Source organism: Sulfolobus tengchongensis, assembly GCF_036967215.1.
In the GTDB taxonomy this organism is placed as follows: domain Archaea; phylum Thermoproteota; class Thermoprotei_A; order Sulfolobales; family Sulfolobaceae; genus Saccharolobus; species Saccharolobus tengchongensis_A.
In genome coordinates, this window is record NZ_CP146016.1 from 2630791 (window position 1) to 2685183 (window position 54393).

General features: G+C 34.9%; 83 protein-coding genes and 6 tRNA genes (1 of these 89 only partly in view). 12 read left to right on the top strand and 77 right to left on the bottom strand.

Annotation, left to right across the window (positions count from 1 at the left end; all coding sequences use genetic code 11):
- Window position 1: 1 nt before the first annotated feature.
- The 5 genes from V6M85_RS13125 to V6M85_RS13145 form a co-directional block, all read right to left on the bottom strand.
- Window positions 2–400, bottom strand: a complete 399-nt coding sequence (locus V6M85_RS13125) for an MFS transporter (protein ID WP_338601011.1) — start codon at window positions 398–400, stop codon at window positions 2–4.
- A 48-nt stretch (window positions 401–448) separates the two neighbouring features.
- Window positions 449–1744, bottom strand: coding sequence for a transposase (locus V6M85_RS13130; RefSeq protein ID WP_338601013.1), 1296 nt, complete (start codon window positions 1742–1744; stop codon window positions 449–451).
- On the bottom strand, window positions 1722–2306 hold the full coding sequence (locus V6M85_RS13135) for an IS607 family transposase (protein WP_240781100.1): 585 nt from the start codon (window positions 2304–2306) through the stop codon (window positions 1722–1724). Before V6M85_RS13135 ends, V6M85_RS13130 begins: the two co-directional genes overlap by 23 nt.
- Window positions 2307–2349: 43 nt before the next feature.
- Window positions 2350–2898 (bottom strand): hypothetical protein, encoded by a 549-nt coding sequence (locus tag V6M85_RS13140; protein ID WP_338601019.1) that lies wholly within the window; start codon window positions 2896–2898, stop codon window positions 2350–2352.
- 112 nt (window positions 2899–3010) lie between these two features.
- Window positions 3011–3262, bottom strand: coding sequence for a hypothetical protein (locus V6M85_RS13145; protein WP_338601021.1), 252 nt, complete (start codon window positions 3260–3262; stop codon window positions 3011–3013).
- 128 nt (window positions 3263–3390) lie between these two features.
- On the opposite strand from V6M85_RS13145, the gene V6M85_RS13150 reads away from it, so the two are divergent.
- Entirely contained in the window at window positions 3391–3696 is a 306-nt protein-coding gene (locus V6M85_RS13150; RefSeq protein WP_338601023.1) for a hypothetical protein, read from the top strand.
- Here V6M85_RS13150 and V6M85_RS13155 read toward each other — a convergent pair.
- Window positions 3693–3863 (bottom strand): hypothetical protein, encoded by a 171-nt coding sequence (locus tag V6M85_RS13155; protein WP_338601026.1) that lies wholly within the window; start codon window positions 3861–3863, stop codon window positions 3693–3695. The two genes, V6M85_RS13150 and V6M85_RS13155, sit on opposite strands and share 4 nt — an antisense overlap.
- A gap of 122 nt (window positions 3864–3985) precedes the next feature.
- On the opposite strand from V6M85_RS13155, the gene V6M85_RS13160 reads away from it, so the two are divergent.
- From V6M85_RS13160 to V6M85_RS13180, 5 genes are all read left to right on the top strand, one after another.
- Window positions 3986–4318 carry a hypothetical protein gene (locus tag V6M85_RS13160; RefSeq protein WP_338601028.1) on the top strand — a complete coding sequence of 111 codons (333 nt, stop codon included), beginning with the start codon at window positions 3986–3988 and terminating at the stop codon, window positions 4316–4318.
- Window positions 4315–4524 (top strand): protein D-63, encoded by a 210-nt coding sequence (locus tag V6M85_RS13165; RefSeq protein ID WP_338601031.1) that lies wholly within the window; start codon window positions 4315–4317, stop codon window positions 4522–4524. Before V6M85_RS13160 ends, V6M85_RS13165 begins: the two co-directional genes overlap by 4 nt.
- 61 nt (window positions 4525–4585) lie before the next feature.
- Entirely contained in the window at window positions 4586–4801 is a 216-nt protein-coding gene (locus tag V6M85_RS13170; RefSeq protein ID WP_338601033.1) for a ribbon-helix-helix protein, CopG family, read from the top strand.
- 10 nt (window positions 4802–4811) lie between these two features.
- Window positions 4812–5108 carry a hypothetical protein gene (locus tag V6M85_RS13175; protein ID WP_338601036.1) on the top strand — a complete coding sequence of 99 codons (297 nt, stop codon included), beginning with the start codon at window positions 4812–4814 and terminating at the stop codon, window positions 5106–5108.
- Window positions 5105–5410 carry a hypothetical protein gene (locus V6M85_RS13180; RefSeq protein WP_338601039.1) on the top strand — a complete coding sequence of 102 codons (306 nt, stop codon included), beginning with the start codon at window positions 5105–5107 and terminating at the stop codon, window positions 5408–5410. Before V6M85_RS13175 ends, V6M85_RS13180 begins: the two co-directional genes overlap by 4 nt.
- On the opposite strand, the gene V6M85_RS13185 is transcribed toward V6M85_RS13180, so the two are convergent.
- Complete coding sequence (locus V6M85_RS13185; RefSeq protein ID WP_338601041.1) at window positions 5402–6646, bottom strand: site-specific integrase; 1245 nt, start codon at window positions 6644–6646, stop codon at window positions 5402–5404. The genes V6M85_RS13180 and V6M85_RS13185 overlap by 9 nt on opposite strands.
- 132 nt (window positions 6647–6778) lie before the next feature.
- Window positions 6779–6852: transfer RNA gene (locus V6M85_RS13190), tRNA-Phe, on the bottom strand.
- 130 nt (window positions 6853–6982) lie between these two features.
- Between V6M85_RS13190 and V6M85_RS13195 the strand changes: the two genes are divergently transcribed.
- Window positions 6983–7537, top strand: a complete 555-nt coding sequence (locus V6M85_RS13195) for an archaemetzincin family Zn-dependent metalloprotease (RefSeq protein ID WP_338604818.1) — start codon at window positions 6983–6985, stop codon at window positions 7535–7537.
- Here the strand turns inward: V6M85_RS13195 and V6M85_RS13200 are convergent.
- The 36 genes from V6M85_RS13200 to V6M85_RS13375 form a co-directional block, all read right to left on the bottom strand.
- Entirely contained in the window at window positions 7515–7934 is a 420-nt protein-coding gene (locus V6M85_RS13200; RefSeq protein WP_338601044.1) for an archease, read from the bottom strand. The genes V6M85_RS13195 and V6M85_RS13200 overlap by 23 nt on opposite strands.
- A gap of 121 nt (window positions 7935–8055) precedes the next feature.
- The gene (locus tag V6M85_RS13205) at window positions 8056–8211 is read right to left on the bottom strand and encodes a hypothetical protein (RefSeq protein WP_338601046.1); all 156 of its coding nucleotides are present in this window, start codon (window positions 8209–8211) and stop codon (window positions 8056–8058) included.
- A 10-nt stretch (window positions 8212–8221) separates the two neighbouring features.
- A complete protein-coding gene (cedA, locus tag V6M85_RS13210; protein ID WP_338601049.1) occupies window positions 8222–9091 on the bottom strand; it encodes a DNA import protein CedA in 870 nt (289 codons plus the stop codon).
- Window positions 9025–9267 carry a DNA import protein CedA1 gene (cedA1, locus tag V6M85_RS13215; RefSeq protein WP_338601052.1) on the bottom strand — a complete coding sequence of 81 codons (243 nt, stop codon included), beginning with the start codon at window positions 9265–9267 and terminating at the stop codon, window positions 9025–9027. The genes cedA and cedA1 overlap by 67 nt, the downstream gene beginning before the upstream one ends.
- Window positions 9267–9836: a (d)CMP kinase gene (cmk, locus tag V6M85_RS13220; protein ID WP_338601055.1), complete on the bottom strand. Its 570-nt coding sequence runs from the start codon at window positions 9834–9836 to the stop codon at window positions 9267–9269. The genes cedA1 and cmk overlap by 1 nt, the downstream gene beginning before the upstream one ends.
- A gap of 26 nt (window positions 9837–9862) precedes the next feature.
- Window positions 9863–10123: a 50S ribosomal protein L34e gene (locus V6M85_RS13225; protein ID WP_338601056.1), complete on the bottom strand. Its 261-nt coding sequence runs from the start codon at window positions 10121–10123 to the stop codon at window positions 9863–9865.
- A gap of 14 nt (window positions 10124–10137) precedes the next feature.
- Window positions 10138–10584 carry a hypothetical protein gene (locus V6M85_RS13230; RefSeq protein WP_338601058.1) on the bottom strand — a complete coding sequence of 149 codons (447 nt, stop codon included), beginning with the start codon at window positions 10582–10584 and terminating at the stop codon, window positions 10138–10140.
- 4 nt (window positions 10585–10588) lie between these two features.
- Window positions 10589–11176 carry an adenylate kinase gene (locus tag V6M85_RS13235; protein ID WP_338601060.1) on the bottom strand — a complete coding sequence of 196 codons (588 nt, stop codon included), beginning with the start codon at window positions 11174–11176 and terminating at the stop codon, window positions 10589–10591.
- Window positions 11177–11178: 2 nt separating this feature from the next.
- Window positions 11179–12588 carry a preprotein translocase subunit SecY gene (gene secY / locus V6M85_RS13240; protein WP_338601062.1) on the bottom strand — a complete coding sequence of 470 codons (1410 nt, stop codon included), beginning with the start codon at window positions 12586–12588 and terminating at the stop codon, window positions 11179–11181.
- Between the two features lie 16 nt (window positions 12589–12604).
- Window positions 12605–13039, bottom strand: a complete 435-nt coding sequence (locus V6M85_RS13245; RefSeq protein ID WP_338601065.1) for an uL15 family ribosomal protein — start codon at window positions 13037–13039, stop codon at window positions 12605–12607.
- A gap of 1 nt (window position 13040) precedes the next feature.
- Window positions 13041–13517, bottom strand: coding sequence for a 50S ribosomal protein L30 (locus V6M85_RS13250; RefSeq protein ID WP_338601068.1), 477 nt, complete (start codon window positions 13515–13517; stop codon window positions 13041–13043).
- Between the two features lie 5 nt (window positions 13518–13522).
- Window positions 13523–14167 (bottom strand): 30S ribosomal protein S5, encoded by a 645-nt coding sequence (locus V6M85_RS13255; RefSeq protein ID WP_338601071.1) that lies wholly within the window; start codon window positions 14165–14167, stop codon window positions 13523–13525.
- A gap of 1 nt (window position 14168) precedes the next feature.
- A complete protein-coding gene (locus V6M85_RS13260; protein WP_338601073.1) occupies window positions 14169–14759 on the bottom strand; it encodes a 50S ribosomal protein L18 in 591 nt (196 codons plus the stop codon).
- Between the two features lies 1 nt (window position 14760).
- Window positions 14761–15219 carry a 50S ribosomal protein L19e gene (locus V6M85_RS13265; RefSeq protein ID WP_338601076.1) on the bottom strand — a complete coding sequence of 153 codons (459 nt, stop codon included), beginning with the start codon at window positions 15217–15219 and terminating at the stop codon, window positions 14761–14763.
- On the bottom strand, window positions 15216–15632 hold the full coding sequence (locus V6M85_RS13270; RefSeq protein WP_338601079.1) for a 50S ribosomal protein L32e: 417 nt from the start codon (window positions 15630–15632) through the stop codon (window positions 15216–15218). The genes V6M85_RS13265 and V6M85_RS13270 overlap by 4 nt, the downstream gene beginning before the upstream one ends.
- A complete protein-coding gene (locus V6M85_RS13275) occupies window positions 15629–16174 on the bottom strand; it encodes a 50S ribosomal protein L6 (RefSeq protein ID WP_338601082.1) in 546 nt (181 codons plus the stop codon). The genes V6M85_RS13270 and V6M85_RS13275 overlap by 4 nt, the downstream gene beginning before the upstream one ends.
- 10 nt (window positions 16175–16184) lie before the next feature.
- A complete protein-coding gene (locus V6M85_RS13280) occupies window positions 16185–16586 on the bottom strand; it encodes a 30S ribosomal protein S8 (protein WP_338601085.1) in 402 nt (133 codons plus the stop codon).
- A 6-nt stretch (window positions 16587–16592) separates the two neighbouring features.
- Window positions 16593–16757 (bottom strand): 30S ribosomal protein S14, encoded by a 165-nt coding sequence (locus tag V6M85_RS13285; RefSeq protein WP_338601088.1) that lies wholly within the window; start codon window positions 16755–16757, stop codon window positions 16593–16595.
- Between the two features lie 5 nt (window positions 16758–16762).
- The gene (locus V6M85_RS13290) at window positions 16763–17308 is read right to left on the bottom strand and encodes a 50S ribosomal protein L5 (protein ID WP_422398145.1); all 546 of its coding nucleotides are present in this window, start codon (window positions 17306–17308) and stop codon (window positions 16763–16765) included.
- Window positions 17304–18023: a 30S ribosomal protein S4e gene (locus tag V6M85_RS13295; RefSeq protein ID WP_338601094.1), complete on the bottom strand. Its 720-nt coding sequence runs from the start codon at window positions 18021–18023 to the stop codon at window positions 17304–17306. The genes V6M85_RS13290 and V6M85_RS13295 overlap by 5 nt, the downstream gene beginning before the upstream one ends.
- A gap of 2 nt (window positions 18024–18025) precedes the next feature.
- Window positions 18026–18400 carry a 50S ribosomal protein L24 gene (gene rplX, locus V6M85_RS13300; protein ID WP_338601096.1) on the bottom strand — a complete coding sequence of 125 codons (375 nt, stop codon included), beginning with the start codon at window positions 18398–18400 and terminating at the stop codon, window positions 18026–18028.
- 6 nt (window positions 18401–18406) lie between these two features.
- Window positions 18407–18823 (bottom strand): 50S ribosomal protein L14, encoded by a 417-nt coding sequence (locus V6M85_RS13305; protein ID WP_338601098.1) that lies wholly within the window; start codon window positions 18821–18823, stop codon window positions 18407–18409.
- A gap of 1 nt (window position 18824) precedes the next feature.
- Complete coding sequence (locus tag V6M85_RS13310) at window positions 18825–19169, bottom strand: 30S ribosomal protein S17 (RefSeq protein WP_338601101.1); 345 nt, start codon at window positions 19167–19169, stop codon at window positions 18825–18827.
- 9 nt (window positions 19170–19178) lie between these two features.
- The gene (locus V6M85_RS13315; RefSeq protein WP_338601103.1) at window positions 19179–19418 is read right to left on the bottom strand and encodes a ribonuclease P protein subunit; all 240 of its coding nucleotides are present in this window, start codon (window positions 19416–19418) and stop codon (window positions 19179–19181) included.
- Window positions 19419–19433: 15 nt separating this feature from the next.
- Window positions 19434–19640, bottom strand: a complete 207-nt coding sequence (gene rpmC, locus V6M85_RS13320; protein ID WP_338601106.1) for a 50S ribosomal protein L29 — start codon at window positions 19638–19640, stop codon at window positions 19434–19436.
- The gene (locus V6M85_RS13325; protein WP_338604821.1) at window positions 19637–20320 is read right to left on the bottom strand and encodes a 30S ribosomal protein S3; all 684 of its coding nucleotides are present in this window, start codon (window positions 20318–20320) and stop codon (window positions 19637–19639) included. Before V6M85_RS13325 ends, rpmC begins: the two co-directional genes overlap by 4 nt.
- A gap of 1 nt (window position 20321) precedes the next feature.
- Window positions 20322–20795: a 50S ribosomal protein L22 gene (locus tag V6M85_RS13330; RefSeq protein WP_338601108.1), complete on the bottom strand. Its 474-nt coding sequence runs from the start codon at window positions 20793–20795 to the stop codon at window positions 20322–20324.
- A gap of 3 nt (window positions 20796–20798) precedes the next feature.
- Window positions 20799–21221, bottom strand: a complete 423-nt coding sequence (locus V6M85_RS13335) for a 30S ribosomal protein S19 (protein WP_338601111.1) — start codon at window positions 21219–21221, stop codon at window positions 20799–20801.
- A gap of 34 nt (window positions 21222–21255) precedes the next feature.
- Complete coding sequence (locus V6M85_RS13340) at window positions 21256–21972, bottom strand: 50S ribosomal protein L2 (RefSeq protein WP_338601114.1); 717 nt, start codon at window positions 21970–21972, stop codon at window positions 21256–21258.
- A gap of 11 nt (window positions 21973–21983) precedes the next feature.
- Window positions 21984–22229, bottom strand: coding sequence for a 50S ribosomal protein L23 (locus V6M85_RS13345; RefSeq protein ID WP_338601116.1), 246 nt, complete (start codon window positions 22227–22229; stop codon window positions 21984–21986).
- Window position 22230: 1 nt separating this feature from the next.
- Window positions 22231–23034 (bottom strand): 50S ribosomal protein L4, encoded by an 804-nt coding sequence (rpl4p, locus tag V6M85_RS13350; protein ID WP_338601118.1) that lies wholly within the window; start codon window positions 23032–23034, stop codon window positions 22231–22233.
- 6 nt (window positions 23035–23040) lie between these two features.
- A complete protein-coding gene (locus V6M85_RS13355) occupies window positions 23041–24096 on the bottom strand; it encodes a 50S ribosomal protein L3 (RefSeq protein ID WP_338601120.1) in 1056 nt (351 codons plus the stop codon).
- A 50-nt stretch (window positions 24097–24146) separates the two neighbouring features.
- Window positions 24147–24896 (bottom strand): putative RNA uridine N3 methyltransferase, encoded by a 750-nt coding sequence (locus V6M85_RS13360; protein WP_338604823.1) that lies wholly within the window; start codon window positions 24894–24896, stop codon window positions 24147–24149.
- Entirely contained in the window at window positions 24893–28045 is a 3153-nt protein-coding gene (ileS, locus tag V6M85_RS13365) for an isoleucine--tRNA ligase (protein WP_338601123.1), read from the bottom strand. The genes V6M85_RS13360 and ileS overlap by 4 nt, the downstream gene beginning before the upstream one ends.
- Before the next feature lie 110 nt (window positions 28046–28155).
- A complete protein-coding gene (locus V6M85_RS13370) occupies window positions 28156–29169 on the bottom strand; it encodes an isocitrate/isopropylmalate family dehydrogenase (protein ID WP_338601125.1) in 1014 nt (337 codons plus the stop codon).
- Between the two features lie 12 nt (window positions 29170–29181).
- Window positions 29182–29772 carry a DUF447 domain-containing protein gene (locus V6M85_RS13375; protein WP_338601127.1) on the bottom strand — a complete coding sequence of 197 codons (591 nt, stop codon included), beginning with the start codon at window positions 29770–29772 and terminating at the stop codon, window positions 29182–29184.
- A gap of 9 nt (window positions 29773–29781) precedes the next feature.
- Between V6M85_RS13375 and V6M85_RS13380 the strand changes: the two genes are divergently transcribed.
- Complete coding sequence (locus V6M85_RS13380; RefSeq protein ID WP_338601129.1) at window positions 29782–31257, top strand: M28 family peptidase; 1476 nt, start codon at window positions 29782–29784, stop codon at window positions 31255–31257.
- Here the strand turns inward: V6M85_RS13380 and V6M85_RS13385 are convergent.
- From V6M85_RS13385 to V6M85_RS13460, 16 genes are all read right to left on the bottom strand, one after another.
- On the bottom strand, window positions 31240–31968 hold the full coding sequence (locus V6M85_RS13385) for an HAD family hydrolase (RefSeq protein ID WP_338604826.1): 729 nt from the start codon (window positions 31966–31968) through the stop codon (window positions 31240–31242). The two genes, V6M85_RS13380 and V6M85_RS13385, sit on opposite strands and share 18 nt — an antisense overlap.
- Before the next feature lie 5 nt (window positions 31969–31973).
- Complete coding sequence (locus V6M85_RS13390; RefSeq protein ID WP_338601131.1) at window positions 31974–34184, bottom strand: elongation factor EF-2; 2211 nt, start codon at window positions 34182–34184, stop codon at window positions 31974–31976.
- Window positions 34185–34261: 77 nt separating this feature from the next.
- Window positions 34262–34966 (bottom strand): 3'-flap repair endonuclease Xpf, encoded by a 705-nt coding sequence (gene xpf, locus V6M85_RS13395; RefSeq protein WP_338601133.1) that lies wholly within the window; start codon window positions 34964–34966, stop codon window positions 34262–34264.
- A gap of 21 nt (window positions 34967–34987) precedes the next feature.
- Window positions 34988–35368, bottom strand: a complete 381-nt coding sequence (locus V6M85_RS13400; protein ID WP_338601136.1) for a prefoldin subunit beta — start codon at window positions 35366–35368, stop codon at window positions 34988–34990.
- Entirely contained in the window at window positions 35361–35597 is a 237-nt protein-coding gene (locus V6M85_RS13405) for a KEOPS complex subunit Pcc1 (protein ID WP_338601138.1), read from the bottom strand. Before V6M85_RS13405 ends, V6M85_RS13400 begins: the two co-directional genes overlap by 8 nt.
- On the bottom strand, window positions 35566–36129 hold the full coding sequence (locus tag V6M85_RS13410; RefSeq protein ID WP_338601140.1) for a ribosomal biogenesis protein: 564 nt from the start codon (window positions 36127–36129) through the stop codon (window positions 35566–35568). Before V6M85_RS13410 ends, V6M85_RS13405 begins: the two co-directional genes overlap by 32 nt.
- Window positions 36110–36322, bottom strand: coding sequence for a 50S ribosomal protein L37ae (locus V6M85_RS13415; RefSeq protein WP_338601142.1), 213 nt, complete (start codon window positions 36320–36322; stop codon window positions 36110–36112). Before V6M85_RS13415 ends, V6M85_RS13410 begins: the two co-directional genes overlap by 20 nt.
- Before the next feature lie 23 nt (window positions 36323–36345).
- Entirely contained in the window at window positions 36346–37173 is an 828-nt protein-coding gene (rrp42, locus tag V6M85_RS13420; protein ID WP_338601144.1) for an exosome complex protein Rrp42, read from the bottom strand.
- Window positions 37174–37175: 2 nt separating this feature from the next.
- Entirely contained in the window at window positions 37176–37922 is a 747-nt protein-coding gene (gene rrp41 / locus V6M85_RS13425; protein WP_422398070.1) for an exosome complex exonuclease Rrp41, read from the bottom strand.
- Window positions 37879–38622: an exosome complex RNA-binding protein Rrp4 gene (rrp4, locus tag V6M85_RS13430; RefSeq protein WP_338601149.1), complete on the bottom strand. Its 744-nt coding sequence runs from the start codon at window positions 38620–38622 to the stop codon at window positions 37879–37881. Before rrp4 ends, rrp41 begins: the two co-directional genes overlap by 44 nt.
- Window position 38623: 1 nt before the next feature.
- Window positions 38624–39325: a ribosome assembly factor SBDS gene (locus V6M85_RS13435; protein WP_338601152.1), complete on the bottom strand. Its 702-nt coding sequence runs from the start codon at window positions 39323–39325 to the stop codon at window positions 38624–38626.
- A 17-nt stretch (window positions 39326–39342) separates the two neighbouring features.
- Window positions 39343–40068: an archaeal proteasome endopeptidase complex subunit alpha gene (gene psmA / locus V6M85_RS13440; RefSeq protein WP_338601154.1), complete on the bottom strand. Its 726-nt coding sequence runs from the start codon at window positions 40066–40068 to the stop codon at window positions 39343–39345.
- A 97-nt stretch (window positions 40069–40165) separates the two neighbouring features.
- Complete coding sequence (locus V6M85_RS13445; RefSeq protein WP_338601156.1) at window positions 40166–40597, bottom strand: Rpp14/Pop5 family protein; 432 nt, start codon at window positions 40595–40597, stop codon at window positions 40166–40168.
- Window positions 40572–41132, bottom strand: coding sequence for an RNase P subunit p30 (locus tag V6M85_RS13450; protein WP_338601159.1), 561 nt, complete (start codon window positions 41130–41132; stop codon window positions 40572–40574). The genes V6M85_RS13445 and V6M85_RS13450 overlap by 26 nt, the downstream gene beginning before the upstream one ends.
- Window positions 41098–41547, bottom strand: a complete 450-nt coding sequence (locus V6M85_RS13455) for an RNA-binding protein (protein WP_338601162.1) — start codon at window positions 41545–41547, stop codon at window positions 41098–41100. Before V6M85_RS13455 ends, V6M85_RS13450 begins: the two co-directional genes overlap by 35 nt.
- Window positions 41548–41549: 2 nt before the next feature.
- The gene (locus V6M85_RS13460; protein ID WP_338601164.1) at window positions 41550–42200 is read right to left on the bottom strand and encodes a 50S ribosomal protein L15e; all 651 of its coding nucleotides are present in this window, start codon (window positions 42198–42200) and stop codon (window positions 41550–41552) included.
- A gap of 61 nt (window positions 42201–42261) precedes the next feature.
- Here V6M85_RS13460 and V6M85_RS13465 point away from each other — a divergent pair, with 61 nt between their 5' ends.
- A complete protein-coding gene (locus V6M85_RS13465) occupies window positions 42262–43467 on the top strand; it encodes a redox-regulated ATPase YchF (RefSeq protein ID WP_338601167.1) in 1206 nt (401 codons plus the stop codon).
- On the opposite strand, the gene spn is transcribed toward V6M85_RS13465, so the two are convergent.
- The 8 genes from spn to V6M85_RS13505 are packed head-to-tail and all read right to left on the bottom strand — an operon-like array spanning window position 43444 to window position 48490.
- Window positions 43444–44667 (bottom strand): bifunctional sugar-1-phosphate nucleotidylyltransferase/acetyltransferase, encoded by a 1224-nt coding sequence (gene spn, locus V6M85_RS13470; RefSeq protein WP_338601170.1) that lies wholly within the window; start codon window positions 44665–44667, stop codon window positions 43444–43446. The genes V6M85_RS13465 and spn overlap by 24 nt on opposite strands.
- Window positions 44639–45265: a 30S ribosomal protein S3ae gene (locus V6M85_RS13475; RefSeq protein ID WP_338601172.1), complete on the bottom strand. Its 627-nt coding sequence runs from the start codon at window positions 45263–45265 to the stop codon at window positions 44639–44641. Before V6M85_RS13475 ends, spn begins: the two co-directional genes overlap by 29 nt.
- Window positions 45255–45968 (bottom strand): tRNA (cytidine-2'-O-)-methyltransferase TrmJ, encoded by a 714-nt coding sequence (trmJ, locus tag V6M85_RS13480; RefSeq protein ID WP_338601175.1) that lies wholly within the window; start codon window positions 45966–45968, stop codon window positions 45255–45257. The genes V6M85_RS13475 and trmJ overlap by 11 nt, the downstream gene beginning before the upstream one ends.
- Window positions 45961–46563 carry a HemK2/MTQ2 family protein methyltransferase gene (locus tag V6M85_RS13485; protein WP_338601176.1) on the bottom strand — a complete coding sequence of 201 codons (603 nt, stop codon included), beginning with the start codon at window positions 46561–46563 and terminating at the stop codon, window positions 45961–45963. Before V6M85_RS13485 ends, trmJ begins: the two co-directional genes overlap by 8 nt.
- Window positions 46515–47120, bottom strand: a complete 606-nt coding sequence (locus tag V6M85_RS13490) for a 16S ribosomal RNA methyltransferase A (RefSeq protein WP_338604829.1) — start codon at window positions 47118–47120, stop codon at window positions 46515–46517. The genes V6M85_RS13485 and V6M85_RS13490 overlap by 49 nt, the downstream gene beginning before the upstream one ends.
- A gap of 47 nt (window positions 47121–47167) precedes the next feature.
- The gene (locus tag V6M85_RS13495; RefSeq protein ID WP_338601179.1) at window positions 47168–47794 is read right to left on the bottom strand and encodes a DUF655 domain-containing protein; all 627 of its coding nucleotides are present in this window, start codon (window positions 47792–47794) and stop codon (window positions 47168–47170) included.
- A 41-nt stretch (window positions 47795–47835) separates the two neighbouring features.
- The gene (locus tag V6M85_RS13500) at window positions 47836–48177 is read right to left on the bottom strand and encodes a DNA-directed RNA polymerase subunit F (RefSeq protein WP_338601182.1); all 342 of its coding nucleotides are present in this window, start codon (window positions 48175–48177) and stop codon (window positions 47836–47838) included.
- 7 nt (window positions 48178–48184) lie between these two features.
- Window positions 48185–48490 (bottom strand): 50S ribosomal protein L21e, encoded by a 306-nt coding sequence (locus tag V6M85_RS13505; protein ID WP_338601185.1) that lies wholly within the window; start codon window positions 48488–48490, stop codon window positions 48185–48187.
- Window positions 48491–48580: 90 nt separating this feature from the next.
- Between V6M85_RS13505 and V6M85_RS13510 the strand changes: the two genes are divergently transcribed.
- Window positions 48581–48680 (top strand) — tRNA-Leu (locus V6M85_RS13510).
- 311 nt (window positions 48681–48991) lie between these two features.
- On the opposite strand, the gene V6M85_RS13515 is transcribed toward V6M85_RS13510, so the two are convergent.
- The 9 genes from V6M85_RS13515 to V6M85_RS13555 all read right to left on the bottom strand — a co-directional run bounded on the left by V6M85_RS13515 (window position 48992) and on the right by V6M85_RS13555 (window position 53951).
- Window positions 48992–49079, bottom strand: a tRNA-Ile gene (locus V6M85_RS13515).
- Window positions 49080–49127: 48 nt separating this feature from the next.
- Window positions 49128–50381 (bottom strand): adenosylhomocysteinase, encoded by a 1254-nt coding sequence (ahcY, locus tag V6M85_RS13520; protein ID WP_338601187.1) that lies wholly within the window; start codon window positions 50379–50381, stop codon window positions 49128–49130.
- A gap of 404 nt (window positions 50382–50785) precedes the next feature.
- Window positions 50786–50870, bottom strand: a tRNA-Leu gene (locus tag V6M85_RS13525).
- Window positions 50871–51169: 299 nt separating this feature from the next.
- Window positions 51170–51280, bottom strand: a tRNA-Ser gene (locus V6M85_RS13530).
- 31 nt (window positions 51281–51311) lie between these two features.
- The gene (speE, locus tag V6M85_RS13535) at window positions 51312–52217 is read right to left on the bottom strand and encodes a polyamine aminopropyltransferase (protein WP_338601190.1); all 906 of its coding nucleotides are present in this window, start codon (window positions 52215–52217) and stop codon (window positions 51312–51314) included.
- On the bottom strand, window positions 52217–52402 hold the full coding sequence (locus tag V6M85_RS13540) for a 50S ribosomal protein L37e (RefSeq protein ID WP_338601193.1): 186 nt from the start codon (window positions 52400–52402) through the stop codon (window positions 52217–52219). The genes speE and V6M85_RS13540 overlap by 1 nt, the downstream gene beginning before the upstream one ends.
- Before the next feature lie 12 nt (window positions 52403–52414).
- Window positions 52415–52645: an LSm family protein gene (locus tag V6M85_RS13545; protein ID WP_338601195.1), complete on the bottom strand. Its 231-nt coding sequence runs from the start codon at window positions 52643–52645 to the stop codon at window positions 52415–52417.
- Between the two features lie 62 nt (window positions 52646–52707).
- A tRNA-Tyr gene (locus V6M85_RS13550) sits at window positions 52708–52796 on the bottom strand.
- A gap of 960 nt (window positions 52797–53756) precedes the next feature.
- Window positions 53757–53951 (bottom strand): hypothetical protein, encoded by a 195-nt coding sequence (locus tag V6M85_RS13555; RefSeq protein ID WP_338601197.1) that lies wholly within the window; start codon window positions 53949–53951, stop codon window positions 53757–53759.
- Window positions 53952–54236: 285 nt separating this feature from the next.
- Between V6M85_RS13555 and V6M85_RS14220 the strand changes: the two genes are divergently transcribed.
- Complete coding sequence (locus V6M85_RS14220) at window positions 54237–54317, top strand: hypothetical protein (protein ID WP_422398146.1); 81 nt, start codon at window positions 54237–54239, stop codon at window positions 54315–54317.
- An 8-nt stretch (window positions 54318–54325) separates the two neighbouring features.
- On the top strand, window positions 54326–54393 hold the beginning of the coding sequence (locus tag V6M85_RS13560; protein WP_338601200.1) for a hypothetical protein. 334 nt of this gene lie beyond the right edge of the window; only the first 68 of its 402 coding nucleotides appear in the window; it begins with the start codon at window positions 54326–54328; the stop codon falls past the right edge of the window.

Sequence of the window (54393 nt, forward strand, 5' to 3'; positions counted from 1 at the left end):
ATTAGAAATAATAATTAAGTAAATAGTAAAATAGCTTATCCAAAAAGCCTAATCTCTTTTTCGGAAATGCCCCGACAACCCATCCAACCGCCCACCCGCTCATGGTAAATGCAACAATAAACGTATTATCACTCCTCACAGCCTGCTCTATAGCGAATGAAGTGGAAATACCAAAGATTACCCCTACAAGGAACCTTATCAACGTAAGTAATATGACATTACTTGCAAACCCGCTGACTAGAGAAATCGTTCCTAACGCTATCATCGATATTAGGAAAACCTTCTTCGACCCTAACGTAACGATAATTTTCTGATAAATTATCGCCCCAACTATTCTTCCCCCAAAGGCTATGGATACTATAAGGAAGGAAAGCCAGTGAGGTAAGTTGAACTGGCTCACGGTGTAAGAAGGGGCTACTAAAACGAAAGTGGGTAAGGGGTTTGGGCTTCATAGGATTTCATGATATTTGATATCAATCCTCAGCCCTTGGGCTTCACCGAAGTCACGGAGCATTGCTCCGCTCATCCTTCTCCGCCCCATTAGCGGGATAACCCCAACCCACACCCGCGGAATATCACGGATGTGGGGAAACCCGCACATCTTGAGGTAAATATTAAGAGACGCGTTTAGTTGTCTGTCTAGGGTGAACCCGCACCTCTCGCAATGAAAAGTCCCGCCGACCTTTCGGGAAACCCATCCACATCTGGGGCAGGACTTGGAGGTGAGGTACGGGTTCACCTCCTTAACGAAGGAACCATAAAGGGGAGCCTTGTATTTTATTACACGGTGTATAGTCCTCCAAACAGTCCTCGAAATCTTCTTAGAGAGGGAATCATTTACGTCCTCAAACATCTCTTTTTTGTTTAACTTCTCAACAGCAAACAGTGTGAGAGGGTAAATCTCTAGCAAATTGTTAACGAACTTGTGGATATAATCCAGTACACGGTTCCTCTCACGGTGAGAGTACTTCTTCATAAGTTCTTTACCCTTCTTACCGTGCTTTGAGGCGAAGGACTGAACCCTACCCCTCTTCAACTGCATACCGTACTTCAAACTGTATAGTCCCTTAATGGAGAACGTGATGAACTTATCACCATCATACGCGTCTAGTGTGTAAAGGTTGCTATCAATTGCTAGGAAATCTAGGGGAGTACTCCAGGGTAATTTATAACGGAACGATAAGTACACTTTGTCCTCCTTAATTATTGGCTCACCTAACTCAAGTCCCTTAACCCTCCTTGAAAACCACTTATGAGACCAAGAGAAGGTGACGTATTCATAAGGTCTTATAGTAATCCTAACACTCTCGCCCTCAACCTTCCTAAGGGTTGACTTTACCCTAACGTAAACCTTCCTCAGTGTTGGTTTCCTTAACGATGCTTGTCCCTTCTCAGCCCTCCTCTTCCAACTCTTCAATATCGAGTAAGCGTCGTTTATTGCTTTATCCACGTAGTGTGAAGCCAGGACGTTAATCTTCTCTAGTTCATCCCTGAGCTCCTTGTACACTTCCTTCTTCTTAGGCAAGGTTATTTTAACCTTCGTGATGGCTTTCTTACCCTTCTTCACTTCTTTTCTCTCTATCTTAGTCCTCTCCCACAACCAGTCTAGTGCTTTCTGTAGTAGGATTCTATAGTTCTCTAGTAATATCTTGCTCTCCTCCTTCTTATCGTTCTTCAAGGAGTAGGTTAGGTAGACGTACTCTTCTTCTGGTTGGAATGTTTTAAGCCTTAAGTTCCTCAACACATTTTCTCACCTTTTCGTATTTATGACTCCTCATTCCGTATAACTTTCCGCTGAATGATACTAGGATTGAGATCAGATCCTCTATCAACTCTTGTTCTGGTGTTTTGTCCTCATTGTTTAACACGACTATTTCGCAGTTGTGTGCATTGCATGCTTCTTCAAGTATCTCGAATCCGAATCTAACTAGTCTGTCTGGATATGCAATGATTATTTTTGATACTTCGTTATTTAGTATCATCCTCAACAACTTGAGGAATCCTTTTCTCTTCATGTTTAGTCCAGATCCTATGTCTGTTATTACTTGGTCGTAATCCTTAACGTTCTCCTCTAGGTATTTTACTTGGTTTATTAAGTCGTCTTTTTGCGTGTTTGATGATACTCTAGCATAAAGGATCACTTTCCTCTTTCTTACAATCCCCATTAGTTTCTCTACATCTTCTTCCCTAAACCTCCACTTTCCGCTCTGTAATACTACTGGCTTTATGTAACCTTTCTTGACGTATTCTCTAAGTGTTGCGTAGGATATCCCTAGGCGTTGGCAGACTTCTTTAGGTCTTAGCATTGTATAAGAGTTTATGATGAAATAATATAAATTTTACGGTTTATCAGAAACTGTTGTCAACGGCTTTCGTATGGCCCAGAAGCTCTGTTATTTTACGTCTAACGTAGTTGTAATCCCCTATCTGCTCAAATTCACCGAGAAGCATTGTAGTAATGTCGATCCCTTCAAAGTTCCACTTTACTGCTTCCCTGAGTTCTCTTTTCGTCGATATACCTAGGTACCAGGTCTTAGCGTTCAACCTTTTAGCAAACTCTACAAAATCTGCAATCTCATAATCTCTGTACTTTTCATTTGAAGCGAAACCCAACCAGACTTTTGTAAAACTGCTTAGCTCTTTGTAGATCTTTATAACGTCTTTACTTAATGAATGGACCGGAATAATGTATTCTACCTTATCTGGGACTTGGAGTTTATAGTAGATGTAGTCGGGATATATCGCTATCTTTATAGTACTCCTTAAGGACCAAAGCTTCCTCAGATAATTAGTGTAGTTTCTTCTGAGTAGGTCCTTTTTACTGTCGAAAAACTCAGGGTATACTAAGATGTTAGGGAAGTCTTTCCTTATCCTCTCACCGTAGACCGTATGACCCATAGCTATTAGCATTCGTTAACCCCCCGGTTAACGCTCTCTTCTGAGAGAAATTCTAGTTGAAGAAGAATGAAGAGAAGAACTGCAAAAATGAAGATAATGAAAAAGAAGGATCTCATTGTGAAGCCTCAGCTATAACCCATATTTCCATTAATGTTTTCAATAATTTTCTTCCTTTTTCTGTAATTTTTATCACTCTTTTCACAGTGTTATGCCTACCTGGTTCATATGTTTCGTCTATTAATCCTAGTTCTTTTAGCATAGGGATTACAGTTCCATAAAAAGCCGATGGACTAATTTTAGTTTCTAGCTGTAACTCTAATATCGATTTAGGTGTATCTCTTAAGCTTTCAAGTCCCTTGAACACATGCTCACATCTCAAGGGGTTTGAGTTCCTTTTCATAGCACTTTCTAAAATAGAAATTATTATTTTTAACTTATAAGTCTTATGCTATACCTTATGATTTATAAGTAACGCAAAAAAATATCTTAATTATGGCTTACAAATTAGAAGACAGGAGAACTATGCCAAGAGATCTATCTAATCCGTTGAGATGTGAGCATTTATTCAGAATACTTTCAACGCTAGAAGAACCATGCTCTTTATCAGAATTGTGGGAAAAATCGAAAATAAGCCCTGGGATATACTACAGCACTATAGAAAAGAACCTACTACAACTAGATTTAATAAGGTATGAGGAAAAGGGAAGGAGCACAATGGTCTATTTAACCGAAAAAGGTAGAAAATTATTACAGGTTCTTAAGGATATAGGGTTCTCAAAAATTACAGAGATACGCTAATCTTTTTTATGTTCTTCTGAGAAATAAAACCTTAAGTCAAGTTCTTTTTCAATTTTAGATAATTCTTCTTCAAGAATATTGTAAGATTTTTCATCTAGTCTAGTTATCAGCTTTTCTCTTAATTTTAGTATAACGAATTTTGCACCTAGATAATAGTCTCTATCCATGTGTTAATCAATATACAAAAAGAAGACTGACAAAGCCGAAATTGCTCATGTTTTACCTTCTAAGTTATAAAGCAAAAGATTTAAATATCGCTTTCTACTTTAGAAAGTAATAGGTAACAAAAATGTCCGTCCAAACCCTCAAACCCGTTAACCGGGGAGTTAACGGGATAAGTGAAAAAGATCTGATTTTTTTAATTGAGGCACTCGATAGGAAGGAAAGGAAACTAATATTCGAAAAATTTTCGGAGGATTTCAAGGAGGTCCTAACTAGGGCTGCAATGTATAAGCTGACCAGGGGAGATACGCATTTGAAGAATGAGAGGATTCTATGGCTCATTGAGAATAATGAAGAAGCTAAGAAGTTTGTGTTAGACTTACTGAAAAAGAAGGCACAGAGGATGTTAGAGATTATAGAAAAACTGGAGGCTGAGGAGGAAGAAGGTGAGGAAGAATGACTGAACAAGCAACAGAACTACACGAGTTATTCACAGAACTCGATGAAAACATCAGAGAACTACTATCGCTAGTAAAAACACTGAAGATCGACTTTACTATACACGCAGATGATGAGGCAATAAGCAGACTGGAGAAGTCACTATTCCTAGCTCAAAAAATAGAATCAAACCTATATTCTCTAAAAAGAGAGGTAGACGAACAATGAGAATAACTATACCATCACAATATATTGAAAAAATTGGGGAAGAAATTGAAGGGGAAGAAGAATGACGCTTAGAGTTATTACTTTCAAAGTTGAGGAAGAACTTTTGGTAAAACTTGATCTATACTGCATTAACAATAGAAAAATAAGAAGTGAGGTCATCAGGGAAGCGATTGAATTCTATCTTGCATGTAAAAAATTCGGCAGAGTATATAGAAAGAATTCCATAGAAGAGAATTATAAAAATTCTATTACGAGGGTGCAAGAAAATAGTACTTAGGTGAAGAAAGATGACAATCAACGAAATTATTGAAGAGAATGAGGAATTGCAGCTTAGATACAGTAAAGCTATAGATACTATCAGTAAGCTCGAAAATAAGATAAAGAAGCTTGAGAAAGAGAACGAAAGATTAAGAGAAGAGAACATTTCATTAAAAGAGGAAAACAAAAAGCTTCAGAAGCAAAATAATATTTTAATGAGGGCTATAGAAATTGCGATAGAGATTAAAGACTACAACAATCAGAAGGGATTTCTGAAAAAAGTTTTACAGAAAATTAAGGAGGAAACCGGGGAGTTAACAAGGTGAGGACATTGGCTCTATCGATGCCGTTAGTTATACCGAGGAGAAAGATATATAGAGGTCACAAGGGTTCTTACGAGTTTTATGTTATTTACATTCCTCAGGACTTCAACGATTTAATACCGATTCCGGCATTTATCACATTATTATATAATAATGAGACGATCAAAGTAGGAGTTAGGAGGCCCTTCAAAGCCGGAAGGAATAAATACGCTGTAATACTCCCGAAGGATCTATCTCCTATTTGGGAGAAGATTATTAAGGAAGGTAAGGAAGTGATTTTAGTTTTGGAGCACGTTTTAAGTTAGTAGTTTTGGAGCGTGTTTCTCATATATTTCTCTAAGCTCTTCTTCTGAAAAAGGTAAGTAATGCTCTTGTAAGATTCTAAACTGATTTGGTGCTGTACGCCCCTGTAAAATATTTACTATCATCGGCGATACTCCTTGTTTAATCACATAACTTGCCCAAAATGCCCTCAAATCATATAGTCTGAATACTTTTCCCGCTCTTTGCATTGCCATCTTGATTTCTGCTCTTATCTTATCTTCATTCATAGGAAAGAACTTCATCTTCCACTTTTCCACATCCTGCCCCAAAGCCTTAGGGCCTCCCCAGAACCTCTTTATATAATTTTCTCTGTATGGCAAATAGTTCTTCTCTATCCATTCTGCTGTCTTTTCATGTAAAAACGTTATGTAGGCCCGCTTCGTTTCGTTTTCCTTCATTAATTTGATCATTCTATGTTTCAGATCCACCTGGTCAACTTCGATAGTAAACAATTCCCCGGTTCTTAGTCCAGTCTCGGCGAGAAGAAGGAAATAAGTTTTAGCCCCTATTTCCTGGACTTCATTAAAGATCTGTTTTAGTAAGTTTAATGAGAGACTTACGGGCTTATACTTAGTCCTCGGCTGAGGGATAGAGAAGCTATGATATAAGATTTGTGCTAGAATAGGATCCCGCGATTTTATTATTTCCTTAATAAATAGTTTTAATACAATTGCCATCTTCCTAGCTCTATGCGGACTTTCCTCCTCCTGCTCAAGAATGTATTCTTTGATTTTGTCGGGTGAAATTACGTAGTTGATGTCCTTGAACACTCTGTTTATATACCTCCAGTGATCATCGAAAGTGTGTTTTGCCTTCTTCTTTTCCAACAACTTTCTGAAAGTTTGAAGATCCTCGGAAGTTACCGGATAAGAGTAGGATGCAGTTTTTATAAATTCACCTAAACTCCGCTGTAGCAAAGACAAGAATAACTCTCTGAATTCCGGATCCTTAGTTGCCTTCACTATGACTCCGATTGCCTCATTTATCCCTATTCTATTAATATCTATACTGTAGGTCAATCTTATTAGGTCATCTGGAGCTAAGTATTCTATTGCTTTCTCGACCACATTATCCGGTATTTTTCTCTTCTTACTTTTGTAACGCCACCAGCTAGACCTATCTATTCCTAATTCGTCATATGATATGCCATTTCTTAAGACTTCTTCAATTATCCTTATCTTTTGATCCTCCGTTAATCCGGAAACGTCAATTATCATATCTAATCACTCTGATAAATATATCAGACACGTAGCTGATATATGCGTTTCCATTTTCTTCCTCGGGCGTTGCCGATAATTCTCTTCATAAGAACGTAAAATTCTTTCAATTCACGAGAAGAATTAGGGGAGTGCCGCCGCGGGGACTTGAACCCCGGACAACCCGGTCTTCAGCCGGGCGCTCTCCCGGGCTGAGCTACGGCGGCATTATAATAATAGAGATATGACTTTTTAACTTTTATTGTCATTAAATTTAGCAGGGACCTGGCGACACCCTTGGAGAACCCTAAATATTTAGGGTTCTATGAATTAGGGTCTCCAGAGGTCCCTACATTGGTGAACGTGATGAAAGTTCTATTAGTCATCCTATCAAATATCGAAAAATCGATAATGGACGAGTTAATAGCTCATCTCTCGAACTATGGATTAAAGGTTGATATATTGTTTGACAGTAGAAAGTATCTACCAATATCCGCGTTCAATTGGGATAGATTACAATTTGATGCAGAAAAAGCCTTAAACTTCCTAAAGAACCTATATGATTTTAATTACGATTCAATCGTCTTTATTGTAGATGCAGATGGATATGTTAATAGCTATAATTTTGTTTTTGGACTAACTATAGATAAAGTTGCTATAGTATTCACTAGTAGACTAAGAGAAGAGTTCTATAATAGAAAGCCCAATCCAACACTATTTATGGAGAGACTAATAAAAGAAGTCACACATGAAATCGGCCATACACTTGGATTAAGCCACTGCAACAACATGGGCTGCGTGATGAATTTTAGCAATACAATAGAGGATGTAGACAAAAAGGAGGCATATTTTTGTGAGAAATGCAAATATAAGGTTAATGAGAAATTGGCTAAATATCGACCACAAAGGTAATAATGTATTCATCATCTATCTTCTCTATCGATAACTGATGATAGGTCATAGCTTTCACCACAGTTCTACGTTCATGCTTCGTTAAATCAAACTTCTCTCCCCATGCCCGTCCTTCCAGAGTAATAGTATCTTGGTCTATCATTATCTCAAATTTACTGAAAAGTAATAGCTCAGAGTCGTAATAATAAAGTAGTTCCTCTATCCACTTATATAATAGATTCTCCAAATCGTAACCATTCAAATAAATTTCCCTAAATATAACTGGACTAACCTTAGATGTATCAGTAATGATCTCAAATACACCTAATGCTGCATTAGAAAATGCTTCTTCTAAGGATTTGCCATAGGCCTTAACGCCTATGTCAGCTGTATGCTCGAAGAACTCGAACTGCTTCATATAACTTTATAACACTTCATAACATTAATAGTTAATTGATGATGTGAAATGGGAGGAAGGCAAAAAACTACACTATTTATGACAAAAGAAGTTAAGAAAGAAAGAAAAAGTGGTAGTCAGACTAATCCTCAACCTTCTTCAAAATAAACTTATTTATTATGACTAAAATAAAGACAATTATAGTAGTATAAATGATAATATAATAGTTTTTCGAATACAGGAATGCAGCTATACTATCTATGGTCAATAGAAATATCATTAAATCCCGACTTTTCATATTTTCTCACCTAAAATAAGTCTAAAGGAAATGGCATTCTTCCACTGGATCCACCAATAGCAGTACCTAGACCTAGAGACAGACCTGCTAAAATACTTAAATAGAGCATGGGCACTATTATAAAAGCAATAACCAGTTCAGGTACTATGCCAGCTACAGTTTCAATAAGAGTGTTTAAATTTGCAATTGAGGATAATTGAGCTTCCATTTGTGAGAGTGTTGAGGAAGACATATTCTGCATGAATATTGGCAAATAAGGTAATCCGATATAAAATACAATACTAGATGATATCAAAGTTCCACCTATGTTTTTCCCAATTCTGAAAGGGAGTGATAATAGTAAAATTCCAATTGCAATAAGTATCATAAACGTACTCTGTATAAATTCACCTAAATCTATAAAAAACTGCAATAGGAATATTATATCAGTAACAAATGATGAAAATTGAAGAACAGGATCTGCTAAAAGAGCAAGAGCCATAGATATCTTAACAGTAGTTATAATATAATATACACTTTTGATCTGTATTAATGCATTAAACATTTGAACTTGTAATTGTAAAATCGAAGAATAAAACGTTGTCCAACTTACTCCTAATAAACTTTGTAATTTGCCTATAACTGAGATAACTGCTCCGTAGATATTTATCCACACTGCTGCATATATAGCATCACTCATCATTTTAGGTCCCCATTTTTTTAGACCATATATAGGTATTGGTAAGCCATAAAATAATGCCCCAAGAGCATATGTTAACCCTGCAATATTTATAGCAATATAAAGGATATAAAATGGAGAATATCCACTATCAGTCATGATCCCACTTGCGACGCAATATAGGTAATTAAGGAAAATACTGTAGTACCTAATGCAATCCAAAAGGCTGCCAATATAGCATCCTCAATGAGATCTTGTCCAGTCCTTTTCACTCTAAATATTGGTATAGGTGCACCTCTTAATGCCCATCCTACAGCCCAAGCTAATATAAATATACTCCATGCTATTTCGGTAACTTGAGTATCCAAATTTTGTACAAATTGAACTATACTTACCATCACTTATCGTTATTATAAGAACTTTTTAACGAGTGAGAGTTACGCGAAACTGATGAGAAATACATTAAGATTACTTTAACTATTTCATCAATTCCTATATCAGACGTATTTATAACTAGATCAAAAACTGATAAGTCATTAACGTCTATTCCATAAAATCTTTTAAACCTCTTGTAATGCATATATTCTCGACTAATAATTTGCGAGAGAGCCTCATCGTAGGATACCTTATCTCGCAGTGAAATTCTACCTGCCCTAATTTTAAGTGGTGCCCATAGATATACTGCGAAATCCGCATATTCTCTAAATAACCATCCAGCTATATGAGACTCAATTATAATATCCCTCTCATTTAATATGTAATCATAGATTTTCTTATCAACCATTCTATCTATATCAAAATTTGTCTCAGCTAACCTATTCAGATTCACAACATCTAATCCCATCTTCTGTGCTATTTCTCTAAACATGCTACCCGCTGATACAAACTTATATGAGAGAGCATTAGCTAACCTTACTGCCACTGAGGTTTTTCCGCTTCCTGGGGGACCGCTTATAATAATTCTCATCAATTGTCTTCCTCTAAAAAGCCTTGCTAGAACTGTCTTACGGCTTGCTTAATCAAGTGTGTAAGACACGAAGAGCACAAATAACCTCCAAAAGGTCTTTCTGGCCTTTTTTCTACCTTACTATACTTATATAGGTTGTCAGTCTTTGTACCATTTAAGGGTTTCTTACATAAAGCACACTTAGCTAGATCATTCTTTTTCTTTTCGTAGTGTATTGTAGTCTTTCCACTAGGTAATTTTACATAAACTCTTCTTAGTGACCTAGAGCGTAAAGCTGGTCTAGGCATATCTTAATCTTATTTTATCTTATTTTTAAATTTGACCTTAAAGAGATAGGTGTAAATATTATGTAAGAGGCAATAAATTCGAAAAGAGATCCGTTAAGCATCAAATACCCATCACCAGTCTTTAATGTTACGTAAGGTATATAAAATGGTAAGTAGATATTGGCGTTTAAATAATTTAAGATAATTATAAGGTCAAATATGTATATACCAACCAATATCATTGACCTTAAGAACATATAATACCTAACCGTCGACATGTATGATTCTAATTGCTTAGATATCTTCCTATACGTTTTTTCTCTCCTTTTACTAGATGTGATATTTTTTAATCTTTCCTCGTATTTCTCCACAAGACTTATCGTACTATTAATTTTGCCATATAAATAATACTTATATATAAAGTAAACAACTAGATTTGATACCAATGAAATTAAAAAAATATAAACTATATTTGTCTGCATGTTTTCACATTAACGAATTTATTATTTCATTAGCGGCAATAGAAGGATCTCCTTCTTGATTTACCACTACCTTAACTGATGCCCCGACTAGTACTGCTGATGCCATAGCTGAATATCTAGCAAATTGAATAACTTCATTGATAACGTAGATATCACTATAGTCGGCTCTGGCTCTAGTATTATCCCTCTTTTGCCTTTCTAATATAAGTTTAGGATCTGCCTCCAATAAAAAGATTACGTTAGGGGAAAGAACCTCTACGACATGTTTTGGAAGTCCAGGCAGATACCCTGATGGTGTTCTGATCACTGCATGTGTATCCACTAAACCTAAACCATTATTACCTAATGTTGATAAATCATCAACGATTCTCCTTGCAGCTAAAGCCTGTAACTCACGCTGTCTCTCAATTGGTAATTTTCTTATCTCGTCTCTATTCTTTACATAGCCTTCTTTTAGCGCTGTATTTAACATATAATCCCCATAATTTACAATCCTATGTGGGATATCTTTCTCAGATAAGATCTTGTCTACAAACGATAAAACAGTAGTTTTACCCACACCAGGTATTCCAGTTACTATACCCAATTTCATTTCTACTCACCTATCAATCTCTTTAATAGTGGGTACATTTCTAAAGATCTTTCATAAGCTAATAAGCTATAATATTGTATTGCTATTGTTACAGCCAACAATATTCCTATCCCAGTTCCGTAAGCACCTAAAAGTGTAGCAACTACTGCAATCAAACCAACAATTATTGAGCTAAAGAATGCTAATGGGTATATATATTTAGCCAATATTCCTTCAATAATTCTCGGGTTGCTTCTGACTCCAGGGATTTCAATACCTGCTTCAACTAATTGCTGAGCTTGAGTAGCTGGATCTAAACCAGCTACATCGACCCATAATATTCCAAATAGAATACTAAGCACAATAAAAATTACAGAATATTCTAGTGCACCTAATGGATCTAAAACTATTGCATATACACTATGAGGTATAGCTGAATTTGGTGGAGGGAAAAAGAACGCCCCGCTTATCGTATCTAAAATATTTGACGCTGACGGTGAAACATAAGATGCCAACGAAGCAAATAATTGAATGTCAGAACCTAATACTGCAACAAATATAACTGGTATGCTACTAACATAAAGGAAATTCAATGGTATAGTTCTTCTAATTCCTCTTAGTCTCTGAGAAGTTACAGGTATTTCAATAGTCATCGTAGTAAGATATATGGTTATTATTATTAATGCTACAGTAGTTATTAAACCAACTAAATCAGGTTGGAATAAATTCTTGGTTGAGGTGTTAACTATTAAATTAGCAATACTACTGTGAGATGCTAAGGCAGTAAATAAAGCAGGAAAGAAACCTACAGGCAAGTTTTGTGAGCTCACACTTGCTATCCCGAACATATCCCAAAACATGATTTTCATGACACCAGCTAGTATAAACAAACTTACTCCAGACCCTAATCCCCAGCCTTTCTGTATCATTTCGTCTAGTAATAAAATTAAATATGTTGCTACAATGAGTTGAGCTATAACTATACCTGCAATAAGCAATACTGAACCACTAATAGTTGTTGAGGTTCTAGCTAATACATACCCAAATAGTACCGATTCAACTATAATAAAGATGAATGCTAAACCTTTTTGAGCTTCTGTAAACTTAATCCTATCATCTGGATCATTTAAATCGATTTGAATTAGCTTAGATCCAGCTAATATCTGCATAATCAAACCAGCTGTTATTATGGGTCCTATACCTAACTGTGCCAAAGTACCCGTGGTAGATGCGAAGATAATTTGCTCCAATACGAGATTCTTGAAAAACGATGTTGCAGTTATCCCATAAAGGGGAGTAGAGGCCATTATCAGATATATTATAACAGCAACTAGCGACCAAATTAACTTTTGACCTAATGAAGGCTTTTCTTTAGGTTTAACAACAGCTGGTAAATATTGCCCAAGGTTAGCTAGTGAATCAACGAAAGACATAATTTACTCAAAAAAACTATTCAGTTGGGCTTAATATTACTTCTCCCCCAATTTGCTTTACTTTCTCTACGGCTTTAGCACTAGCCTTCTTTACTTTTATAACCACTGCAATACTTAAATTACCACCGCCAAGCAATTTCTCATAACCTAACTGATTTAAATCCAACACTTTTTTACCATCTTTCTCCTCAAGTTTTATAGAACCATTTATTAATAACTCATTTAGCCTTCTCAGCGATATTGTACTGACAAGTTTTGTGGTTGGATTTCGGAATCCATGTTTACCATACCATCCCTTTCCGTATTTTACTAGCCAAGACCATTTCTCTTTATGCATACCTATTTGCCTACTACCTTGTGCTCCTCTATCTCTATGTTGTCCCCTTATACCCCATCCCATTGTTCTTGATCCCCTTAGTTTTCTAGATTTCTTCTCTCTTCTTACCACCATTTTAGATCATCCTCTCTATTAATTCATTTATCTTATCTCCCCTATATCCAAATTCACCTTTATTTTTATATGGTCTTTTAACACTACCTTTGAATCCACCTTTAGGAGGGTGTAAACGAATAGGCAATTTGAAATACTGATTTAATTTATGCAAATATATCTTACCCTCATAGAGTTGCTTCACCAATGCATCAATATTATCGATCTTTAAGACTTCTTTGACGTAACTATCTGAAACCTTATCTCCTTTTATTGTTTCAAGTCTTGTCGTGATTAACATTTTCAAAACATCAGAATTTATTTCTCCCCAGGTAACATATGGTGAAGTCTTATGCAACATACCGAGTATTGGAGGTACTTTTGGGTATATCATCGCATTAAAATTATACTTCAGCCTTAGCATTTCTAATGTCTCATTAATAAACCAGGGAGCTTTTGCCCAACCTCTAATTCTAACTACTGCCAATAATTCAACCATTTCTATTACCTCTTTCTAGCCCAATCTTGTAAAGTAACAAATCTATATGTGTTGTAAAGTGCATTATAGCCAGCTCTCACAAAGTTTTCTGTAGTTCTGGTTTCACCTTTTGTAGTAGACCATGCATCTTTAATACCAGCATATGTCAACAAAGTTTTTAATACACTACCTACAACTAACCCGGTACCCTTAGGAGCTGGTAACAGTTCAATTTCCACACTGCCTGCCTTTCCAATTACCTTGAATGGCAAACTGTGAGGTTCTCCACACGTACATTGCCAGCTTCCACATCCTCTTCTTACTGGTATTATATTCATCTTAGCATCTCTAATTGCCTTCTGAATTGCGACTCTTAGTTGTTTAGCCTTACCTGTGCCAATACTTACATAACCGTCCATATTTCCCATAATTACTAAGACCTTGTATCTGGATATCTCTCCTGCATCAGTCTGTTTTTGAACTACTTTAATATCTATAACTTCATATTTAAGTTTAGGTAATAAGACATCTACAATTTCTGGCTCTGTAATCGGAAGATTTCTATCAAATAGATCTTTTATAGATGATATCTTTCCACTCTTTACAAGATTGCCTACTAATGTTCTAGGTTTCCATTCCTCTATATTTATGCTAGGAACCTCTTCTGCCATATTAACCACCAGAAGACTTTATCTTATTTAACACCTCATCAAAATGAGAAGGTAAATTTTCTGGATTTAAACCTCTTTCTAAATATTTTGAAAATAACTTGTTATATAAATCAGGATTTTCATTTTTTAACTTTTCTGCATACTTCGCTATATGTTCCCCTTTTATTCTAGAATCTTGTATACCTACCTCGCCTATAGGAATTTTTAACCCAGCATCAATTGCCCCTTTTATTGCATAAAATATTCTAGCTCCCTTAGAAGGTACATGAAGACCAATATCAGCGACGCACTTATTTATATTTTTCTTCATTGCTCTTAACGCTGCTAAATATCCAGTAAGGTAAGCTGCAGGCGTATTATTTGTATCTCCTTTCCAGCCAAACTTCTTAACTAGCTCTATAGAATGTGCGGCAGCTAGTGTAATGTCACCCTTAGGATCAATCTTTACAACCTGCACTATCACATACTTATTTGTTATCCTCACGACAAACCTTATTTGCTTACTGACAACATAAGCATATCGTCTATAATAATTAGTCTTTCCTTCTCGTCTTCTCCTAAACTTAACCTTATAATTAGGACCATTAGCCATATCATTCACCTTTCAATTTTCCCATCTGTATTAGAATGTTCCTAACATCAGAAACTCCCTTGAAATTACCACCTTTAGCTTTTAGGTATAGTTCTCTATATGTGTGAGTATCAATAACTTTATGATCTCTTAACCACCTTAGATAAGCCCTTATTTTCCTTATCCTTTTCACCCACATTTCTTTACTATTTGCTCTCGCTCCTTTTTTGCCCTTCCTACTACCAGCTTTCCTACCTTCGCTCTTAAGACTTCTCTTTTTCTTTCTTTCCTTTAATCTGCCACCACTTATTCCAGTTTTTTTGAGAATTACAATCTTTCCTTCATTTATCAGCTTCCTAACATCGTCTCTAGTTAATGCACCTTGAACCTCATCAATGTAATCTTGGATTATCTTAACTCTACTTATACCTACCCCAGCTACTGCGGCAGCTAATTTCTTTTGAGCTCTTAAGTCGGTCATACATTAATACCTCCATTACTCACCTTTAAACCTAATTCCTTAGCCTTATTTAGAATCTCAATCCTCTTTTTAAAACCAACTGAGGAAGCTATTATAACAATGACATTATCTTTCTGATTCTGAAGTTTAATTAACTCATTTACGTTATGAACCAATACTTGCTTTAATCCAGTAGGGTGTAATTCTCTGATCTCCTTAGGTAACCTATAACCTACACTTACTATTGGGGGGAAACCCCTAATTTTAAGCCTAGTCTTATTATCTCGACCGTATGGCCTTCTCCATTTTTCTTGCCTTTCTAGTCTATAGAACTTATCCCAATCATATCTCATAAATTCTGGCTTTTTAGACTTTAACTTCTGCCTTATTTCATAAATCTTTTTCCTATATACCCTTATTTTCTGTTCACTCATTCAATCACCTCTTTCTTATAAATAAATATACCATCAGAGAAAACACGTTTATCAAAACCAGTTATTTTAGCAGCTTGTTCTATATTTGCAGCCGTCTGTGCTACTGCTTCTAAATCAATACCTTCAACTATTATATCTTCGCCTTTTACTGTAACCTTCACGCCAGGTAATATTGGTGCCCTTCGTATATTTTTTTCGCCTATTAGGTTAGTTATTTGAACCTCATTCCCCGAGACTTTAACTGACATAGGGAAATGAGTATATATAATCTTAAGATAGTACCTATAGCCTTTTGTTACCCCAGTTATCATGTTCTTAATATGGCTTACTATAGTGTAGAATACAGCTTTTTTTCGCCTATTCGCAAATGTAGTTTCTAATAATATTTTATTGCCATCTAATTTGATCTCAATTTCCTTAGCAAAACTAAAATCTCTAGCTATTTCTCCTTTTGGTCCTTTTATTTTTACCAAAAATCCTCTTATCTCAACACTTACATTATTTGGGACATCGATTTCCTCCTTTAACATTACAGCCTGCATTTAAATCACCTCAATAAACATAACCTAACGTAACTCCGCCAATTCTCATTCTCGCAGCTTCCTTATGAGACATAACGCCCTTAGAGGTAGATACAATTATTATACCTATTTCCTTAGATGGTAAATAACGTCTAACAAACTCTGGTAGATCAATCATTTGTCTATAAGTAAGGGGATAACGTGGAGTTATTGGACCGCATTTATTAACTCTACCTAATAGTTGAACTGTGATTTTACCCCATCTACCATCATCAATATACTCAAATTCTCCAATATAACCTTCCTTTTGCATCACTCTCAAAACGTTTATTATCAGTTTAGATGCGGGCATTATAATTGCTTGTTTGTTTCGTCTCATCTCGTTATTGTATATAGATGTTAAAGCATTTGATAAAGGATTTACAACCACCATCTCTTATCACCAATATTTTTTAAATCCCAATTCGTATGCTACTTCTCTAAAGCATTGCCTACACAAATAAATTCCATACTTCTGGATAACAGAGTCTCTACTACCACATCTCTTACACGCTTGCACTCCCTTTCCATGTCTTCTTTCAGCCGGAGGCTTATATTTACCCATATCAATCACCCCTCTACTATCTGAACATTAAAATTATTTCTCAGGAATTCCATTGCTTCCTCCTTTGTCACCCTATGTCTATTAGGAATCTTAGTCTTCTTTCTTCTCCTTCTGGCAATCCTATATCCGGGCCTCTCCAATGTAATAGCTATATCCATACCGAATATACCTATTTCCGGATCATATCTTGCGCCTGGTAATATTACGTGCTCAGCAATACCGAATGCAACATTCCCATAATTATCGAAGCTGCTCTTCCTTAATCTATAACCTATCGCTTCTAATACTTTCCTTAAGAATTCCTCAGCTTTAGCACCCCTTAGCGTTACTTTAACCCCTATAGGTTGACCTTTCCTTATTCCAAACTCTCTGATAGTTTTTTTAGCATTAGTATATACTGGCTTAGCTCCTGTCAATTCCTGCAATAACTGATAAGCTTTCTGCAATCTATCACCAGATTCCCCAAGACCTATATTAACAGTTACCTTTGCTAGTTTAACTTTCCTCATGGGATTTTGTTTAACGGATATAGATGCCTCTGCCATTTTAATCAATCCTCATATCTGGTTTTTCCTTCCCTATACTCATAACATTCAAAAGATTAGTCTGATAGGCGTTTCCATCTTTACTTTCTATCGTAACCACACTATACCTCCTTGTCTTAAATTTACTTAGATTTATACTCTTTACAATCCCATGAATACCAACGTTCCTACCTCCCAAGAAGATGACATATGAGCCCTCTGAAATACTATATGATTCCACTACATTCTGGCTAGGTAATTCTACTTTTAAAGTCATAAGAGTTTTATAATTCTTTGCAACTTCTTTATCAACTACAATATTTCTTCCATCCTCTAAATTAAGCTGAACTAATCCGCCTTTTAATGTAGTTTTATTCATAATCCTTACATATTTATAGTGAGCTTCATCAGCTGATATTTTAGAAAGTCTCATGAACCGCACATTATCTGGTAAGACCCTAAAATATAAATCAGAAGAAGGAATTGAAATTACATCCATAAGACCAACTGGATACTTATAATCTCTCCTTATTTTACCATCTACCAATATTTTCCCTTCAGATATAATATACTTAGCCTCCTTTATTGTTCCTGCAAGCTTAAGATAATCCCTTATTATAATAGCCAATGGGACACTTTTTCCAACAGGGTGAGGACCAGCATTAGGTCTAACAGTCCACTTGTACTGCTTTTTGCTAATTAATAAAAACCAAGGAGCCTCAAATCGAGTTAAGTGCGCCATGTTTATCCCTCCTTCTTAGATTTAGATATTTTCTCTATCTTTTCTCGTCTTCTAGGGTCGCTTAAATCTAATTTAGTAATCATAACCTTAGAAGCATGAATCCATATATAAACAGGTGTGCCATCCGCTTTCTTCCTTGTTATTCCCTCTATCGCAATTCTACCAGTCTTTGTATCAACATCTACTACTTTACCCTCTTTTCCTTCTTGTTCCCCACGAACTACCCTAACAGTATCACCTTTTCTTACTGCTATGCGCTTTATGGAATATTGATTTGCAATGTCATCGGAAACTCTTGCAACTAGCAATTTCTTCCTTTGATGTAATGGTAGATTATATAAAATTTTTCTTTGTTTCGAAGGCTTAAGTGATGACATATCTAATTACACCACCAGTGTAGCGAGACTAGCTATTTTTGGCCATCTTTCTGCTGCTTCTCTTGCTATTGGACCTCTGATTTCGGTACCTTTAGGAGTACCATCCGGATTTATTATAACAACTGCATTATCCTCAAAGGATATCCAAGTTCCATCTGGTCTTCTATAAGGCATTCTTTGCCTTACTATAACAGCTCTAAATTTCTGCTTTCTAACCTCTGGTGTACCTTTCTTTACTGAGACCATTACCATGTCTGCTATATTAGCAAATGGAACTCTTCTTAAAACACCTCTGTAACCATATATACCGATTATCATTGCTTCCTTTGCCCCACTATTATCAGCGACTGTAACCACTGAATAGTGTTGAAGAGCTGGAGTTAGACCTTTTCTAGAACCCAACACTTGGATTTTCTCTGACACTTCAACTCACCTTGCTGAGTATAACGAAACTTATAGATTTAGAAATGGGTCTACATTCGCCAATTATAACTTTATCTCCCTCTTTAACATTTACACACGGAGGGACATGAGCATGAATTCGACTTCTTCTTCTTTCATATCTCTTGTACTTTGAATCATAGTACAAATATTGCCTTTCTATAACTGCAGATTTATTGCCCTTGTACTTAATTAGAATCCCTTCTAGTATCATTCCTCTTACTCTTAATGAACCATGATAGGGACAATTCTCATCTTCACATGGCTTCTCAGGAATAACTATATTAGGTATTCCCGGGTCCTTCACCAATTTCCCCTTAGATCCCATTCAACTCACCTAAATCCTTTTCCAAGGTTTTCTTACCAGCTTATAGCCATCTACTATAAAAGACTTACCTTTAAAAGTTATCTCAAATATGCCGTGGGCCTTAAATATCCTTACGACCTTTCCCTTATCACTTAATCTGATTAAAAATGTCTTTTCAGTTTCTAATATAACTATACCTTTTTTTGAAATCAAAGATGAATCTACATAATATAAAATTTTTATTTCAGATCCAATATAATCTAAAAGCATTAAACATTACAAAAGTTACTTCTTTAGATTTTTCTTTTTCTCACTTAAAACCGTCAATATCCTAGCAATATCTTTTCTAGTATTTTTAATACTCGCAGTATTCTTTAGCGTACCCATTCTTGCTTGCACTTTAAGTTTTATTAACTCTAGCCTTAACTCCTCTAATCTCTTTAACAGATCTTCTTTCTCCATTTTTCTTAACTCCTCAACATCCAAGGTCATTGACTTTCACCTTTTTCCTCACTTTTTTGAGCAGATTCGTCAATAAAGGTAACGTTAGTTACAGATACTTCTTGAGGTACTGATGGAGATTCTTTCAAGCTAATCTTATCCTCTATTTTTAAAGGCTTAGTAATAATTACCTCAACACCATAAACTCCTGGTTTTAGCATAGCTATCGCAACTGCTCTATCTATCATCTTTTCCAACTGTTGTCCACTCTTGTATACAATACCTTCCTTTAGCTTCTCATATCTGGCTCTTTCAGTAGTAAGCTTACCACTTATTATAATCTCAGCACCTAACGCTCCAGCATTCATTATTCTTCTCATTGAAATAAATGCTGCCCTTCTGAAATGATAACCCTTTTCTAACGCTATAGCAAGCCTAAATGCCATTACTCTAGCATTAAGTTCTGCATTTTCTACATTAGTTATCGTGATTTGTGGATTTTCTAAGCCAAATACCTTCTCAAAGATCTGTGCTAGCTGCTTTATGTTTCTGCCTCCTCTCCCTATTATCATTGAAGGTCTACCAGCATATATTATCACTCTTGTCCCTATAGGTGTCTTTAATACCTCTACTCCTGCATACTCTGCATTATAGTACTGTTTTGCTAAATACTCGTCTATCATTACCTTTACCATGGACTTTTCAAGGAAGTATCTTTTAATATTAGGAATCCTACTCCACCTCCTCCAAAATTACTTCTACATTTGCCGTTCTTCTATATTTTGCAGTAGCCCTTCCAAATGCTCTAGGCATGTATCTTTTCAGAATTATGCTCTTATGCGCTGCAATATGCCTTATAACTAACTTATTAACATCTAATCCTTTATTTGTAGCATTAGCTTCAGCATTTTCTAACAATTTTAACACATGCTTTATTGCTTTCTTAGGATATCTGCCAGCTTTTACCTTCCACTTGGCCGATATATTAGATTTATGAGAAGCACCCTTATTGTACCTCCAAAATGGTAACGCTTCCTTTTCTTCTAGGACTCTATTTAGAAAATCTTTAGCATCACTAAGATACATGCCTCTGATAGATTTGCAAACGTTATATAAGTCTTTTATAGAAACAGGAACATCTCTTATTACAGCTTTAGCAATTTTTAGTTCATCAACATTTAATTGAGGATAACTCCAACTACCCATATATCATCCCTTCATCGCTAAGAATAAACTTGATCTTGTAGCCTTTAATCCGGGCTCTCCATGCTCCACCTTCTTAGTAGTTATCGAGTACTCGCCTAAATAATGGCCTATCATCTCTGGAGTGACAGTAAACTCCACAAATTCTTTACCATTATAAACAGCCATTTTAAGGCCAACCAACTCTGGTAATATAACCAAATCCCTTACATGTGTTTTTATAACCTTATTTATCTTACCTTCTCTCCTATATTTTCTTACTTTCTCTAAGAGGCGTCTTTGAGCATCAGTAAAACCACGTTTTAAAGATCTTCTTTGTCTTGAAGGTAAGAGCTTAATAAATTCGTCCATTGGCATATTTAATAATTCATCAATACTCTTTCCTCTGTATTTAAAGCTCTTCCATTCAGGCGGTATTTCTAATGACATCTATTAACACCTATCCCTTTTCCATTTATAAAATTCACTTACCCTCTTTCCTCCCTGTTCGTCTTGCCGCTATGTGCCCTACCTTTCTTCCAGGTGGCGCATTCCTAGATACTGTAGAAGGTCTGCTTACACTCTGATGCAATCCACCACCATGTGGATGGTCGACAACGTTCATCGCAACGCCTCTAACAATGGGCCATTTTTTAGCCTTTACCTTATACTTCCAATAGTTTGCCCCCGCTTTTAATAGAGGCTTCTCTGTTACGCCACCTCCTGCAATGACACCAACAGTTGCTCTAGCCTTATTTGAGACGGCTTTTATTTTATCTGAAGGTAATTTAATTAATACCTTATCACCACTTTTACCTATCACAGTAGCATAAGAACCAGCACTTCTGGCATATTTACCTCCATCTCCAAAATTCTCTTCAATGTTACATACTACAGTACCCTCTGGCGCATCACCTATTTCTATAACATTACCATTAGCTATAGGAGAGCCTTTACCAAATTCAATTTTCTGATTAACAGCAATTCCCTGCACTGCTTGCATTAAAAACTTAATACCATTCTCTAATTTTATTACGGCAACCGGTGCATTCATGCCGGGGTTGTGGACAATGTCTACTACTTTTCCAATGAAATGACCAGTTATATTAGGATATCTTACCTTACCTATCCTTAACCAACTAGGACTTCTAAATGTAGGAGAGCCTTTACCAGCTCTCTGTTGAAGCAACCTTTTACCCAAACTACATCACCTTACAAAATACCTAACTTATGAGCTATATCACTGGCCTTATATTCTGGGGCCAACTTAACATATGCTTTCTTATAGCCTTGAGGAGTTATAACGACATTAACCTTAATTACTTTCACTTCAAACATCTTCTCAACAGACCTTTTGATATCATTTTTAGTATCGTTTTTATCAACGATCAACGTAAGCGTGTTATAAGATTCGATTAACCTTAGCGCCTTCTCTGTTGCTAAAGCCATTTGGATCATACTAAACCACCAACCTTTTACTTAATCTACTATCTAAAATCTTTATGCTACTCTCAGTATAAATAGTGAGCCTACCCGGATGGGAACCTGGAGCTAAATGAATTACACTAAGATCATTTGCGTTAACTATATCAACTCCCGCCAGATTCCTCGCAGCTTTAATTATAGGCACGTTCTTCTCATGTATAACCATCAATGGACCAACAGGCTCCTTATATTTCCTTCCTCTCATTTTACCTTTTCCAGCCCTTATCCTTATTTTTTCCTTTACTCTTTCAATATCATCATAAACTCCTATTTTATTCAAAAATTCCTCTACTTCTGCAGTAGTTTTCAAACCTACAATATCGTCTACAACTACTATAGGAAAACTTACTGAATCTTTAAACACATGTCCCCTAGACTTAATGAATAAGGCATCGGCAGTGGCACTTATCGCACTAATTACAGCTAAACTTTTTTCTTTACGATTTATCTCCTCTTCAATTTTTTTATCAACGGAAGGTGGAAAAGTTAATCTTCCACCAACAGTGTTTGGAGCTAATGCGGCTTCTCCGGAATTCTTAACTCTAGGTACTCTAGCTAAACCAAGATTAATTCCAAAACTTTCCGCAGTTGTTCTCTTACCCGCCATAGGATCTCTTCCTTTTGGTTGTAATGAGTGTGTAAATTCCGATAAGAACGCTCTTCTTATAAGGTCTTTCCTTACAGGATAGGAAAAAAACAGCGGCAATTCTACTTGCTTCACCTTATTTCCGTTCTTATCTATAACATCTGCAACTTTTCTAACTAATTCTAAATACATATCCTCTCACCCTTGTTGGCTCAAAAGATTTACATAAGTTATTTTAGGTACCGTTTCAAACACATAGGATGGTCTAACGGGTTCTCTTAAAAATACTGGTCTTTTTTTAGGACCTAATATGGAACCCTCTAGTAGAATGTACGTATTCCTAACTATGCCGTATCTAACAAAGCCACCTGCAGGATTTATCTCCTTAGGATCTTCACCAATTTTTATAATTCTCTTGTTATATTCAGTCCTTCTATGGAAACCTAACTGTCCTGGTTGAGGCGTATAGCTCGGTGTTCCTAAAGAAGGACCTCTAGTACCTATCTTTCTACTTCCCTTTCTGTGTTTATGCCACCTAGGTAACTCAATTACGTTATATCTCTTTATTACTCCAGCGAAACCTTTCCCCTTAGTTACTCCAATTACATCAACTAGTTGACCTTCTTTAAAAACATCTTTAATTGTGACTTCTTTCCCTAAAATGTTTAGAGCGTATTCTAATTGTGACTTCTTTTCTCCTCCACCTATTTGTATTTCCACTAGATCTGGTTTTTTCTTACCTAATGATGGTATTTTCCTAGGTTGTGTCGCAACTAAAAGCCGAAAATAGATTATTTTATCTAAATTAGATTTGATAATCTCCAACTTATTACTAAATTTTTCATCTAATTTCTTCTTACTTTCCTCATCCTTTAAAAAGGATGAAAGAGAAGGAATCCTTCTCCTGATGTCACCAAACTGTAAAGACAAAGAAGACCAATACTCAGTAATTACATTTGGCTCTCCTTTACCATCAATAACGTAAGCTCTTAACGCCAACGGAATAATTGGAGGCACTTCTACCACTGTAACGGGCATATATATTTCTTTTCCATTAGTAGGAGAATTTGGCCAATCATCAACTAAGAAAACATGAGTCATTCCAACTTTATATCCTACAAATCCAAGTAATTTAGGGTTTTGTGAATTTATTTGAGGCCATGTCCTAGGTGTGGGTAATAACTCTGATGACCTCTTTCTAGGTCTGAGACCTGATGATCCACGTCTAGGTGAAGCTAACTTTCGATGACCCATTATTAATCCCCGCTGATTGCTATTTCACCTATCACTAAAGAGTTATAAATCTAACTTAACAAGAGGTTTAAGATAGATAGGGAATAAGCTAGTGCTTCTTCAACCCTTACATCAGAGACGCCTTGTTTAATTACAAAATTATAAGACTTTTCTAAATATTGCTTACCTAGATTATGTAACAAATTCCCAGTAGGCTGCCCAATAACTAATGTTAAACCAGACCTCTTATATAAATTTACTATTTCTTCCATATTTTTTAAAGGATTCTTTCCACTTCTGCTCGCTATTATCAAATTTTCGAAATTAAATATATTTTTAAATTCTATAAATTCGTTTTTCACTCCGTTATAGTACAAATTATTATAAGGTACATAGTCTAGCTTTAATGAATCAGTAATTAGAATAGCTTTTAGATCGGGATTTAATTTTGTATTTATTCCAAAATCACCTTTGTGCCCTATTCTTATCTCGCCCTCTGTAATCTGCCTAAAAATAAGGTGCGAAGGAAGAGTTACAGGCTCCATTATACCAACCTTTTTTAAATTCTTACTATAGGGAATATACTTTTTGAGATAAGGTGGCGATAATGTATACCTAGTTATCTCTGTGATTATTTTAGCTATTCTTTCAGATTTGGGAGAGTCCTTTATCCAGTAGATTTTATTGACTCTAAATGTATTTGTAACTCTGAGAATAAATGAAAGCTTCAATGTAATTTCGAGAAGTGTGTTTTCTATATCAAAAGTTGACATAAAAAGAACTACATTTAGCGGCTTATAACGTGAAAAAGGAAACATTATGTAGCCTTCTTAATTCCTATTATATAAGACTCTCCTTCTATATCCCAATCCAATACGAGATCTCCCTTTGCCTCACCTAAAGTTAGAGTATTAGCCCTAGTCTCATTTTTGATATATTCTTCCCATCTCTTTATAATATAAACTCTCTCCTCTGGGGCTTTTATGCTAATCTCGATGTAATCAACCACGTTTAGCTTCAGTTGTTTTCTCATGAACTGTACTCTTCTGATTATGTCTCTGACTAACCCTTCCTCCTCTTCTTTCTCTGAAATCTCTTTACTTATAACTATTATACCTTTGTTAAACCTCGATGAGACATAACCCTCGATGGTCTCTTCTGAGATAGAAACGTGCGAACTATTAATTACTATGTCCATTTCATCGACTTTAACAATGTGTTGCTTTTTAGTAAGTATATCTTTAGCTACTAAATCGCTGTTACTACTAATATAGGCTAATATCTTAGGTGCAAGACTTCTATATTCTTTCCCTATAACTGACTTGTTTGGCTCAACCTTATATTTACTAAATCTTCTAAATTCTTCAATTTTATTTATTTCTAGATCCTTGACGTTTAATAATGATAGCAAAACGTCTTTTATTTTACTAACTTGAAGAATAATATTTTCATCCTCTAGGAATATATACATCTTCGATAAAGGCCATCTCAACTTTAGCCCAGCTTTAGCTCTAGCATTTAATGCTGCTTCACTTATCTCTCTAGCAAGCTCAAAAGCTTTCTCTAGTTCACTATCAATTAACCTCTCATCATAATTGCCAATAACTTCCATTGAGACGGATTCTTTTGAATCAACTACAAATGACTTATAAATTTTCTCCGATATAAATGGAATTATTGTAGAAGCTAATATAATCCAATTCTTCAATATGTGATAAAGAATATAATACATCGCTATCTTATCTTGAGTGTATCCTTCCATCCACGCTCTTTTCCTTATTAGCCTTATATAAAACCTACTAACATCCTCCACTATGAAGTTCATTAGGTAATTAGCCAATTCATGAACCTTGTAATTTTTCATAGCTTCATTTACTTTCATTAATATTGAATTAAACCTAGATAATATCCATAAGTCTTCTAATTTGGCATATTTTATTACATCCTCTAATTTATATTTAGTAGGATCAAAGTTATCTAAATTCATATACATTGAAGCAAAAACATATGTATTCCAGATTATTTGTAAGTCCCTTTTAGTAAGTTCTAATGCTCTCCACGAAAATCTAGCATCCTCCCAAGTAGTATTTCTAAGTAGCCATAGACGTAGTATATCTCTACCATATTGTTGAATCACTACTGAAGGTTCAACGTAATTCCCTAGACTTTTATGCATCTCTCTGCCTTGCTCGTCAAGCATGAAACCGTGAACTAATACCGAAACATATGGCGCTTTATCTAATAATATCATTCCGGATCTAAGTAAGCTAAAGAACCAACCCCTTAATTGATCATGTCCTTCCAAAACTAAGTCTACTGGACCTAATTCCTTCCACTTTTCTTGCCAATCTTTACCTAAACTGGCAAAGAAGGCAACCCCACTATCAAACCATACATCAGCTACATCAGAAATTCTTTTTGCAACTCCTCCACATTTATTACATTTTACCCTTACGTTATCTATCCATGGTCTATGCAAATCGTTGGGAATTGGATCAATCGCAACGTTTTCCAATTCTTCCTTACTTCCTACTACTATAATGTTGCCACATTTCTCACAAATCCAAATTGGGAGAGGAGTCCCCCAGAACCTCTGCCTACTTATAACCCAATCCCTAAGTTCTTTAACCATATTAGATATTCTGGATTTCCCCCACTCAGGAATCCAATTAACTTTCTCTATTTCATTAAGCATCTCGGTCTTTATTTTAGTAACTTTGATGAACCACTGATCTATAGCCCTAAGTATTAATGGAGTCTTACATCTCCAACAAACTGGATAACGATGAACTATTTTTCCTTCAAAGAATAATGCATTGCGTTCCTTTAAATCATTAATAATAATTTCAGACGCTTCTCTAACTTTTAATCCCTTATATTTTCCGCCCATCTCAGTAAACTCTCCTCGATCGTTTACAAACATTACAACTGGAAAACCGTATCTTTGACCAATCGCAAAATCCTCTTCACCATGACCGGTAGCACCATGGACAAGCCCAGTACCCTCACTTAAGGTGACTATCTCACCTGCATCCACTACTTGATGAAAATCATCTAACTTACTCTGCGCATTTACTACATCTCTTAATGGATGTTCATATTTTAATCCAAGTAGTTCTTCACCCTTATACGTTCTAAGTATTTTATATTTAGTAACACCTGCTTCTTGCATAACTGCCTCTATACGATCCTTAGCAATAACTAGGACTTCTCCATTAATCTCAACGTCAGCATAAATGTAATCCTTATTTATCATTACGAATACATTAGAGGGTATAGTCCAAGGTGTAGTAGTCCATATTAATAGATATTTGTTTTTCTCGTTCTTGACTTTAAACTTAACATAAATTGATGGATCTTCTAGATCTTTATATTCTGAAACCTCATAGTCTGATAGAGTGGTTTCGCATCTGGGACACCAATGTAGAACTGCGGTACCTTTACTTAGCATACCTTTTTCAAATGCTTTCTTAATTACACTCCATGAAGAACTTATATAAGAAGGATCAAGTGTGTAATATGGATTTTCCCAATCCATAAATACTCCTACATCCTTAAAACTTTGCGTCATCTTAGAGGCGTTTGACAGCGCAAATTCTCTGCATTTATTAATGAAATTCTCTACACCTATTTTATCAATGATCTCCTGCTTATTCGATATACCTAATTGTTTCTCAGTGGCAACTTCTATAGGTAGACCATGAGTATCATAACCGGGCTGATCATGAACTTTTTTTCCTAACAACCTTTCATATCGCAATATGCAATCCTTTATGACTTTATTCCATATTGTCCCTATGTGAGGAACTGGACTTGAAGGATATGGTGGCCCATCTATAAACAAGAATTTATCTTTTCTCTTGTTTACTTCGCTCTTTAATTTATTGTAAATCCTATTTTTATCCCAATATGCTATTATTTCTTCTTCAATTTTTTTGGGATCATAACTGCCAGTAAGAGGCTTTACCACGGTAGATAATTTAACTCACCATACCTTATTAAACCTAAATGAGTTTATAAAAATTAAATCCCGTACTCTAATTAGAAGAATATCAACAATTCTTACTATTTACCATTATATCATACTATGTGATTATATATGTCATCTATCATGTCCTTTAATTTAGCATTACCACCAACATCTGGCGTTAATTTATCTCCCTTTTTATAGACTTCTATTATGGAGTTCTCTAAAGATCTTGATGCTAGCATGTACTTCTGATCATTAGATAGTTCGTACATTCTATTAAACATCATCGAAATAGATAATAAGAACGCAGTAGGATTAACTATACCTTTACCTGCAATATCAAAAGCTGCTCCATGTACTGGTTCAAACATTGACTTCTTATCACCAATATTCGCTGACGGTGCTAATCCAAGACTTCCTGCTATCTGGCTAGCTTCGTCACTTAATATATCACCATATACATTAGTAGTAACTATTACATCAAATCTCGTTGGATCTCTCACTAAATTGGCAGCAGCTGCATCAACGTACATCTCCTCAAAATTTACTCTACCCTTTAATACTTCTCTACAAACACTTGCAAAAAGACCGTCAGTAACTCTCATAACATTAGCTTTATGTACACACGTAACTTTACGACGTCTCATTAAAGCATAATTTAGTGCAACATTAACTATTCTTCTAGACGCGTACTCGGTGATCACTTTAATGGCTATAGCAACTCCATTAGACGCTAAGAATTCAAACCCTTTATACAAATCCTCAGTATTCTCTCTCACTATTAATAAATCCACATTAGAATATCTTGACTGCACATTAGGTAAGGATTTTGCAGGCCTAATATTCGCGTACATATCATACATTTGTCTTAACTTAACTACAACATCCATAGCACTTTCTCCTACAGGACCTTTCAAGATCATGTCTGCCTTATCTATAACATTTAAGGTTTGTTTAGGTAAAGCTTCGCCATATTTGCTTAACGCTATATCCCCTGCCTCCACCTCAATTAAGTTGATATTTAAATTATATTTTTCTATCAATTTAGCAATAATTTTCTTGCTCTCGGCATATAATTCTTGACCCACTCCGTCCCCTGGAATTACAGCTATCTGAAAAGTCATATGTAAAGAAAACTAGTCTAGCTTAAAACCTTTTGATTTCACTTTGTTCTCTACTTCCTCTAAAAGATTAGCGGTATACGGAGATGTTCGCTTCACAACGCTGAATTCATAGCTTAGAATATTAATAAGTCTTTGCAGTTCACTACCCTTATATATGTCTAACCTAGTATAATTCACAAGCAGATCAACTGAAATAAAAGCTCCTCTATTATAAGCAGTAGGTACAGTAATAGAATTTACCTCTAAATCAAATGGATTAACGGAAAATACGGACGGATCGCCATTAGAAATCCTTGTACATTCAGCATATATTATATTTAAATTCTTAAGTATAGGTAAATTATACTCGTTATCTATATCAAAGTTTATTTTCTCTAATATAGATAAAATAAAATAACTGGTATCAAGCGTAATATGTATAGAACATCTATTATTTTTCTCTAAATTAGCGAAAGTTAAGGTATTTTTATATATTCTAAAATTAAGCTCGTTTCCATTGACTATTATACCAAGTGGCTTTATTATCGGCTTTATCCCAGAGGTGCCTACTAACACCTCGTATATCCCGTCATGCGGAAAGAACATTTTTAAGAACTTCTTCATAAATCATTTATGTTACTAGAACGTCTAAAAGCCTTATCTAAATATGACGAAATAATAACAGGATCTAGCGCTGAAATAAAAATTGTAAGAGAGATTAAAAAAATTTTGGAGGAAAAAAGCGATGAGATTAGAACTACACCAATTAGAGTACTTAATTGGGAGCAGAAAGATCTTCTCTTTGAATGTGAGTCAAAAATTATAGATGCTCTAGCATTACCTTACTCATTGTCTATAGATATTGAAGCAAATATAATAAATAATTTCCAAGAATGTAATGAAAGAAGCTTTATAAAAATAAAAATAGAAAATTTATACGAGATCAATAAGCTCTATATTAAAGCAGTTGAAAGTAAATGTGCGGGAATTATCTTTTCTCTGGATAATGAAAAAAGAAAATTTGTAATAAAATATGGGGATCTGATAAACTATAAACCCAGCTACCCCCCTCCTATACCAGCAATATACGTCAGAGAAAACGATTTTATTAATGTCAAAGGAAAATGCAGATTATTGCTAAAAACTGATATAAATCCGTTTGCTACGGGTTATATAATTGAAGGAATTAAAAATTCAAAAGATGAGAATAAAGTTATACATATCACCGCACATCATGACCACTGGTTTAAAGGAGAAAGAGACAATCTCTTAGCAGTAGCTTTAATGCCAGAATTATACTCTAATCTTTATGAAACGCATTTAATTACATTTACTGCAGAAGAATCAGGTTCTGTTTACTTCTCCACGTTCTCATGGTCACATGGCTCTAGAGAGTTCTTAAGGAATTATAATAAGGACATACACAATATAATAATGAATATCAATTTGGATAACATAAGTGAAGAGGACATAATAATAAAGGCCCTGCCTGGACTTTCAGCTTTCTCTAAAAAATATTTTAGTAATATAGTAACCACACCAGAAATTTATAGTGATGGGTACTCTTATGTAAAGAGAGGAATCCCGAGCATAACAATAGAAAGCCTAGGTAACACGCATTATCATGGAGAGTATGACATAATAGATAAGGGGGACAATAAAGCTCTGATTAATGCTAACATTATAATAAATAGTATAAATAGAATGATTAATGAAAATATAGAATATAAATTGGAAGAAATGCAAGAACAATTAAAGGAAGATATGAAATCATTACCAGTCAAACTAAAATCATATCTGGTCAATACCATAGATCTACTAGAAAAGAATTCAATAGAGATGTATAGAAATATCTTGAGTTTTTATGGTGGAGTGTTATCTCTTGATAAACCATACGCTAAAGTTGAGTTATTTCATAAGATTAGAGGACTAGATGAGGCAAAGAACAGTAAAGATACCGTATGCATAGAAGACTTAGGTTGTATAAGAAAATTGAGAAATGATGAGATATATAGCAGATATTACTCATATTACATTAATGAATTAAAAGAAATAATAGTGACAGAGTACATTGACAAATTATATCTATTGTTAAAGAAACTCCTCTAGTTGAGTAAGGCTAGATATGACAAAATCTGCGTAAAGTTCAGCATCTTTAATCTTACCCTCTCTATCCATAAGTACACTAATCATATTGGCCTTTTTAGCAGCTAGGCAATCTTTTATTGGTTCGTCCCCGACAAATACACATGTGTTTGGTGGTACTGAAAGTCTCTCACATGCTACTATAAATGGTTCTAGATTAGGCTTTGGCCTTATACCACCCTCTCCAGCTATTATTATCACATCAAATTTATTTATTTGAGGAAAGTTAGCCAATCTCTTATTTTTGTTCCCGCCTTCTCCATCACTGTTAGTAATTATACCCAATTTATATCCCTTACTATCTAAATATTCTATAATTTCATTTGCGTCCTCGTAAGGTTCTACTTGGCTTGCTATAGACCAATAAAGGTTAGTCCAATCATAAAGTTGAGTTCTATCCACATAATTAATGTTTAACGCTCTCAGTACACTTTCCCACCATTTATTTCTATTATATTCACCCTCTCTATCCAGTCTACTACTCTCAGCCTCAACTAATTTTTTAATTATATTTATATCTAACTCTTGATTATAATTCTCTTTTATATAAATATATATATCTTTACTTACTGCATCTAATGCTTCCTTAGCCTTAGAACTAAAATTAACTAGCGTATCATCAAAATCAAAAAGTACTGCCTTTACATTATTGAATATTTTATAGTTAACTGACAATTTACTCACGACAAGAAATCTTCTACTTTAGGTAATTCCTTAGGTAGTCCTTTTCTCTCTCTAATTTTAGCTATTACATCCAACAAAATGCTATCGGGCACTGGTGCCCATCTGCTAAATTCTGTGCCCCAGAAAGCTCTACCTCCAGTAGCTCCTCTCAACTCACTTGCCATATCATATGATTCTGAAACTGGAATTTCTGCTATTATTCTAGACATATTAGCTATTTGCGAGACATCAAGTATTTTTCCTCTTTTCCTCGTTATAACAGCGGTAACGTTACCAATAAGGTCTGCTGGCACCCTTATATCTAGTTTTTGTATTGGCTCAAGTAAAGTCGGTCTTGATGTCAAGAACCCGGCAAATATTGAATTCCTAACTGCAGGATATATTTGAGCGGGACCTCTGTGAGCAGGATCCTCATGAATTAAAGCATCATGTAAAATCACCTTAACACCTCTGATAGGTTCGTGCGCTAAAGGACCTTCCTTCATAGCTAATCTAAATCCTTGAATAACTGTATCCATAACCTCCCTTAAATGTTGAACACCACTTGTCAGATCTATAAAGACATTAACGTTCTCATCTATTGCAATAATTCTCTTAGCTTCATCATAATCCCAGCTTGCCTCATCTCTTAATATCTTAGCCATTTCCTTATTGTCCATATCCTCCCTTATAGTACCATTACTTATTAGTTCTATCGTCTTCTCATTTAGAGGTTCTACACTTAGATAGAATTTATTATGCTTATTTGGAGATTTCCCTTCGAACACTTGACTCTTAGTCCTTATACTCTCCCTATAGACGACGATAGGTGGAGTAGTAACTACATCAATGCCGTAATTTTCACGTAACAATTGCAACGAAACCTCTAAGTGCAGGAAACCCATACCAGAGAGTAAATACTCACCAGTTTCCTCATTTATTTTTACCACAAGGTTTGGATCTTCAATGCTTAGTTTTCTCAGCGCATCAATCATCTTTGTTAAGTCTTTAGGATTCTTAGGTTCTACAGCTATAGTAACCACTGGCTCTGATATATAGTGTAACCTCTCAAAGCTTCCTTGAACATTATTGAAGGATACAGAAATTGCTGTTTCTCCAGATCTTGCTCTATCTAAACCAAGTACTGCTGCAATGTTACCAGCCGGGATTTCTTCCGCAAGTTCCCTAGTGGGACCCATGTACAAGCTCACTTGAAGGATCCTCTGTGAGGTTTTTGCGTTGACTAACCATAATTCTTCTCCAGATCTTAAAGTGCCAGAGAACACTCTACCTGTTGCTACTAATCCTGCATGTGGATCAACTTTCATATCTGTTATCATGAAAACAATAGGGCCATTAGGATCTGCATTTAACATCGCTTTTGCTACTTCATTATCTAAATCACCTTTCCAAATCTTTGGAATCCTATACTTTTGAGCCTCGATAGGATTAGGAACAAATTTTATCGCAGCATCTAATAAGGCCTCATGAATTGGTACTTGCGAAGCTAACTCTTCAATTTTAGATTTGTCAGAAGCAGTATACGCATCAATAACATTTTTCATATTAATACCTTTTTTCTGTGCCATGGGTAAACTGAATCCCCATTTATCCTTAGCAGAGCCAAATATTACGTTACCAGCTTGTGGATTGATCATCCATTTTTCCTTGAATTCTGGTTCTCCATACATATCAATTAGATTATTAACTTGCCTGATTATGTCTAGCAACCTATTTAGCATTTCCTGTGGGCTTAGTTTCAACTCTTTTACTAGCCTATCCACCTTATTAATGAATAAGATAGGCCTTACTCTCTCCTCTAAACTCTGCCTTAGTACTGTTTCAGTTTGAGTCATAATTCCTTCTACTGCATCTACAACCACTATCGACCCATCTAGTACTCTTAAGCTTCTTGTAACTCTCCCACTAAAATCAACGTGACCCGGAGTGTCAATTAAGTTAATAACGTAACCTTTACCTTCTACCTCGTGGTATAAGCTTATGTTAGCTGCCTTTACTGTTATTCCTCTTTGTTGCTCTACACTTAAATAATCTAATGCTAAAGCCTCGCCAGCAACTTTAGGTGAAATTATACCAGCAGCCGCTAATAGCGTATCGCTAGTTGTTGTCTTACCATGATCTACGTGCGCGATTATACCTATATTTCTAACTCTTGTTCTATCTTTCATTAGGCTTAGAACTTGCTCTACTGTCTTATATCTAGGCAAATGAAATCACCAACTTCTTGCTCTTAAACTACTCAGACCCATATTAAAAGGTAATGCTTAGAAAGAGACTAAAAAATTTAAAGGAAATCAAATAAAGAGGCTCCCTTTTTATTATCATTATTATTAGTTGTAGCTTGCAAATATGGAGTTCTTAAAATTTTATATATGTCTTCTGCTTTTTTTCTACTACCTAGAGCTTTTTCCAAATCTGCTATAGATGCATTACATATATTCTGAATTGTGTTAAATTTAAGAAGTAACCTTTGAGCTAGAACTGAACCCACATTAGGAAAAGATTCAACAATATAAAGCTGAATGTCGGAAATATCCTCCAATTTAGCCTTATTATGCAAACTAATCTTTTTCCCTTTACTATCTTCAAATTGATATTTCTCGGCAAGTTTCTTTAGAATTTCCGCCGTATCTTTCTTATCTCGTGAATAGAAAACTTTAACATTATAATCAACTGTAACAGAGATTAAGGCATTGTTAATTGCACGCCATTTTTCAGTTATTTTCCTGATATCATTTATATCTCCCTCTACAATTAATATAGGAGTTTCATATGCATCAGCAAGCCTACTTATTTGATCAAAAAATCTTTTATCAAAAACTGAATTAACTAAATCGCTTACTGACTTTCTCTCTACTGCAACACTCTCAGCTATTACATAATCAGCTACACTGAGTTGTGAAAATATTACAGTTATGCCTAGCTCTTTTAGTAGTTCTGGTATACCACTAACCTTCTCCCTATCATCAACGTAAATTCTAATTACCATAACATTATTAAGTTAAGCCATTTAGGCTTTTATACCTGTTTGGCCACCTTGTGGATAATATTTCGATAGCATTTCATTTATTTTAGTTTGTAAGTCCTCTAATTGTTTTCTTAAAATACCCTCTTGTTTCTGATATGTTCTAGATCTGAGTTCTAGCAACTCTTTTCTATCATTGAGTTCCTTTTCTACTGACGCTTTATCTGATTTAACTAATAAGTTACCTACAATTTTATATATAGCAGTTTCTGCAGTGAGATTGGCTAGTTCTTCTAAAACCCTATTTATCTCTCGTAATTCATTTTCTATTGCTGATTTCTCTAATAACAGCCTATCCAACTGATCTTTTAATTGTTGAAATTTAGCTAATTGAGCTTGAACTTCTGGAGGTAATTTTTCAGCCACCTTTCTCCACCTCTTCTAGTGACTTTAAAATTGTATAGATCCAAAGTATATAAGAGTTCATTATAGCCCTAGCCCTAGTAATTGAAGGGGCATTTATACTAATCTCTATAGGGTTTTTCCTAATTTTTACATATTTAGTATCTATTTTCTCAATTATTATAGAATTATATATTATATCCTCTAGCTCTTTTTTATTACTATCTGTATGGATTGAAATTTGTATTTGCATTTGTCTTTTCCGCTTCCATTACTACTCTTAAGAACTTAACGTTTTCCGTTGCCAATATAAACAAAAGTTCACATTCTTTATTTGAAATTTCTTCTAAATTAACGTAGATCTGGCATTTATTTGAAAAAGTGGTAAATAAGTTCATATCTATCAGAAAATCTCTAAGGAATATACAATTATTATTTCTTATGCAAACAGATTTGATATTTCCTACATTCCTTATCTTATTTAATGTAATCCTATAATCAAGAGGTAAGGATAAACCTGCTAATCTAAATATGTACTTTGTGGAAAAACTTTGAAGATCATAAACAAGCATTTTGTAAGGATTTCCCTTTTTTGCTAAAACCAAGACTACATATAACGCACCAAGACTAACAGCAATATTAAACAGTTCCCTTAGATTTTTCTTACCTCTATTAATCTTAATCGAATCAGGTAGCACAAATTGCAATGTATTTAAAAAATTCCTTACTCTAATACTAGGATCTCTAGACGAAGTTATAACTACTCTAGTACGGTATATATGCAAGTCCTGCCCACTTAGATCCGCATTTCTTGCAATACCATATCCCAGAGGCTAACCTAACGACTTTTCCAGTAGTTTTGCAGTAGGGGCATTGATGATCTTCGTATCTTCTTTCCATTATTTCTTTCCATTTTTTCCTTAATGTGGATCCATATCTGGCACCAAATCTTCCTGCAATACCAGTCACTTTGCCCATACGTAACACCTACCTCCTATACATTAGATATTTAGTTGCTTTTTAAGTTCTTCTAAAAGCTTAACTGCAGATGCTCTCGCTACATTTTCAGCTTGATCTATTTCTTGCAAAGCAATACTACCTTTTCCACTTTTCTGAATACCTACTATCCTTAGATCTGGTGTGTAAGAGAATGAAATTTTTGCATCCATTATAGTCTCTTCATCTAAATCTGGGTCGATTACTAGATATCTATCTATTTTTGCAACAGATACTGTGACTACTGGGAAATTCATCGGTAACTTGCCTATTATTTCGTTCTTGTTAACCTTAATTCCATTAGCGTCTTGCTCAACCTTATATAGCTTAGTATTGTATAGTGCTGCTACTGAAGCTAATGTACAAGCATCTAGAACATTTCCGCCATAATCTAGAACATAAACATCAAGCCAAACTGTCCAAACACTCTTTCCGGGCTCTATCGTAAGCTTCGTTAAATCTATAGCTTTGGAGTCTCTTAAGCTTCTATCTACTACTCTTGCTAACTCGATAGCATTTTCATCTGGAGGTCCAGGCTCGAATGTTTCATATGCTAATGGTAGAAGCTCCACATTTACTATAAGGTTTCCTTGATTAGGGGTATCCTCATAGGGTTTTTCTACTTCAATTTTAGTCCCAGCTAAAACCATAGTGTTTCCTAATTTAACTAATGCAGAACCATCAGCTTTTTTAGCATAGTCTAATATTATTGAAATCGATCTATAGTCAGTTAATTTTCTTCCATCTTGTCTAATGCCTTTCTCGAAAAGACTTACTATACTTTCTTTTTTAATTATTGGAATTATATTTTGATTAGATGGCGTTGAAGACAATCTTACACCCCTTCTTCTTTGAATTCAATATATCTACTTTTTAGTGCCTCTTTCTGTAGATTATATATAGTACTTATACCTTTCACAGCTAAATCAAAGGCTTGTCTAAATTCTTCTGGTGTCATATTACCATTTAGCTGTAATAGTGTTACTTGTCCCAAAGAAGGCATTATTGCAACTGGCATGTCTGCTTCTCCCCACATATCTTCTGGTTCATTTAAATCTAGAACTATAACTCCGTCTGCCTTGCCTACTGCTACTCCGGCTATTAGATCGCGCATTGGGATACCAGCATCAGCTAATGCCAAAGAAGCAGCCATTAACGAAACAAGTCTAGATCCTGCATCTGCTTGTAAAACCTCAGTGAAGATATCTATAGCAGTTCTTGGAAATAGTTCAACTAGAACCGCAGACTCTAAAGCTTCTCTTATGACCTTAGAAAGTTCGATTTCTCTCCGACTAGGTGCAGGATTCTTTCTTTCATCTGTTGAAAATGGCGTCATATGATATCTGACTCTTAAAACAGCTCTGTCTGGAAGAGATAAATGTCGAGGATGCATCTCCTTTGGCCCATAAACCGCTGCTATAACCTTTGTATTTCCCATTTCAAAAATCGCTGAACCATCGGCATTTTTAAGAACACCTAACTCTATCTTTATGCTTCTTAGTTCATCAGGCTTTCTGCCATCTAATCGTCTACCATCTTCAAGTATTAATTTTGGCCTCTCCACCTGAAGCACTTTTCTCACCTAATTTTTCCTCAATAAATTGTTTTATTCTATCTGTTAGGCCTTTTATATGTGACTCATTCTCAATTTTCCTAATAGCCTCAATTAGAATTTCCTCAGATAATCGAGAAGGACAATTCGCCCATATTCTGCCATTATTTGCAACTAACATGCTGCATCCGCTTTTTGAGGTTAAGGTCTCGTACATACTTTTATTCTTGCCTATAACGCGCGGGACCTTAACTGGCATTATCTCAATAACTGTACCATTACTTATACGACCTAAATCTTTACCTTTTACCGATAAAACTGGATCTACTGTTCTGTCGAAATTCTCAATTCGGGCTATTATGTAATCACCTACATCTAAATATCTTCTTAAATCCTCGCCAACATTAACAGGCCTACCTAAAAGGTTTAAAGCAGGCAAATAAGCCTTATATGGTGCTTTTATATCAACTACCCAACCATAAATCTCCACATCCTCTATTAATCCTATCACGATGTCGCCAATCTTAGGATAGTAAAACGAACCCTCTAATGGAATTATCTCAAATTGAGTATCCTTTACATCAAATAGACCAACTACTGTAGAATAGTATTTATTACTAACTTTTAGTATGTATGGGGACCAAGGAATCTGAAACTCTCCTTCGGCTACTAATTCCCCTGGTACCACTATCGATCTTGGCTGTAAAAGAATCTTTTGTTGCTGACTCATATTATCTCACTTGTAACACTCTAACTTCCACTTCTCCTTTTGTCAAATTATTTAACTTATCTATTACATCTTGTTGAGCACCTGCAGGTATTTCCAACTCCGCAATTAACGTACCATCCTCTAACCAATTTGACTTTTTAACCTCTCCTAAATTGTGTAATTGCGTCTTAACTTTTGAACTATATTCTGGTGGAACTTTAATGCTGAGCAACGCTCTAGCTATTTTGATCGGTATTATCTTCGAAATTTCCTTGACTATTTGCATAGCTTGAGCTTCTACATCTCGGTTCAAATCAATTTGAACCCTTGCTTGTTCCATCGCCATTTCTATCCTAGTAGGCGGTATTGGTAAATTTGTTTTAGGATCCACTGCATTTCTATGTATAAAATCTACTATCTGTTTCCTCTTACTTTCCAACATTTCTTTCCTTTGCTCAGCAGTAACCGGCAGTTCTCCTTTAATTAGAATTTCTTTGACTATTGTCTCAAAATCTGTAGTACCAAAGACTTTTTTAAGCGCAGCAGGAGAAGCTTTTAATCCTTTTTTAACATCCTTGTATATAGTATCAGATACTACTATATCTGAAAGACTAATGCTCTTCCCACTCCTAAAAGCTAATGCCTCTTTCGGCTTAACTAGGATTTCGAACCTCTCTCCATGCGATTCATACTTTACTATTACATAATCACGCTCCTTTGTCATGAAAAAAATCCACCTTATTATAACTTCTGCAGATACATATTTTTATCTTCACTGGTCATTTTTAGAAATATCCCAGTCTGAACTGAGGCATATCCTATTTCCACTGTATTTGGAGTTAACTTTTCATTAGGCTTTAGTGTAGCTGATAAAGTTCTTAATGCTAATAATATGGTATCTTCCATACTTAAGTCCTCTTTATAGTTTTTCTCTAAAAATTCGGTAGCCGTATAATAACCTTGGCCTATTGCGACAGCATAATAAGGCATATATTGTCCACTCGGCTCAGTCATATATAGCTTAGGAGTTGTTTTATCTATTCCAGCTATTACTAACGCAACACCAAATGGTCTAACTCCTCCATGTTGAGTGTACATTTGTTTAACATCAGCTACTGACTTCGTTAAATAATCGATACTAACGGGTTCGTCGTATACTAACCTATGTTGTAGAGCTATATTCCTTGCATAGTCTATTAAGACTCTTCCATCAGATGCTAAACCAGCAAAGCTACATCCTACATGATCATCAATTAAAAATATTTTTTCTATACTATCTACATCTAATAAAGATTGGGCCTTCCTCTTCTCACTTGCAATAACAACCCCAGATTTTGATTTTATACCAATTGCTGTCCAACCTTTTTTAACAGCTTCAAATGCGTAGTCTACTTGGTATAATGAACCGTCTGGTGAAAATATCGTTATTGCCCTATCATATCCCATGGCTGCTGGTCCGAATGCCATATATTATCCACTCATGAAATAGTGAGTAATCCCTAATTTTAAAAATATCGTTCAGCTCGTCGCAGAGTACATCATCGAGCAGTCTGGAGCGGCTTCATCATTTTAAACCGATTAGTTTTTTTGCCCTTTTTAAACTTCCGGTAGTTCTTCTTGGAACTATAAGTATTTTACTGCCATTAATTTCCTTAGCAAAAGGCAAACTAGCTAAAACTGATTTATAGCCTACTCTATTAGTCGAAATGATGCCTTCTTGAGTATCTTCTCGGAATATTATAACCTTAGGATTCGCAATTTCAAGCCACATGGTTCCTAATAATTCCTTTAAGGAGTTACGAACGATCTTTTCTAGATCCTCCCCCTTTACTTTAGATTCAGTTATAGCATAAAATACTATATATCTTTTTGCCTTCACTATTTTCTTATTTTTTACGATTTTGATATTTAGATATCTCCTTCTAAAATACTCTATAGTTAATATAGAAAGCCATAAGATTAATACAATATCAATTATTAGCTGGATTGATAGCATACAACAACTTTATGGGATTTAAAATAACAAACTTATAAGCTTCCTCTTCATCTGCACCCGCTATAGTTAGATAGCTTATTTTAGAGATTGGGTTCCATATTTCATTAAAGTCCTTAGCATATGAAGAGAAGATAATATTAGGTATCCACTTGTAACCGTATATTACAGCATTATGTATTAATCCACTGGAAGATTTAAGAGAAACCTCAACAAATTTATTGTGTGATCTTAATAAGTTTAACATACTTTTCCTAAATATTCTAGAATTATCATCACTTAATATTATAGCATGCACTTTCTTATTAATTATCGCATATCTTAATGCATCTATGGAAAGAGGCTTAACAAAAATTAACACGTTATTACTAAAAAAGGATCTTTTAAGTAACTTCTTTAATTGTCCGCTATTCTCTACTACTAATGTAACTCTCCGTATCCCAGCTAACCCATCCTCACTGAAAATCAAATTATAACCTAATTTTCTAGCGAAGGGAAATAGCTTAGAGTTTAGAATGCATGATTCGATTACTAACAAGTTTCTTTATCTCCTCCTTAATATTTTCCAATGACGTATTAAATGATATTATACATTTAATAACGTCATCACCATCTTTAAGAACTAACCTACCTTCAGCGATTAGATACTGTTTGTCAAATCTTAGATACAGCTTGCTACCATCCCAGTGGGAATCTATTGTAGTAAGCATTAACATCAATTCAGTAGTTTCAATTTTGTTTAATATCATATTAAAAAAGGATTCCATAGTTTTTTTATCAAACCTATATTCAACTATAGTTATTTTATTGCCATAGTGACCTTGTGCAGTTGTTATATTTTTCTTAGAACTGGAGATCAAGGGAGAGAAAAAGCTTTCTATAGAGTTAACTATTTTATTATAATCTTCGGTTTCATGTACAAAAACTGAAAGAATAGCTTGCGTTACCTTCATAGTTATTTTCCTGGTATTTTATCATAATCTTGTAATCTATAGTACTTGCTTGCCTCATGCCTCTTCTTCTCTTCTCTCTCCTTCTGCTTTCTATTCCATTTATATCTTATAGTACCTTTAAGTCCTCTTGATTTCCTTAATCCCCTAGCTTTTTTACCTGCTGACGTCAAACCTCTAAATACCCTATTTCTATTATTAGGATCTTGAAGCCACTTTAGATTAGGATCACTCTTTATTACTGGATGAGAAGGATCTACCATGATAATCTCATAGTACTTATATAGACCATCTTCTCCTACATAATAACTACCAAGTACTTCTAAATTAGGATATTTTCTCGCTGCCCTCTCTTCCGCTATCCACCTATACCCTTTAGATGGACTGTAACCATATACACCCATCCTTTTAGGTCTTCTTCCTTTATTTGGCCTAGGTTTATTAAGACCACCTCTTCTAACTCTAACTCTAACTACTACAAATCCTTGTTTAGCCTTATAACCTAAGCTTCTAGCTCTATTCAATCTGGTCGGCTTGCTTATCCTAACAATTGAGGGTTCCCTTCTCCATTCAATTAATCTTTGTCTTATTGTACTTTTTTTCCAATCTTCTGACTGCCATGTTTTCTCTATATAGTGATACATTGATAGTGCCATTTATTCTCAAAATACTATGCTAAGCATCTAATTAATAAATGTGTTCACTAAATCAGAACATATGATTACCATTGGAATTATAGGCAAGACTAACGTTGGCAAGAGCACATTTTTTGCCGCAGCAACACTTAAGGATGTTGAAATAGATAATAGGCCATTCGTAACCATTAACCCCAATGAGGGCATAGGATATGTAAGAATTAAATGTGTTCATACTGAATTTAATGTCAAGTGTAATCCGAAGAACTCTATATGCATTGATGATTACAGATTTATACCAATAAAACTACTAGACGTAGCTGGTCTCATACCCGGTGCTCATGAGGGTAGAGGATTAGGGAATAAGTTTCTAGATGATTTAAGGCAAGCTGACGCATTAATACACGTTATTGATGCAAGTGGGTCAACAAACGAAGAAGGCATTCCAGTGGAGCCTGGTTCAAGAGATCCAGAAGAGGATATTAAATTTATAGAGAAGGAATTAGATGAGTGGTTTTATTCTATTGTAAGTAAAGATTGGGCTAAATTCTCTAGGACAATTGACTTATCTGGAAAAGATCTAGTAGAAGCGTTATTGAGTAAATTATCTGGAATATCTGTAAATAGATCGCATATAATTGAGACCTTGAAAACCACCAAACTAGAAAACTTGAAATTAATGCAATGGACAGAACAAGATTTAAGGCTTTTCGCAAAAACATTACGAAACATAAGCAAACCGATGATAATAGCCGCAAATAAAAGTGATCTACCCCAATCCAGAGACAATATTAAACGATTAAAAGAAAAATATAAATGGGTAATTCCAACCAGTGCAGCGTCAGAAATGGCTTTAAGAAAGGCCGCTAAGGCTGGAATAATAAAATATATTCCTGGTGATAGTGAATTTACAATACTTAAACCAATAAATGAAAAACAAAAAAACGCGTTAGACTACATTAAGGTAAATGTATTGGAAGTTTATGGAAGTACCGGAGTCCAAGAAGCTATAAATACCGCAGTATTCGATGCATTGGGCATGATTGTTGTATACCCAGTAGAAGATGAGAGAAAGTTAACTGATAGAAACGGAAATGTCTTACCAGACGCCATACTGCTAAAGAGGGGATCTAGCCCAAAGGATCTAGCTAGTGTTATACATACTGAATTAGCTAAGGGTTTCTTATATGCAATTGACGTTAAGAAGAAAATAAGAATAGGAGAGAATTATCAGTTACAAAATAATGATGTAATAAAGATCGTATCAACTACTGCTAGACCTTCTTAAATAACTTGGGATAAATTTTTCACCTTTTTCCACATCTCTATCCACTATAGATCCAGGATAGATCCACGCGTATGCGCCTATTTTTACTCCCGGTAATATAGACACATTGATCCCAGTTCTCACATGAGCACCCACTATCGCGCCTAGCTTCTTTCTTCCACTGCTCACTATCTCATTTCTTATTCTTACTTTAACCTCTTTTTCGTCAAATCTCAAATTTGCGGTTATCGTTCCTGCACCAAAATTTACATCTTCGCAGATTATACTATCTCCAACGTAACTTAGATGAGGTATTTTACTATTTTCCATTATCACGCTTTCCTTTATCTCATTGAACGCGCCAATTTTCACATTGCTCCCTATTACGGTATATGGTCTTATATAGGCGTTAGGTCCAATTGTGGCATTTTTACCTATATATACTGGCCCTTCGATATAGGTACCGGATTTTATTACTGCTCCCTCTTCTATAATTGCTTTACCCTTAATTTTTACATTCTCCTCAATAGAACCTAAATTTCGATCTATTTCTCTATCTAGAAAGAATTTATTGGCTTCTATTAGATCCCATGGCCTACCTATATCCATCCAAAAACCATTGTATTGGACGACCTTGACTTTACTGCCAATAAGATTTACAGCATCAGTGAGTTCTAGTTCCCCTCTACTAGAAACTTTAATCTTACTTATATAAGAAAATATATCATTTGTAAATTTATAAATTCCTGCATTGATCAAATTTGATGGTGGATTCTCGGGCTTCTCAACTATCTTCACTAAATTACTCTCAGAATCTCTTATTATAACACCATAATTTTTAGGATTTTGAGACTCGGTGGCTAGTATTGCATTTCCTTTAACATTTAATAAATTTTTAATAGCAGATTCCTCAAAAGCTAGATCTGCATATATAACTAAAAACTCGTCATCTTTACCAATATGCTTCTCCACTGCTTTTAATGCGGCTGCTGTACCATGGCCTTCCAATTGTTCAACTAAAGTCACGTTATCCAAAACTTTGTAATATTCCTTATGTTTACTATCAATTACTATTAGAATATCTCTAGTATATCTTCTTAGAATCTCAATATTTCTCAAAATTAAAGGATAATCGAGAATAGGTACAAAAGGTTTGGGTCTTGTATGTGTTATTGGTTCTAGTCTTTCTCCCTTACCCGCTGCTAACAGTACTGCTTTCAATCTGTTTACCTAAATTTTCTGGTACTTTAAGAACTTTAGTTTTTTCTATTTCCGCTTTCCTTAAAGGATATATCTTCTTAGCTGCTTCAAATATCTCATTGGCTAATCTACCAAATACGACTTCTTGCACGAAATCATCAAAAGTAAGTTCACTCGCCTTTTTAGATACTATATCATTTATTATTTTCCTAATTGCTGTCTTTTGAGATTGATGACACTTATATGTAGTTAATACTAACCCCTTAACTCTTATCACGTAACCGTCTTTAGTTGTTACGTCAATTATACTGTTTATTTTAGAGCTCTTTCTTCGAATTAACGATCTTAAATAATCTCTTGAAAGTTCATGTCCCGCGAATCTAGTAACTAATCTATCTCCATTATTTTCTATAATTTTAAAGTAAAGATGAACATAAACTTGACTGAAATCTCCAGTTAGATCATATAAGGTTGTCTCAACTCTTCTTCCGATAGTCTGGTTTACATCATAAGCTGGAGTGGAACCTAGAGGTACTTCTCCGAAAACTTTAGGTGCTATTATGTTGTACCATCTTTTCATTTTCCACTTGTCTTTGATTGCTCCTCCTTTAGCTGACATTACTCATCTCCTTTTCATTGTGAATTATCCTGGTATAAAGTTTTCTCAAAAAATGTACGATAACCCTAGCCTCTTCCTCGTCTTTAACTCCCCTTATTATTGCACGCTTCATAGCTATGTACATTTTATAATCCTCATCTGACCTTTTAAGTAACTTATAAAGGGTTTCAGTATATTTGTCTATTAGTTGAATAGAATGTTCTGAAATTGTGGAAGTCTGAGGATTATTCAATATTCCTCTATTTTTCCAAATTTCGTATAATATTATACCTACTGCATGGGAAAGATTGAGAACCGGGTAGCTTGGATTTGCTGGAATGTGAAGAAGGAAATCACTTTTGAAAATCTCCTCCCTAGTTAAACCTACACTCTCTCTACCAAAAATTAATGCTACCCTTTTACCTTGAATTAAAGGGAATAATTCCCAAGGCTTTATTGACTTTCTTAAAATATCTCCTTTATTATCAGCTATGCTAGAAGTAGCTATTTTAATATCAACATCAGCAATCGCATCGTTAAAATTATTTACAATTTTAGCATTCTCTAAAAATTCTTTGCCACCTGCAGAGAATTTTATTGCCTCAGAAATATTTACCTTGGGATTAACTATATATAGTTCGTCAACAAGAAAATTCTTACATAATCTAGCAATAAAGCCTACATTGTACTCACCTTCTGGTTCTACTAATACTACTCTAATCATTCTCCCTTATCACCTCTAAGCCCACAAGTCTCTCATATCCAATAACCTTTTCGTATTTGCGTAAAATTTTATATCTTTTCTTGTGAATAGCATATAATATCTTGTCCTCGTCACTTAATGACGAGAATAAGGTATAAATTCTATTAGCGTTCACCTCATTTAAAAATTCCATAAGAACTTTAGCTCCATCCTTCCCTCCAGACCAACTATAACCTATCCATTGATTATATTCCTCAACTGGTAAATAAGGAGGATTAAAAATAGCTACGTCAAAATTTTGTCTCCTAAGACAAGTTAGTAAATTGCAATTAAGAATATCATAGTTACTAGGATTAAAAAATTTTTCATTAATTTTTAATGAACATAACGTAGATAACGTAGCATATGGATTTATGTCAACAAAGATAACTTTAGCTCCTCTCATTAAAGCCAATAAACCTAATACACCAGACCCAGATCCCATATCTAAAACTCTGTCTCCTTTATTTACCCTAATTAAATTAAGTAAGAGCTCGGTATCGTCCGAAGGTTCGTACGTTTGATCGTTCAAGCAGAGCTTAACTCCATGGAATTCAATAACTCTAATATTTGCCAAGGCTTAAATTCCCTCACCTTTAGATCACTATATGAAATACCTCCGCACAGCTTAGAAACTCTTCTTAATGTTTTATTCTTATATTTACTGATACATCTTATCAACTCATCAATGTCCTTCCTATATTGCCTCACTCTATTAAATATCACTATAGTTGAGAAAACTTTAGGTGAGGGTCTAAAATCTCGTGGAGGGATCACATCTTTAGCTTGAATACTAAAATGATAGTTCAGTAAAAAGGAAATATACGTAGAATCATTTAGTACTTTTTCCACAAAATCATTTTGAAGTATTAATAATAGCCTACGTATACCATCCATTTTAACTATTTCCTTGAAAAAATCAGAAGTTATTTGATATGGTAATGAAGATACTAATTGCCCCCTTAATACTGGTAAATGTCTCGCATCAGCTATTACGAGATTATATCCTTTCAAATATTTTATAAACTTCTTATCCAATTCTATACAAATATCAGGTTCTAAAAATCTAGTAATGTTACCTTTACCACATCCTACTTCTAATATGGGTCTAATATTATTATCAATATATGAAATAAACTTACTTATTACTCTCTCGTTAACTAGAAAAACCTGCGAAAGCTTTACCTTAGCTTTTCAATGTAACCCACATAAATTGGTTGTTGTTCTAATCTTTTATTTTCATCTACGATAATAGGATATACAAATAAGTAATATTTCTCTCCTCCTTGCATCTCCTTTATTATCCTTTCTACTAACATTGAAACTACGTCTTTAACGCCTATTCTCGCCTCTATATCTTTAAAACTATCAAAGGGTTTTTTCTTTCTTTCCTCTAAAATTATTCTTAGGGTTTTCTTACCTATATTAGGTAATAATTCTAATGCATGAAGTTTTAACGTCAAAGGCTCGGCCTTATTAAAAACTTCAACAAATATCCTCTCTTTTTCTAAAATTATCTTTTGTAAAACTTTAGGCAAATTGTCTTTAGATAACGATGTTAAATCATCATATGTGATATGCGCATCTACTTTGACATTAGAATTTGACTCCAATTCTATCTTTTGCTCAGGGGAGAAATCCAAATTAAAAGCTAAAGGAGTGAGCTCGAGTAATAAGAAGTAGTCCTCTCCCACTGCTTGTATAAGTGGCCTATCTCTATGAAACTTATGTTTATCTAATGGATTGCCTTCCCTCATATAATCTAAAACATATACTACTCGCTCCTTTACTAGCTTCCTTCTTTGCAAATCTACTTCCCTAAGAAGTAATAGATTCTAAAAGTAAAAACTCAACTCTTAATGTATTTCTTAATTATATCAATTATTTTTTGTATATCGTCTGAAGAATATGACTTGTTAGAATCCATTATTAGAATACTTCTAACTTCATCTGGCGTCAAAGGACAAATACTGGCTAAAACAGCCCTCACGTCTTCCCTATTTACAATACTGCTAAGCTCTTCCATAATTTTCTGTGCTACTTCCGCATCACATTTCTCTACGCTATTTAAATAATCATAAGTCCTCTGTAATAAATTGGATGAAACACCAGATTTTATTACTTCCCCTAATAATTTCTTTGCAACAGAATATGGAATATAATGCTCATCAACTATATAGACGGATGACAATTACTAATCACCTAGTAGGGCTAAAAGGAACTAAATGCTCAGGTCTAATAATAATTAACTTTTGCTTATCACCTATTGAAACGGAAACCATATATGCTTTACCTCTTCTGCCAACTATCTTGCCTACCTTCCCTTGATAACGCCTATGTGGCATTCCAGAATGAACTGAAGAGTTTATTTTTATTACTACTTGATCTCCCTCTTTATAATCGACCATTAATCTACTTAATGGTGGTATTGCACCTCTCTCTCTAGGACTTTTCCTCAACAAGCTTCTCGATCTGGTTCGATAACCCCTAGAATGTTTAACCATACTAATTCCCTCATATTCATTATATACCACATAATTAAGATTTTTGTTGGAAAAACATTTAAAGCAAAACTAAAGTACACTATATAGGTTGCGGGGGTGCCCGAGCCTGGTCAAAGGGGGCGGACTTAAGACCCCGAAGTAAGAGATCCGCTGGCGAAGGCCTGCACGGGTTCGAATCCCGTCCCCCGCACTATTTATATAATATGTTGCACTTTTTCTTATGCTTTAGAAACTCTGATTTTTGATTTGTATTGAAACCTTATAGTCATAAAAATTAGTGATAGAATGGATTTAGTTTATTGGCGATATAATTTAATATAAATCAGAGAAATTAATAGAAACACCATATCTATAGATCCTATATTAGCTTTTATTAATCTAAAATTTTATTCTTATAATAAAATCAGACAATATCCCATCACAAGGTTATCTATTTTCATTAAGTTTTAATCAATTAAAATATGCAACAATGTTTTTTTCTAAATTCTACGCACGTACAAATGGGCCCGTGGGGATTTGAACCCCAGACCACTCGGTTTCTCAAGGGAATTTATGAGCCGAGCGCTCTACCGAGCTAAGCTACGGGCCCACATATACATTAACTAAAAAACTCTTTTTAAGACTTACGCTTTTATGTTTAGGTACCAGACTTCCACTGTTCTAAGTACCCCTTTTGTTCTTCCGTTAGTTCATCAATTTGAACTCCAATAGATTTTAGTTTTATTCTAGCAACCTCATAATCTAATTCGATTGGCATATTATACACTTTATTTTGCAATTTTCCCTTGTTCTTAACTAGGTATTCGACAGCTAATGCTTGATTAGCAAAGCTCATATCCATAACCTCACTAGGATGCCCCTCTGCAGCAGCTAAATTAACTAATCTACCTTCTGCCAACAAATATATCTTCTTGCCATTTTGTAGAACGTATTCATCTACATAAGGTCTTATGTTTCTTACACTGACCGCAGATTCCTTCAGACCTTTAACATCTATCTCGACGTTAAAATGTCCGGCATTAGCTAAAATAGCCCCGTTTTTCATGTTAAGCATATGCTCTACTCTTATTACTTTAGTGTTTCCAGTTGCAGTTACAAATATATCCCCAATACGTGAGGCTTCTGAAATTGGCATTACATCAAATCCATCCATTACTGCCTCTAATGCCCTTATGGGATCAACTTCAGTAACTATAACTCTAGCACCTAAGCCTCTTAATCTGTTAGCTATACCTCTTCCTACCCATCCATAGCCAGCTACTACTGCAACTTTTCCAGCTAATAAAATGTTTGTAGCTCTAATTATTCCGTCTATTGCGCTTTGTCCAGTACCGTATCTATTATCAAAAAGATACTTGGTATACGCGTTATTCACGGCGATGACGGGATATTTTAGGACTCCTTGTTTCTCCATAGCCCTAAGTCTAATCACACCGGTAGTAGTTTCCTCAGTACCACCAAAAACCTTCAACTCAGAAGACATTTTCTCATGTACAAATGCGTGTAAATCCGCGCCGTCATCCATAACTATATGTGGCTCATGTATTTTTACAATACTTTCTATATTATTATAGTATTCGCTTTCACTTTCTCCCCTCCATGCAAATACGGATATTCCCTCGGTCACTAGAGCCGCTGCAACTTCATCTTGAGTAGAAAGAGGATTACTTGCTGCTAATGCAACTTCAGCGCCACCCATTTTAAGGGTTTTGACTAATGCTGCAGTCTCCTTAGTTACATGAAGAACAGCAGATATGTTTACTCCCTTTAACGGTTTTTCTGCTTCAAACCTCTTTCTTATCTCTAATAACGTGGGCATATGCATTTCTGCCCATTCTATTTGTTTTTTACCATCATTTGCGAGCGAAAGATCCTTTATTTTGTAGTTCATCGTAAGTTTTTTATCGTGATTATATAAAAAGCTTAAGAGTTAGCCTATTTTTAAGATATAAAAATAGGCATTAAGTGAGAGAGACGAGAGACACTCCTTTTTACGCAATACTGCTCTATTGATAACTTATACACAAACCATAGTTAACTTCCAGCTATCGGTATCATTGTCAATTTATGATTTTTAACTATTGTATCAATACATAGACTCTTAGTTAGTTAGAAACTCTATAGGGATTTTTTAGAAACCGAATATTTTGGCTGTAACTAAGCTTATATTCAAAACCAAATCTATACGTAGTAGAGAATCATAATATACCATTTTACAGGAAAAAATTTGAGAGGGATGACCAATAATATCCGTTTTAAAATTATAAATCCACTCAATATAATAATTCCGAAAAATGCGGGGGGCGGGATTTGAACCCGCGAAGGCCTTCGCCAGTAGGGCCTGAGCCTACCCCCTTCGACCTAGCTCGGGCACCCCCGCAGACACTATCTATAATGTAGCAGTGTGATAAATTAATAATTTTATTTCCAGTCTGTATACCTAAAAGAAGGAATCGTATATAGGACAGCTCCGTCGTTATTTTTAGAAAGTTGCATAAATAATTTAACCTCTCGTATACCATAATAATTTCAAGTTGTCATTAATACATAACTTTCAGTAAGTTTTTCCTTACTTGTCTATCTACTTAAGTTATAATATGCCAGTTCTCTAATAAGGTTATATAGAAAAATTGACACTATTATACTTTAAAAATACCAGACAAAAAACTGATACTTTTACGCCGGGGGCGGGATTCGAACCCGCGAGCCTCAGAGAGGCAGTAGGTCCCTCGTAGCTCGCTGGAAAATGGGTCTCGAGCCTACCCCCTTAGTCCGCTCGGGCACCCCGGCACTTATATCTTAGTAATTGAAAAATTTAAAATTAGGCGGGAACGTAAATTGGGTCTTCATCTGTAGATATTTTGGTTATCTTTTTAAATTCATTTTTGATATTCTTAGGTAAACTAAATGATACTTTATGGGAATAACCATCATAGAACCGTAACTGCCCATCTATACGTTCTTCTATTCTGGTATTTATTTCATTTTCCGAAATTAAGTCTGGCCTTACTCCACCATAAACAAAACCCCATAAACCGTCAAAAGAAGCCATATATGTATATGAGGCGGATGCTTCCTTAAAGACGTCTTTTATGGTATTATAAATCGTAACATACACTTCTAATGAAAATGAAGGAGATGTAGCTTGTGTTACTATACCACCTTTTTCATTTAGTATTCTTTTTAACTTTTCATAAAATTCCTTTGTGTAAAGTTTATAGGATGTTGAGTCCTTTATAGGGTCAGTTAAGTCTAATATTACAGCATCATATTTCTCTTTAGTCTCTTCTACGAATTTATATCCATCCCCTATTATTAAGTTAGTCCTTTTATCATCAAAAGCGCCTTGGTGCCATTCGTATAAATATTTCCTTGCAAATTCTATAACCTTATCGTCTATATCTACCATTGTAACTTTTTTTACTGACTTATATTTCAGAACCTCCCTAAGCGTTGCACCTTCTCCTCCGCCTAGGATTAACACATTAGTAGGAGGTGTTGGTAATGATAACAACAAGGGATGAACAAGTAGCTCATGATATATATATTCATCAAATAGTGTAGATTGTACTTTTCCGTCTATGATAAGACCTCTCCCGAATCTTGTAAACTCCACCAACATTATATGCTGATATGGAGTCTTCTCCTCTGCTAATACCTTATCTATTAAGTGCCCATGAAATTCATAGGGCGTTTGCCACTCTATAAGCCAATGCCAGCCAAACATTACTTTATTCTAACCCCATTAACTTTCTTGTTCTGCCAACTATACTTTCTTATTTTCTTTGACTTGCCAAACCCACAAGCTGCACAATAATGCTTACTCACATTGTATGCATTCCTTCCACATCTTCTACATCTTATATGCGTATGGCCTTTATTCATCTTACCAAATGATGGCGTACCTTTCAACCTAAATCACCTTTATGTAGTTTGCAAGGGTGAGATAAGGATTACGTTATCCCCTCTTATCACTATAGTTCCTAGCTTCTTACCACTGCCATCACTCTGTATTTCCTCTGAGTCAGACAGAACTAAATTCATATGCTGATCATAACTCCTTAGTACCCCTCTCACTTCTTTGTTTCCTTTTAGTTTGACTAATACCATATTATTTAATGATTCTGCTAGCACCTTGTGAGCAGTTTCTGCCAAAAAATTCACCTATCAGAATCATCTTGAACCGGATTTAAAAGTTAATCGGATAATTGGTAAAGTCCCGCCGCGGGGACTTGAACCCCGGACCACCCGGTTTCTATCCCCTATCTACAGCCGGGCGCTCTAAACCGGGCTGAGCTACGGCGGGGTCTATTAGACATGTTGATACTTATTATGTTGCACATTATAAGTTTTATTGCCATTAGTCCGATTAAACCTCACTAAAAACAGTTAGCGGTTTTACGAGAACTTTAAGAATCAACTTCATTAATAGTTCAGCAAGCTTTAGACACCACTTTTATCTATTTTTAAAAATTTAGTTGTGTTAAAATATATTCATTATTAATTTCGAGAAATCTTTAATTATATCTTTCACATCTTCAGAAGATATTAGAATTTAACTTTGACAAAGTAGTCGAATATCCTCCTGTGTACTTTTTCGTTAATTTGATCAACTTTTCACCAGCTAGTTCAATGTAACTGTTTATTTTGACAGATCTGTAAAAATTTTATATATTTTTCTTGTGAGAGTGTCCAATGCATAAGATTCGGCTTATTTTAATATAGAGTATAAAATTAACTTTATGTTCCAACTCATTAACTTTATCCAAGCTTGAATGACATATCTTCTATTGGGGGAATGGGCATCATCACGTATTGAGGTTGTTGAATAGATTCCGTATTCATGGCATGATGTCCGTTTCCTCAACTTAAGTATTACTCACATTATTCATTAACGAGATAGATTTCAAATAATTATTCACTGAATTTTCTCACTCAGATACTCTCTCGTGCGTTATGCAATGCTAATAAAACCGGCGGAGTTGAATAAAAGTATCGTAAAATTATGGGCCCGATGGGATTTGAACCCAGGACCTTCGCCGCGTCAGAACCATTAGGGATTTCATCCCCAATACCCCCAATGCTAATTGTAATGAAAGCTTAAAAAGACTGGACAATGTCCAATTGTGAATAGAATTGAGATAGAGAAATAAAAAATCCTTACTACTGAGAAAAATACTAATCCAATTTTTGAATTTGTGCAGAGTCCACCAAAACTTCCATGGGATTAATGTATACTCAGGTTACTCTTTATTTTAGCCACCTATCAAGTATTTTTTATACCTGACTTACGTTTTTGATAAAAAACATCAATCATTTTCTCGCCCTCTAGCTTCTTCATATATTCTATAACCGCAATTTTGATTAATACCGATAGCGTTAGGAAGTTCTTTCTCGCTACTTGTTTGAGATAATTGTACTGATTTTCTTCAAATACCAACTTTATGCTTTTCTTAGGCATTTGATTTCACCCTTAAAATGAGTATGATCAATTTTAATTCATGTTGATGAAAATGAGTTAACAATCTGTCATTCACTGACAAAAGAGCAAAAATTTCTGTTAAGGACTTACTCAAAACACTACTAAGAAATCTCGATTTGCTTCAGTCAGTTTCTGACTATTTACTGAAACTAGCACAAATGAAAGCAATAAGCGAATATGTCTGTCCCTTATGTCTCATTCCTTTCAGTAGCAGAACAGCATTAATGAACCACATTAGATACACAAACCCACCCATTACATTGTATGATATGTAAGAAGACTTTCAATGATTATAATGCACTCCTTGATCATATTTGCAAAAAGCATAATATATGTGTAAGTTAGGTGATTTTATGGATAGAATCAGATTAATGTGGCTTATTATCATATTTGGAAATATTGCAGATGTGATTATATCATG

Coding starts and splice junctions, on each gene's coding strand:
- V6M85_RS13135 (WP_240781100.1), bottom strand. CDS start 2,306: ATGCTAAGACCTAAAGAAGTCTGCCAACGCCTAGGGATATCCTACGCA.
- V6M85_RS13140 (WP_338601019.1), bottom strand. CDS start 2,898: ATGGGTCATACGGTCTACGGTGAGAGGATAAGGAAAGACTTCCCTAAC.
- V6M85_RS13150 (WP_338601023.1), top strand. CDS start 3,391: ATGGCTTACAAATTAGAAGACAGGAGAACTATGCCAAGAGATCTATCT.
- V6M85_RS13155 (WP_338601026.1), bottom strand. CDS start 3,863: ATGGATAGAGACTATTATCTAGGTGCAAAATTCGTTATACTAAAATTA.
- V6M85_RS13160 (WP_338601028.1), top strand. CDS start 3,986: ATGTCCGTCCAAACCCTCAAACCCGTTAACCGGGGAGTTAACGGGATA.
- V6M85_RS13165 (WP_338601031.1), top strand. CDS start 4,315: ATGACTGAACAAGCAACAGAACTACACGAGTTATTCACAGAACTCGAT.
- V6M85_RS13170 (WP_338601033.1), top strand. CDS start 4,586: ATGACGCTTAGAGTTATTACTTTCAAAGTTGAGGAAGAACTTTTGGTA.
- V6M85_RS13175 (WP_338601036.1), top strand. CDS start 4,812: ATGACAATCAACGAAATTATTGAAGAGAATGAGGAATTGCAGCTTAGA.
- V6M85_RS13185 (WP_338601041.1), bottom strand. CDS start 6,646: ATGATAATTGACGTTTCCGGATTAACGGAGGATCAAAAGATAAGGATA.
- V6M85_RS13200 (WP_338601044.1), bottom strand. CDS start 7,934: ATGAAGCAGTTCGAGTTCTTCGAGCATACAGCTGACATAGGCGTTAAG.
- V6M85_RS13205 (WP_338601046.1), bottom strand. CDS start 8,211: ATGAAAAGTCGGGATTTAATGATATTTCTATTGACCATAGATAGTATA.
- cedA1 (WP_338601052.1), bottom strand. CDS start 9,267: ATGGTAAGTATAGTTCAATTTGTACAAAATTTGGATACTCAAGTTACC.
- cmk (WP_338601055.1), bottom strand. CDS start 9,836: ATGAGAATTATTATAAGCGGTCCCCCAGGAAGCGGAAAAACCTCAGTG.
- V6M85_RS13225 (WP_338601056.1), bottom strand. CDS start 10,123: ATGCCTAGACCAGCTTTACGCTCTAGGTCACTAAGAAGAGTTTATGTA.
- V6M85_RS13230 (WP_338601058.1), bottom strand. CDS start 10,584: ATGCAGACAAATATAGTTTATATTTTTTTAATTTCATTGGTATCAAAT.
- V6M85_RS13235 (WP_338601060.1), bottom strand. CDS start 11,176: ATGAAATTGGGTATAGTAACTGGAATACCTGGTGTGGGTAAAACTACT.
- secY (WP_338601062.1), bottom strand. CDS start 12,588: ATGTCTTTCGTTGATTCACTAGCTAACCTTGGGCAATATTTACCAGCT.
- V6M85_RS13245 (WP_338601065.1), bottom strand. CDS start 13,039: ATGGTGGTAAGAAGAGAGAAGAAATCTAGAAAACTAAGGGGATCAAGA.
- V6M85_RS13250 (WP_338601068.1), bottom strand. CDS start 13,517: ATGGTTGAATTATTGGCAGTAGTTAGAATTAGAGGTTGGGCAAAAGCT.
- V6M85_RS13255 (WP_338601071.1), bottom strand. CDS start 14,167: ATGGCAGAAGAGGTTCCTAGCATAAATATAGAGGAATGGAAACCTAGA.
- V6M85_RS13260 (WP_338601073.1), bottom strand. CDS start 14,759: ATGGCTAATGGTCCTAATTATAAGGTTAAGTTTAGGAGAAGACGAGAA.
- V6M85_RS13265 (WP_338601076.1), bottom strand. CDS start 15,219: ATGACCGACTTAAGAGCTCAAAAGAAATTAGCTGCCGCAGTAGCTGGG.
- V6M85_RS13270 (WP_338601079.1), bottom strand. CDS start 15,632: ATGAGTGAACAGAAAATAAGGGTATATAGGAAAAAGATTTATGAAATA.
- V6M85_RS13275 (WP_338601082.1), bottom strand. CDS start 16,174: ATGCAGGCTGTAATGTTAAAGGAGGAAATCGATGTCCCAAATAATGTA.
- V6M85_RS13280 (WP_338601085.1), bottom strand. CDS start 16,586: ATGGTGGTTGTAAATCCTTTATCAAATGCTTTAACATCTATATACAAT.
- V6M85_RS13285 (WP_338601088.1), bottom strand. CDS start 16,757: ATGGGTAAATATAAGCCTCCGGCTGAAAGAAGACATGGAAAGGGAGTG.
- V6M85_RS13295 (WP_338601094.1), bottom strand. CDS start 18,023: ATGGCGCACTTAACTCGATTTGAGGCTCCTTGGTTTTTATTAATTAGC.
- rplX (WP_338601096.1), bottom strand. CDS start 18,400: ATGTCATCACTTAAGCCTTCGAAACAAAGAAAAATTTTATATAATCTA.
- V6M85_RS13310 (WP_338601101.1), bottom strand. CDS start 19,169: ATGGGATCTAAGGGGAAATTGGTGAAGGACCCGGGAATACCTAATATA.
- V6M85_RS13315 (WP_338601103.1), bottom strand. CDS start 19,418: ATGCTTTTAGATTATATTGGATCTGAAATAAAAATTTTATATTATGTA.
- rpmC (WP_338601106.1), bottom strand. CDS start 19,640: ATGACCTTGGATGTTGAGGAGTTAAGAAAAATGGAGAAAGAAGATCTG.
- V6M85_RS13330 (WP_338601108.1), bottom strand. CDS start 20,795: ATGGGTAGTTGGAGTTATCCTCAATTAAATGTTGATGAACTAAAAATT.
- V6M85_RS13335 (WP_338601111.1), bottom strand. CDS start 21,221: ATGTCATTAGAAATACCGCCTGAATGGAAGAGCTTTAAATACAGAGGA.
- V6M85_RS13345 (WP_338601116.1), bottom strand. CDS start 22,229: ATGATCCAAATGGCTTTAGCAACAGAGAAGGCGCTAAGGTTAATCGAA.
- rpl4p (WP_338601118.1), bottom strand. CDS start 23,034: ATGTATTTAGAATTAGTTAGAAAAGTTGCAGATGTTATAGATAAGAAC.
- V6M85_RS13355 (WP_338601120.1), bottom strand. CDS start 24,096: ATGGGTCATCGAAAGTTAGCTTCACCTAGACGTGGATCATCAGGTCTC.
- V6M85_RS13370 (WP_338601125.1), bottom strand. CDS start 29,169: ATGACTTTTCAGATAGCTGTAATTCCAGGGGACGGAGTGGGTCAAGAA.
- V6M85_RS13375 (WP_338601127.1), bottom strand. CDS start 29,772: ATGAAGAAGTTCTTAAAAATGTTCTTTCCGCATGACGGGATATACGAG.
- V6M85_RS13380 (WP_338601129.1), top strand. CDS start 29,782: ATGTTACTAGAACGTCTAAAAGCCTTATCTAAATATGACGAAATAATA.
- xpf (WP_338601133.1), bottom strand. CDS start 34,966: ATGGTAATTAGAATTTACGTTGATGATAGGGAGAAGGTTAGTGGTATA.
- V6M85_RS13405 (WP_338601138.1), bottom strand. CDS start 35,597: ATGCAAATACAAATTTCAATCCATACAGATAGTAATAAAAAAGAGCTA.
- V6M85_RS13415 (WP_338601142.1), bottom strand. CDS start 36,322: ATGGGCAAAGTGACTGGTATTGCAGGAAGATTTGGTGCCAGATATGGA.
- rrp4 (WP_338601149.1), bottom strand. CDS start 38,622: ATGAGTCAGCAACAAAAGATTCTTTTACAGCCAAGATCGATAGTGGTA.
- V6M85_RS13435 (WP_338601152.1), bottom strand. CDS start 39,325: ATGACAAAGGAGCGTGATTATGTAATAGTAAAGTATGAATCGCATGGA.
- psmA (WP_338601154.1), bottom strand. CDS start 40,068: ATGGCATTCGGACCAGCAGCCATGGGATATGATAGGGCAATAACGATA.
- V6M85_RS13445 (WP_338601156.1), bottom strand. CDS start 40,597: ATGCTATCAATCCAGCTAATAATTGATATTGTATTAATCTTATGGCTT.
- V6M85_RS13455 (WP_338601162.1), bottom strand. CDS start 41,547: ATGAAGGTAACGCAAGCTATTCTTTCAGTTTTTGTACATGAAACCGAA.
- V6M85_RS13460 (WP_338601164.1), bottom strand. CDS start 42,200: ATGGCACTATCAATGTATCACTATATAGAGAAAACATGGCAGTCAGAA.
- V6M85_RS13465 (WP_338601167.1), top strand. CDS start 42,262: ATGATTACCATTGGAATTATAGGCAAGACTAACGTTGGCAAGAGCACA.
- V6M85_RS13475 (WP_338601172.1), bottom strand. CDS start 45,265: ATGTCAGCTAAAGGAGGAGCAATCAAAGACAAGTGGAAAATGAAAAGA.
- trmJ (WP_338601175.1), bottom strand. CDS start 45,968: ATGATTAGAGTAGTATTAGTAGAACCAGAAGGTGAGTACAATGTAGGC.
- V6M85_RS13505 (WP_338601185.1), bottom strand. CDS start 48,490: ATGGTTAAACATTCTAGGGGTTATCGAACCAGATCGAGAAGCTTGTTG.
- ahcY (WP_338601187.1), bottom strand. CDS start 50,381: ATGAACTACAAAATAAAGGATCTTTCGCTCGCAAATGATGGTAAAAAA.
- speE (WP_338601190.1), bottom strand. CDS start 52,217: ATGTTTGGCTGGCATTGGCTTATAGAGTGGCAAACGCCCTATGAATTT.
- V6M85_RS13555 (WP_338601197.1), bottom strand. CDS start 53,951: ATGCCTAAGAAAAGCATAAAGTTGGTATTTGAAGAAAATCAGTACAAT.
- V6M85_RS14220 (WP_422398146.1), top strand. CDS start 54,237: ATGATATGTAAGAAGACTTTCAATGATTATAATGCACTCCTTGATCAT.